The following is a 57,519-nucleotide window of genomic DNA, read 5'->3' on the forward strand; positions in this document are numbered from 1 at the left end:
ACCTCGTCCTTCGCCGGATTCGCACCCGCGGACAACCCGCGGATCACCGTCTACTGCGCGATCCAGAACGCCACCAAGGGCAGCTACTTCGGCGGCCAGACCTGCGGACCCATCTACAAGCAGGTCATGGAGTTCGCCCTGAAGACCCTCCAGGTCCCGCCCACCGGGGCGAAGGCCGCGAATCTGCCCGTCAGCTTCACACCGTGATCCACTCCGACCGCACGCCCTGATCAGCCCACACGCACAACGGACCAGGAACCAGCTCGTGACAACGATCACCCCGGATTCCGGGAACCCCCCTCCGCCGCGGCCCTCGCTTCGCTCCGGCGGGGGTGCGCCCGGTACGCTCACCGCCGTGCCACACGCTGATCAGTCCCAAACCACCCAGAAGGGCGTTCCTGTGACATATCCGGGGCCGCCACGACCGGTTCACGTCTCCGCCACACCCCTCGCGGAGCTCGCCGGTCAGCTGGGCGCCACCGTCCCGGCGTCGACCGCGGAGGTCACGGGCATCACCCATGACTCGCGGGCCGTGCGCCCCGGCGACCTGTACGCCGCGCTGCCCGGCGCCCGCCTGCACGGCGCCGACTTCGTGACCCAGGCGGCCGGTCTCGGCGCCGTCGCCGTCCTGACCGACCCGACGGGCGCCGAGCGCGCCGCGGCCACCGGGCTGCCGGTGCTCGTCGTCGATGACCCGCGCGGGGCCATGGGTGAGCTGGCGGCCACGATCTACGGCCACCCCGGCCGCGACCTGCTCCAGATCGGCATCACCGGCACGTCCGGCAAGACCACGACGGCGTACCTCATCGAGGGAGGCCTGAAGACGGTCCGCTCCACCGGTCTGATCGGCACGGTCGAGATGCGCATCGGCGACGAGCGGATCAAGTCGGAGCGCACGACCCCCGAGGCCACCGACCTCCAGGCGCTGTTCGCGGTCATGCGCGAGCGCGGGGTCGAGGCGGTCGCGATGGAGGTCTCCAGCCACGCGCTGGTCCTCGGCCGCGTCGACGCCTGCGTCTTCGACATCGCCGTCTTCAACAACCTCAGCCCGGAACACATGGAGTTCCACTCCGACATGGAGGACTACTTCCGGGCCAAGGCGCAGCTGTTCACCGCGAAACGCAGCAGACTCGGTGTGATCAACCTCGACGACGAGTACGGCCGCAGGCTCGCCAAGGAAGCCACCGTCCCGGTCGTCACCTTCTCTGCCGAGGGCCACCCCGACGCCGACTGGCGCGCCCAGGACGTCGAAGTCGGCCCCATGGACTCCACGTTCACCGCGGTCGGCCCCAAGGACGAGCGGATCAACGCCAGATCGCCGCTCGCGGGCCCCTTCAACGTGGCGAACACCCTCGCCGCGATCGTTGCCCTCGCCGTCGCCGGCATCGACCCGCAGACCGCCGCCGACGGCATCGCCGCCGTGCCGGGCGTCCCGGGCCGCCTGGAGCGCGTGGACGCGGGCCAGCCCTACCTCGCCGTCGTCGACTACGCCCACAAGACGGACGCCGTGGAATCGGTCCTGCGTGCCTTGCGCAAGGTCACCGAGGGCAAACTCCACGTCGTACTCGGCTGCGGCGGCGACCGCGACAAGACCAAGCGGATGCCGATGGGCGCCGCCGTGGCCCGGCTCGCCGACACCGCCGTACTGACCTCCGACAACCCCCGCTCCGAGGACCCCCTCGCGATCCTCGCAACCATGCTCCAGGGCGCGGCGTCCGTACCCGTACACGAGCGCGGTGAGGTCCAGGTCTTCGAGGACCGGGCCGCCGCCATCGCCGCAGCCGTAGCCCGCGCGCAGCCCGGGGACACCGTGCTGGTCGCGGGCAAGGGCCACGAGCAGGGCCAGGACATCGCCGGGGTGGTGCGTCCCTTCGACGACCGCCAGGTGCTTCGCGAAGCTATCCAGAAGACCCAGGGATGAACTTGTGATCGCCCTCTCTCTCGCCGAGATCGCAGCAGTCGTCGGCGGGCAGACGTACGACATACCGGATCCGGCGGTACAGGTCACCGGACCCGTCGTCATCGACTCCCGCCAAGTGAAGGACGGCAGTCTGTTCGCCGCTTTCGTGGGCGAGCGCGTCGACGGGCACGACTACGCGAAGCGGGCCGTCGAGGCGGGCGCGGTCGCCGTGCTGGCGCAGCGCCCCGTCGGCGTGCCCGCGATCGTCGTGGACGACGTCCAGACGGCCCTCGGCGCCCTCGCGCGCTCCGTCGTGGAGCGGACGGGGGCGACCCTCGTCGCGCTCACCGGCTCGGCGGGCAAGACGAGCACCAAGGACCTGATCGCCCAGGTGCTGAACCGCAAGGCACCCACCATCTGGCCGGAAGGCAATCTCAACAACGAGATCGGCCTCCCGGTGACCGCGCTGCGCGTCACCGACGAGACGCGGTTCCTCGTGCTGGAGATGGGCGCGCGCTACGTCGGCGACATCCGCTACCTCACCAGCCTCACCCCGCCGAAGATCGGCCTCGTCCTCAACGTCGGCACCGCCCACATCGGCGAGTTCGGCGGCCGCGAACAGATCGCGCAAGCAAAGGGCGAGCTCGTCGAGAGCCTTCCGGAGGACGGCGCCGCGGTCCTCAACGCCGACGATCCCCTCGTACGCGCCATGGCATCCCGTACGAAGGCCCGCGTGATCCTCTTCGGAGAGTCCGACGAAGCGGACGTACGCGCAGAGAACGTCCGTCTCACGGAGAGTGGACAGCCTTCCTTCAGCCTTCGCACACCCTCCGGGTGCAGTGACGTGACCATGCGCCTGTACGGTGAGCACCACGTGTCGAACGCGCTCGCCGCGGCCGCCGTCGCCCATGAGCTGGGCATGTCCGCAGACGAGATCGCCCTCGCGCTCTCCGAGGCGGGCTCCCTCTCCCGCTGGCGGATGGAGGTCACCGAGCGTCCGGACGGCGTGACGGTCGTCAACGACGCCTACAACGCGAACCCCGAGTCCATGCGAGCGGCCTTGCGCGCGCTCGCGGCAATGGGCAACGGACGTCGTACGTGGGCGGTGCTCGGTCAGATGGCCGAGCTCGGGGACGAGGCGCTCGCCGAGCACGACGCGGTCGGACGGCTCGCCGTCCGGCTCAACGTCAGCAAGCTCGTCGCGGTCGGGGGCAGGGAAGCGTCCTGGCTCCAACTGGGCGCATATAACGAGGGTTCGTGGGGTGAGGAGTCGGTGCACGTGTCCGACGCACAGGCGGCTGTCGACCTGCTGCGCAGTGAACTGCGCCCGGGGGACGTCGTGCTCGTGAAGGCGTCCAGGTCGGTCGGGCTCGAACGGGTGGCGCAGGCGCTGCTCGACGGTGGCGTTGAGGGTGAGGTTGCCGCCCGATGATGAAGCAGATCCTGTTCGCAGGAGTCATTGGCCTTTTCCTGACCCTGGTCGGCACTCCGCTGCTGATCAAGCTCCTGGCCCGCAAGGGCTACGGCCAGTACATCCGCGACGACGGCCCGCGCGAGCACCACGCCAAGCGCGGTACACCGACCATGGGTGGTATCGCCTTCATCCTGGCGACGCTCATCGCGTACTTCCTCAGCAAGGTGATCACCGGCAAGCCGCCGACGTTCTCCGGACTGCTGGTGCTCGGTCTGATGGCGGGCATGGGCCTGGTCGGCTTCCTCGACGACTACATCAAGATCGTCAAGCGCCGGTCGCTGGGTCTGCGGGCCAAGGCGAAGATGGCCGGTCAGCTGACCGTCGGTATCGCCTTCGCGGTGCTCTCGCTGCAGTTCGCGGACAACCGCGGCAACACCCCGGCCTCCACGAAGCTCTCCTTCGTCCAGGACTTCGGCTGGTCCATCGGCCCGGTGCTCTTCGTGGTCTGGGCCCTGTTCATGATCCTCGCCATGTCGAACGGCGTGAACCTGACGGACGGCCTGGACGGTCTCGCCACCGGCGCCTCGGTGATGGTCTTCGGCGCGTACACGTTCATCGGCGTCTGGCAGTTCCAGGAGTCCTGCGCCAACGCGACGACCCTGACCAACCCGGCCGCCTGCTACGAAGTCCGCGATCCACTCGACCTCGCGGTCGTCGCCTCCGCGCTCATGGGCGCCTGCTTCGGCTTCCTGTGGTGGAACACCTCGCCCGCCAAGATCTTCATGGGTGACACCGGTTCGCTCGCGCTCGGCGGCGCGCTCGCCGGTCTCGCGATCTGCTCCCGTACGGAGTTCCTGATCGCGCTGCTCGGCGGCCTCTTCGTGCTGATCACCATGTCGGTCGTCATCCAGGTCGGCTCGTTCCGCCTCACCGGCAAGCGCGTCTTCCGCATGGCCCCGCTCCAGCACCACTTCGAACTCAAGGGGTGGTCCGAAGTCCTTGTGGTGGTCCGCTTCTGGATCATTCAGGGCATGTGTGTGATTGTCGGACTGGGCCTCTTCTACGCAGGATGGGCAGCCAAGAAGTGATCGACTGGCAGGGCAAGAACGTCACCGTCGCCGGGCTCGGTGTCTCCGGCATCCCGGCGGCCAAGGTGCTGCACGGCCTCGGCGCCCTCGTCACGGTCGTCAACGACGGCGACGACGAGCGCGCCCGGGCCCAGGCCGCGGAGCTGGAGGCGCTCGGCATCACCGTGCGCCTCGGTGACGGCGCGACCCTGCCCGAAGGTACCGAGCTCATCGTCACAGCGCCCGGCTGGAAGCCGGACAAGCCGCTGTTCGCCGCGGCCGCCGAGGCGGGCGTCCCGGTCTGGGGCGACGTCGAACTCGCCTGGCGGCTGCGCGGCCCCGACGCCGCGCCCTGGCTCGCGGTCACCGGCACCAACGGCAAGACCACGACGGTCCAGATGCTCGCCTCGATCCTGAAGGCGGCCGGACTGCGCACGGCGGCGGTCGGCAACATCGGGGTCTCGCTGCTGGACGCGGTGCTCGGCGAGGAGCAGTACGACGTACTCGCCGTCGAACTCTCCAGCTACCAGCTGCACTGGGCGCCCTCGCTGCGCGCCCACTCCGCCGCCGTACTGAATCTGGCGCCCGATCACCTCGACTGGCACGGCTCGATGGAGGCGTACGCCGCCGACAAGGGCCGTATCTACGAAGGCAATCGGGTCGCCTGCGTCTACAACGTGGCCGACAAGGCCACCGAGGACCTGGTGCGCGGGGCGGACGTCGAGGAGGGCTGCCGGGCGATCGGCTTCACGCTCGGCACTCCCGGGCCCTCCCAACTCGGCGTCGTGGAAGGCATCCTGGTCGACCGCGCCTTCGTCGAGGACCGGCAGAAGAACGCCCAGGAGCTCGCGGAGGTGTCGGACGTCCATCCGCCCGCCCCGCACAACATCGCCAACGCCCTTGCGGCGGCGGCCCTGGCGCGCGCCTTCGGGGTGCCCGCCGCGGCGGTACGCGACGGGCTGCGGGCCTTCACGCCGGACGCCCACCGCATCGCGCACGTCGGCGATGTGGGCGGGGTCGCCTACGTCGACGACTCCAAGGCCACCAACACCCATGCCGCGGAAGCCTCTTTGGCGGCGTACGAGTCGATCGTGTGGATCGCGGGCGGGCTCGCCAAGGGCGCGACCTTCGACGAGCTGGTCGCCAAGTCGGCAAAGCGACTTCGGGGCGTTGTGCTGATCGGTGCGGATCGCGCGTTGATCGGCGAAGCGCTCGCGCGACACGCGCCGGAGGTACCGGTCGTCGACCTCGACCGGACCGACACTGGGGCGATGCTCGCGGCGGTTCAGGAGGCGCGGCGGCTCGCTCGCACCGGTGACACGGTGCTGTTGGCCCCGGCTTGCGCCTCCATGGATATGTTCGCCAACTACAACAAGCGCGGTGACGCTTTCGCGGAGGCGGTTCGCGAACTCGACGCCGTCGACGGCTGACCCGGGTCCGCCTCGCCTGACGGCGCCGGGCACACCTGGGAGGGACGCGTGACACGGATCCGGCTGGGGCTTCGTCGGCGGCTATCCGCCGGTGGCACGGCGCTGTGCCGGCCGGTCCCTTCTCCAGTGCCTGAACGGCCTGGGGGGCCCCCGAGCGGGACGCCCTCCCACAGCGTGAGCGGCACCGTCTCCCGCGGCGAGGGGTGCCGCTGATGGCCGGTAGCCGTACTGGCCGCCCCCCGGTCCAGCGGGCCACCGGACGGCCCCCCGTCGTCCGAGCGCCTCGCGAGAATCCCGTACGCCGGCTCTACACCCGCGCCCGCAAGGCGTGGGACCGGCCCTTGACCGCGTACTACGTGATCCTTGGCGGGAGTCTGCTGATCACCGTGCTCGGGCTGGTGATGGTCTACTCGGCGTCGCAGATCACGGCGCTGCAGTTGTCGCTGCCGGGGTCCTACTTCTTCCGCAAACAGTTCCTGGCGGCCGCGATCGGCGGGGCGCTGCTGCTCGTCGCCTCGCGGATGCCGGTGAAGCTGCACCGGGCGCTGGCGTATCCGATGCTGGCCGGATCGGTCTTCCTGATGGTCCTGGTGCAGGTGCCCGGGATAGGAGTCGCGATCAACGGCAACCAGAACTGGATCTCCCTCGGCGGCTCCTTCCAGATTCAGCCCAGCGAGTTCGGCAAGCTCGCCCTCGTGCTGTGGGGCGCCGACCTGATCGCCCGCAAGGAGGACAAGCGGCTGCTCACGCAGTGGAAGCACATGCTGGTGCCGCTCGTCCCGGTGGCGTTCATGCTGCTCGGGCTGATCATGCTCGGCGGCGACATGGGGACGGCGATCATCCTCACCGCGATCCTGTTCGGCCTGCTGTGGCTGGCCGGCGCGCCGACCCGGCTGTTCGTGGGCGTGCTGTCCATCGCGGGCGCGCTCGGTGTGATCCTGATCAAGACCAGCCCGAACCGCATGGCCCGGTTCTCCTGCATCGGTGCCACCGAACCCGGCACGGGCGCAACCTCGTGCTGGCAGGCCGTGCACGGCATCTACGCGCTCGCCTCCGGCGGACTCTTCGGTTCCGGACTCGGTGCGAGCGTGGAAAAATGGGGCCAACTGCCCGAAGCCCACACCGACTTCATCTTCGCCGTCACCGGTGAGGAACTGGGCCTGGCGGGGACGCTGTCGGTGCTCGCTCTCTTCGCGGCTCTAGGCTATGCGGGTATCCGCGTGGCCGGACGCACGGAGGACCCCTTCGTGAGGTATGCCGCGGGAGGCGTGACCACCTGGATCACGGCCCAGGCCGTGATCAACATCGGTGCGGTGCTCGGTCTGCTGCCGATCGCCGGAGTCCCGCTCCCGCTGTTCTCCTACGGGGGTTCCGCCCTGCTGCCGACCATGTTCGCCATCGGGCTGCTCATTGCCTTCGCACGTGACGAGCCCGCTGCGCGGGCGGCGCTTGCGATGCGGCAACCTCGCTTTGGTAGAAAGCGGGCTGCGGTGAGAGGCTCCGCGGGGGCCGCGGGGCCTCGGAGATGGAACACGATGCGACGGCGCGCCGCGGCGCGTTCGTCCGGAGAGCGGTGAATTTCGGTGCATGTCGTACTCGCCGGCGGGGGGACCGCCGGCCACATCGAGCCCGCGCTCGCCCTCGCGGACGCCCTGCGCAGGCAGGACCCGACCGTGGGGATCACGGCCCTGGGCACGGAACGCGGCCTTGAGACCCGGCTCGTACCCGAGCGCGGCTACGAGCTCGCGCTGATCCCCGCCGTCCCGCTGCCGCGCAAGCCCACGCCCGAGCTGATCACCGTCCCGGGGCGGCTGCGCGGCACGATCAAGGCGGCCGAGCAGATCCTGGAGCGCACCAAGGCGGACGCGGTCGTCGGCTTCGGCGGCTATGTCGCCCTGCCCGGCTACCTCGCGGCCAAGCGCCTCGGCGTGCCGATCGTCATCCACGAGGCCAACGCCCGCCCGGGCCTGGCCAACAAGATCGGTTCGCGGTACGCCGCCCAGGTCGCCGTCTCCACCCCGGACAGCAAGCTGCGCGGCGCCCGCTACATCGGCATCCCGCTGCGCCGCTCCATCGCGACCCTCGACCGGGCCGCCGTACGCCCCGAGGCGCGCGCGGCGTTCGGGCTCGACCCCTCGCTGCCGACGCTGCTGGTGTCCGGTGGCTCGCAGGGTGCCCGCCGCCTCAATGAGGTGGTCCAGCAGGCGGCCCCGTACCTCCAGCAGGCGGGCATCCAGATCCTGCACGCGGTCGGCCCGAAGAACGAACTGCCGCAGGTGCACCAGATGCCGGGTATGCCCCCTTACATCCCGGTACCGTACGTGGACCGGATGGACCTCGCGTACGCCGCTGCCGACATGATGCTCTGCCGCGCGGGCGCGATGACCGTCGCCGAACTCTCCGCCGTCGGGCTGCCCGCCGCCTATGTCCCGCTGCCCATCGGCAACGGCGAACAGCGGCTGAACGCTCAGCCGGTGGTCAAGGCCGGCGGCGGGCTGCTGGTCGACGACGCGGAACTGACACCCCAGTGGGTGCAGCAGAACGTGCTGCCCGTGCTCGCCGACCCGCACCGGCTGTACGAGATGTCCCGCGCCGCCAGTGAGTTCGGCCGTCGGGACGCCGACGACCTGCTCGTCGGCATGGTGTACGAGGCGATCGCCTCGAACCGCCGCCAGTAACGCATCGGCGAGTGAGCCGAAGGGGCGCGCCGGTGTCGAGAGGTCGAGCGCGCGGAGGCCCGAAGGGCTGAGCACGGTCGGGCTCTCGACACCGGCTGAGGCGCCCCGGAGGCGAACCGAGCCAGGAAAAGGAGTGCGCGTGGCCGGACCGAGCACCGCCGAGCGCGGCGAACGGCAGAAGCTGGAGTCCGGCCCGCCCCGGCTGCCCCGTCTCGGGCGGCTGCGACGCCCTCGTGCGCTCATCATTCTTTTGGTGGCCGTGGTGTTGGCCGGGGCCGCCTCGGTCTGGGTCCTGTACGGCTCGCAGTGGCTGCGCGTGGAGCGGGTGTCGGCCTCCGGGATGCGGGTGCTGACGGCCGAGCAGGTGCGAGAAGCGGCCGATGTTCCGGTCGGATCCCCGTTGATTTCCGTCGACACCGATGCGATTGCGGAACGACTGCGCCGGAAATTGCCCCGAATTGACTCGGTTGATGTCGTCCGTTCCTGGCCGCATGGAATCGGTCTCAAAGTGGTCGAGCGCACTCCGGCCCTGATTGTCGAAAAGGGCGCAAAGTTCATCGAAGTGGACGCCAAGGGCGTGCGATTCGCGACGGTTTCCGATGCTCCGAAGGGCGTGCCCGTACTGGAATTGTCGGTCTCCCGGTCGGCGGGTCTGCGCCGGTTCGGCACCGACCGGCTGGTGCGCGAGGCGGTGCGGGTCGCCGGGGACATTCCGGCCGCCGTCGCCCGTGACACCCGTACCGTCAAGGTCCGTTCGTACGACTCCATCTCGCTCGAGTTGAAGGGCGGTCGCACCGTCGACTGGGGCAGTGGCGAGAAGGGCCGCGCGAAGGCCAGGACGCTCACCGCCCTCATGAAAGCCGCCCCCGGGGCTCGGCACTTCGACGTGAGCGTTCCCACCGCCCCTGCGTCATCGGGGAGTTGACGCACATCCGCGCAGGCCAGCACCCTGGTTGGGCAGCGCTACGCCTGATCACATAGGGTGAAAAGAAAAACGGGAGGTTCGGCGTGTTCGTTGAACGTGCGCCACTTGTCGACTTAGTGTCCTGTTCGGAAGAGTCCAAGGAACAGACACACTGGTAACCCTAAACTTCAGCGTTAGGGTTCGGGTCGGCGTTCGGACCGTCCCATTCGGCATCAGTCGTCGGATCGCGAACGTGCGAGGCGGCGACACGTAACTCGAGGCGAGAGGCCTTCGACGTGGCAGCACCGCAGAACTACCTCGCAGTCATCAAAGTCATCGGTGTCGGCGGCGGTGGTGTCAATGCCATCAACCGGATGATCGAGGTCGGTCTCAAGGGCGTCGAGTTCATCGCCATCAACACCGACGCGCAGGCGCTGTTGATGAGCGATGCCGACGTCAAGCTCGACGTCGGCCGCGAACTCACCCGCGGACTTGGCGCCGGCGCCAACCCGGCCGTCGGCCGCAAGGCAGCCGAGGACCACCGCGAGGAGATCGAGGAGGTCCTCAAGGGGGCCGACATGGTCTTCGTGACGGCCGGTGAAGGCGGCGGCACCGGCACCGGCGGCGCGCCCGTCGTGGCCAACATCGCCCGCTCCCTCGGCGCCCTCACCATCGGCGTGGTCACCCGCCCGTTCACCTTCGAGGGGCGGCGCCGCGCCAACCAGGCCGAGGACGGCATCGCCGAACTCCGCGAAGAGGTCGACACCCTCATCGTCATCCCGAACGACCGGCTGCTGTCCATCTCGGACCGCCAGGTCTCGGTCCTCGACGCCTTCAAGTCGGCGGACCAGGTCCTGCTCTCCGGTGTTCAGGGCATCACCGACCTCATCACCACCCCGGGTCTGATCAACCTCGACTTCGCCGACGTCAAGTCCGTGATGTCCGAGGCGGGTTCGGCGCTCATGGGCATCGGCTCTGCCCGCGGCGACGACCGCGCGGTGGCCGCCGCCGAGATGGCGATCTCCTCGCCGCTCCTGGAAGCCTCCATCGACGGCGCCCGCGGCGTCCTGCTCTCCATCTCCGGTGGCTCCGACCTCGGCCTGTTCGAGATCAACGAGGCCGCCCAGCTGGTCAGCGAGGCCGCCCACCCCGAGGCCAACATCATCTTCGGCGCGGTGATCGACGACGCCCTCGGCGACGAGGTGCGGGTCACCGTGATCGCCGCAGGATTCGACGGCGGCCAGCCCCCGGCCAAGCGGGACAACGTCCTCGGCTCGTCGACCAAGCAGCGCGAGGAGCCCACGCCGGTACGGCCCTCCGACAGCCGCCCGTCCTTCGGCACGCTCGGCAGCGTCACGCCGAAGGAGGCGCAGGAGCCGACCCCGGAGCCGGTGAACGAGATGCCGGTCTCCCCGCCGGTCCCGCCGTCCCGCTCCTACTCGGACAGCGCGGCCGAAGAGCTGGACGTGCCGGACTTCCTCAAGTGATAGGACAGCGCTCCGAAACGAGCACCGTGAGCGGCGCGCACTTCGCCTTCACCGACCGGTGGGGCGGGGTGAGCGCCGTTCCGTACGAGGAGCTCAACCTCGGCGGAGCGGTCGGCGACGACCCCGACGCCGTACGGACCAATCGTGAACTGGCCGCCAAGTCGCTCGGACTGGACCCGGCTCAGGTCGTCTGGATGAACCAGGTGCACGGACCGGACGTGGCCGTGGTCGACGGGCCCTGGCTCTCCGCGGAGATTCCGTCCGTCGACGCGATCGTCACCGTGCGGCGGGGGCTCGCCCTCGCCGTCCTCACCGCCGACTGCACGCCCGTCCTGCTGGCCGACCCGGTCGCCGGAGTCGTGGCCGCCGCCCACGCGGGACGGCCCGGCATGATCGCCGGAGTGGTCCCCGCCGCCGTACGGGCCATGATCGAACTCGGCGCCGAGCCCGCCCGGATCGTCGCCCGGACTGGACCCGCCGTCTGCGGCCGTTGCTACGAAGTGCCGGACGAGATGCGCGCCGATGTCGCCGCCGTCGAGCCCACGGCGTACGCCGAGACCAGCTGGGGCACGCCCGCGGTCGATGTGACCGCCGGAGTGCACGCGCAGTTGGAACGGCTCGGGGTGCACGACCGGGAGCAGTCGCCGGTGTGCACGCTCGAATCGGCGGACCACTTCTCGTACCGACGCGACCGCACCACCGGGCGGCTCGCCGGCTATGTCTGGCTGGACTGATGGGGCATGACGGACCGTAAGGCTCAACTCGCCGAAAACCTGGCGAAAGTGGAAGAGCGCATCACGGCGGCGTGCACGGCCGCCGGTCGCAAGCGCGAAGAGGTGACCCTGATCGTGGTCACCAAGACCTACCCCGCGAGCGATGTGCGGATCCTGTCGGAACTCGGTGTGCGTCATGTCGCCGAGAACCGGGACCAGGACGCGGCGCCCAAGGCCGCGGCATGTTCGGATCTGCCCCTCTCGTGGCATTTTGTCGGTCAGTTGCAGACCAACAAGGTGCGTTCCGTGGTCGGTTACGCGGATCTCGTGCAGTCCGTCGATCGTTCCAAGCTCGTCACGGCTCTGTCGAAGGAGGCGGAGCGGGCGGAGCGTGAAGTGGGGTGTCTCATCCAGGTCGCGCTGGACGCGGAGGAGAGCGGCAGAGGGGAGCGGGGTGGCGTAGGCGCTGGCGGAATCGAAGAGTTGGGCGACCTCATCGCTCGGGCTCCAGGGCTCCGGCTCGACGGTCTGATGACCGTCGCACCGCTCACCGGACCGTACGCGGGGCGCCAACAGGCGGCGTTCGAGCGGCTGATGGATTTGTCGACTGTCCTGCGCCGCGCCCATCCGGCTGCGAACATGGTCTCGGCAGGGATGAGCTCGGACCTCGAACAAGCCGTAGCGGCCGGAGCGACACATGTACGCGTCGGTACTGCGGTACTCGGAGTCCGACCCAGGCTCGGGTAACGTCGCCAAGAAGTCGGACCACAGCAGAAAATATGGTCATTACCGCCACTGGCGGGCATAACGACCTCGTGGATCGCGGGCACTTGGCAATTCGTCAGCCGATCCACCACAGAGCGGAGGACTCAGAGCATGGCCGGCGCGATGCGCAAGATGGCGGTCTACCTCGGCCTCGTGGAGGACGATGGGTACGACGGCAGGGGATTCGACCCCGACGACGACTTCGAGCCCGAGCTTGACCCGGAGCCCGAGCGGGACCGCCGGCGGCACGAGCCGCCGCACCAGTCACATCAGGCGCACCCGTCCCAACGGGACGAATCGGTACGAGTGGTGCAGCCTCCGGCGCCGCGCGATCCGGTGCCGCATTCCGCTTCGCTCGCCGCGGAATCCGGGCGTCCGGCGCGAATCGCCCCCGTGGCATCCATCACACAAGAACGTCAAAGCCTGGAGAAGAACGCCCCGGTGATCATGCCCAAGGTCGTGTCCGAACGAGAGCCGTACCGGATCACCACGCTGCACCCCCGGACCTACAACGAGGCCCGTACCATCGGGGAACACTTCCGTGAGGGCACCCCGGTGATCATGAATCTGACTGAGATGGATGACACAGACGCGAAGCGACTTGTCGACTTTGCGGCTGGTTTGGTGTTTGGTCTCCACGGCAGCATCGAGCGGGTGACGCAGAAGGTGTTCCTGTTGTCGCCTGCTAACGTCGATGTCACGGCGGAGGACAAGGCCCGCATCGCAGAGGGCGGGTTCTTCAACCAGAGCTGAGACGCAGGACCGGAAACAAGGCACGGAAACAGGGGAGAGGGAAGCACGGATCATGAGCGTGGTCGGGCAGGTTCTCTACATCGCGCTGATGTGTTTCCTCATCGTGCTGATCTTCCGGTTGGTCATGGACTACGTCTTCCAGTTCGCCCGCTCATGGCAACCCGGCAAGGCGATGGTGGTCGTTCTTGAGGCCACCTACACTGTCACCGATCCACCGCTCAAGCTTCTGCGGCGGTTCATTCCGCCGCTGCGTCTCGGGGGCGTGGCGCTCGACCTGTCCTTCTTCGTACTGATGATCATCGTCTACATCCTGATCTCCGTCGTGAGCCGGCTGTGAACGATACGGTCTTGCCGAATGCCGACGACTACGTTGAGGTGAAGAGATGCCGTTGACCCCCGAGGACGTGCGGAACAAGCAGTTCACGACCGTCCGCCTCCGAGAAGGCTATGACGAGGACGAGGTCGATGCCTTCCTCGACGAGGTCGAAGCCGAACTGACCCGCTTGCTCCGCGAGAACGAGGACCTGCGCGCCAAGCTGGCCGCTGCCACGCGCGCGGCCGCGCAGAACCAGCAGCAGGGCATGCGCAAGCCGCCCGAGCAGCAGGACCAGCAGCAGGGCCCGCCGCAGGGCATGCGCGGTCCCGGCGCCCCCGTGCCCGCCGGCATATCGGGCCCGCCGCAGCAGCAGATGGGTGGCCCCATGGGTGGCCCGCCCCAGCTGCCGAGCGGTGCGCCGCAGCTGCCCGCGGGCCCCAGCGGGCAGGGTGGTCCGCAGGGCCAGGGCCCCATGGGCCAGGGTCCGATGGGTCAGGGGCCGATGGGCCAGGGTCACGGCCAGATGCAGCCGCAGATGCAGCAGCAGATGGGTGGCCCGATGGGCGGTCCCATGGGTGGCCCCATGGGCGGTCACGGCCCGCAGATGCCGCAGCAGGGCCCCGGTGGCGACAGCGCCGCGCGTGTCCTCTCGCTGGCTCAGCAGACCGCCGACCAGGCGATCGCCGAGGCCCGTTCCGAGGCCAACAAGATCGTCGGCGAGGCTCGCAGCCGCGCCGAGGGTCTGGAGCGGGACGCCCGTGCCAAGGCCGACGCCCTCGAGCGGGACGCGCAGGAGAAGCACCGCGTCGCGATGGGCTCCCTGGAGTCCGCTCGCGCCACGCTGGAGCGCAAGGTCGAGGACCTGCGCGGCTTCGAGCGCGAGTACCGCACGCGGCTGAAGTCCTACCTGGAGTCGCAGCTGCGCCAGCTGGAGACACAGGCGGACGACTCGCTCGCCCCGCCGCGCACCCCGGCCACGGCCTCCCTGCCGTCGCCCTCCGCGCCCTCCATGGCGCCGGCCGGCGCCAGTGCGCCGTCGTACGGCGGCAACCAGGGCATGGGTGGCGCCCCGGCACCGGCCGCGCCCTCCTACGGCGGGCAGCAGCAGATGTCGCCGGCGATGACCCAGCCGATGGCGCCGGTGCGGCCGCAGGGGCCGTCGCCGATGCAGCAGGCTCCCTCGCCGATGCGTGGGTTCCTCATCGATGAGGACGACAACTGACGGCCTTAAGTACGCCTTAGGCGTCGGCAGCGTTCAGGGCGGAGCCCCCGGATTCCGGGGGCTCCGCCCTTTTGTGCGGTCCCTGGGGCACTTGTACGTGGGTACGCAACGCCGAAGGCCCGGGGCCGCCAAATTTCTGGCAGTCCCGGGCCTTGGTGGTGTCCGGTGGGGGCTGGGGTGGGGTGTTTTATTCGCCCCCTCCGCCCCTACCCGTCCCGTGCCAGCCTTTCGGCTGCGGGTGGGTGGGGGCTTGTCGCGCAGTTCCCCGCGCCCCTTTCAGGGGCGCGGGGAACTGCGCAATCTCGCCCCCCGGGGGCGAGAAAACCCCGCGCTGCCCCCGGGGGGCTACGCCTTGCGGAGGCGGAACGTCAGGGACAGGGAGTCGTCCGTGAACGGGGCGCCGTAGGTGTCGTCCGCCTCGCCCTGGGCGAAGTCCGTGGCGAGGACCTCGTCGGCGATGAGGCCGGAGTGCTCGGACAGGGCCGAGACCACGGCCGGGTCCGTGGAGGTCCAGCGGAGCGCGATGCGGTCGGCCACGTCGAGGCCGCTGTTCTTGCGGGCCTCCTGGATCAGACGGATCGCGTCACGGGCGAGGCCCGACTGACGCAGCTCCTCGGTGATCTCCAGGTCCAGCGCGACCGTCGCGCCCGAGTCGGACGCCACCGACCAGCCCTCGCGCGGGGTCTCCGTGATGATGACCTCGTCCGGGGCCAGCGTCACCGTCTCGCCCTCGACCTCGACCGACGCCGTGCCCTCGCGCAGGGCCAGTGACAGCGCCGCAGCGTCCGTCCCGGCGATGGCCTTCGCGACCGCCTGGACGCCCTTGCCGAAGCGCTTGCCGAGCGCGCGGAAGTTCGCCTTCGCCGTGGTGTCGACCAGTGAGCCACCGACTTCGGAGAGTGAGGCGAGGGAGCTCACGTTCAGCTCTTCCGTGATCTGCGCGTGCAGCTCGCGGTCGAGCGTCTCGAAGCCCGTCGCCGCGACCAGCGCGCGGGACAGCGGCTGGCGCGTCTTGACTCCCGACTCCGCGCGCGTGGCGCGGCCGAGCTCCACGAGACGGCGTACGAGCACCATCTGCTTCGACAGCTCCGGGTCGATGGCGGACAGGTCCGCCTCCGGCCACGTCGACAGGTGGACGGACTCGGGGGCGCCCGGCGTCACCGGGACGACCAGGTCCTGCCAGACCCGCTCGGTGATGAACGGGGTCAGCGGGGCCATCAGGCGCGTGACGGTCTCCACGACCTCGTGCAGCGTGCGCAGCGCGGCCTTGTCGCCCTGCCAGAAGCGGCGACGCGAGCGGCGCACGTACCAGTTGGACAGGTCGTCGACGAAGGCCGAGAGGAGCTTTCCGGCGCGCTGGGTGTCGTACGCCTCCAGGGCCTGCGTCACCTGGTCGGTGAGCGCGTGGAGTTCGGAGAGCAGCCAGCGGTCGAGGACCGGGCGGTCGGCCGGGGCCGGATCGGCCTCGCTGGGCGCCCAGTTGGAGGTGCGCGCGTACAGGGCCTGGAAGGCGACCGTGTTCCAGTACGTGAGGAGCGTCTTGCGGACGACCTCCTGGATGGTGCCGTGGCCCACGCGGCGCGCCGCCCACGGGGAGCCGCCGGCCGCCATGAACCAGCGGACCGCGTCCGCGCCGTGCTGGTCCATCAGCGGGATCGGCTGCAGGATGTTGCCCAGGTGCTTGGACATCTTGCGGCCGTCCTCGGCGAGGATGTGGCCGAGGCACACCACGTTCTCGTACGAGGACTTGTCGAAGACCAGCGTGCCGACCGCCATCAGCGTGTAGAACCAGCCTCGCGTCTGGTCGATGGCCTCGCTGATGAACTGCGCGGGGTAGCGGCTCTCGAAGAGCTCCTTGTTCTTGTACGGGTAGCCCCACTGCGCGAACGGCATCGAACCCGAGTCGTACCAGGCGTCGATGACCTCTGGGACGCGGGTCGCCGTCTGCTGACACTGGGGGCACGCGAACGTGACGTCGTCGATGAACGGACGGTGCGGGTCCAGGTTCGACTGGTCGGTGCCGGTCAGTTCGGAGAGCTCCGCGCGGGAGCCGACGCAGGTGAGGTGGCCATCCTCGCAGGTCCACAGCGGGAGCGGGGTGCCCCAGAAGCGGCTGCGGGACAGCGCCCAGTCGACGTTGTTGCTCAGCCAGTCACCGAAGCGGCCGTGCTTGACGGACTCCGGGAACCAGTTGGTCTTCTCGTTCTCCTGGAGGAGGCGGTCCTTGACGGCCGTGGTGCGGATGTACCAGGAGGGCTGCGCGTAGTAGAGGAGCGCGGTGTGGCAGCGCCAGCAGTGCGGGTAGCTGTGCTCGTACGGGATGTGCTTGAAGAGCAGACCGCGGTTCTGGAGGTCCTCGGTGAGCTTTTCGTCCGCCTTCTTGAAGAAGACACCGCCCACGAGGGGAACGTCCTCCTCGAAGGTCCCGTTCGTGCGGACGGGGTTCACCACCGGCAGGCCGTATTCGCGGCAGACCTTGAGGTCGTCCTCACCGAAGGCGGGGGACTGGTGGACCAGACCCGTGCCGTCCTCGGTCGTCACGTACTCCGCGTTCACCACGTAGTGGGCTTCCGTGTCCGCTGGGAACTCCACCAGCTCGAACGGACGTTGATACGTCCAGCGCTCCATTTCGGCGCCGGTGAAGGTCTCGCCGGTGGTCTCCCAGCCCTCGCCGAGGGCCTTCTCGACGAGCGGCTCGGCGACGACGAGCTTCTCCTCGCCGTTCGTCGCGACGACGTAGGTGACCTCGGGGTGCGCGGCGACGGCGGTGTTGGACACCAGCGTCCACGGGGTCGTCGTCCACACCAGGAGCGCGGCCTGGCCGGCCAGCGGACCGGAGGTGAGCGGGAAACGGACGTACACGGAGGGGTCGACGATCGTCTCGTAGCCCTGTGCCAGCTCGTGGTCCGACAGGCCTGTCTCGTCCTGCGGGCACCACGGGGCGACGCGGTAGTCCTGGACCAGCAGCCCCTTGTTGAAGATCTCCTTGAGCGACCACCACACGGATTCCACGTACTCGGGGTCCATGGTGCGGTACGCGTCGTCCAGGTCGACCCAGTAGCCCATGCGGTTGGTGAGCTCGGTGAAGGCGTCGGTGTGGCGGGTCACGGACTCGCGGCACCTGGCGTTGAACTCGGCGATGCCGTACGCCTCGATGTCCTGCTTGCCGCTGAAGCCGAGCTCCTTCTCGACCGCCAGCTCCACGGGGAGGCCGTGGCAGTCCCAGCCGGCCTTGCGGGCGACGTGGTAGCCGCGCATGGTGCGGAAGCGCGGGAAGACGTCCTTGAAGACGCGCGCCTCGATGTGGTGGGCGCCGGGCATGCCGTTGGCGGTGGGCGGGCCCTCGTAGAACACCCACTCGGGGCGGCCCTCGGACTGCTCAAGGCTCTTGGCAAAGATCTTCTGCTCGCGCCAGAAGTCGAGCACGGCGTGCTCGAGGGCGGGCAGGTCGACCTGGGCGGGCACCTGGCGGTACAGCGGCGATTTCATCGGCGAGCTTCCTCCGGCGGACTTTCTGCCTTCCGTCCGGAGGGACGAGAGCCTGTGCTGCTACGTCGTAGCTGCTGCGGACGCCGTGCGCGGCGCGCTCCCGCGGTACCACCCTCCTTGGCTCCCCGGTGCTCGGTGTGCACCAGTGAGCCCCCTCATTGGGGTCGCGATGCCGGGTCTACTGGCCCCTACGGGGTGTTCTGCCGGCGGCTCCGGGGTGATCTTCGCGTCGCGCTCGCCCCCGGGCTTCCACCGCCCCCGGGTCGCTCTTGGCTGCGTACGCCGCTACTCGTCCCCATCCACGCTTTTCGCTCCGCCCAGTGTACGGCGCCGCGCGGACAGCGGCCGACCGGTTTTCCGGTGTGCCCCCTGGCCTGCGCGGTGACCCGAATGGCGAGGCGCGGGTGTCCGGATCCTGGGACGCCGGGCCTGGCGGATTACCGGGCGGGGAGCTGGGCACAACGCAGGCAGGCTTGTCGCGCGGGACCTGCGGGGCGGGCGAATCGTTGGCGTGCCCCGTTGCCGCGGGCCGGAAGTCGATTTATCGTCCCAGCACGATTCGCGAGCAAGATCACAATATGTGAAGGGGCCGCGGCCATGGTGGCGAAGAAGACCGCCGTACAGCAGTCGGCGTCCGGCAGATCCACGGGTCCGGCGGCCAAGGACGTGGGTGGGAAGAAGAACGCGCAGGGGGCGCCCGCGACGGCCGCGGCCAAGCCGGTGAAAACGGTTTCCAAGACGGCGACGACGGCGACGGGCAAGGAAGCGGTCGTGACGAAGACGGCGACCAAGAAGGCGGATGCTACGAAGGCGGACGCTACGAAGACAGTCGCCAAGAAGGCAGCTCCCATGGAGACGGTCACCAAGAAATCGGCCACTACGAAGGCGGCGGCCAAGAAAACGGCGTCTACGAAGGCGGCGGCTGCGAAATCGGCCACCAAGAAGACCACCGCGAAGAAGACGGCGGCAGCATCGACGACGACAGCGGCAGCGGCCAAGACGACGGCGGCGGTCGCGAAGAAGCCGGTGACGAAGAAGGCCGCCGGGAAGAAGACCGCGGCGGCGCAGGCCGTCCCGGAGGAGACGGCGTCGGCCAAGGGCGCCGGAGCGAAGGGCGGCACCACGAAGAGGGCCGGTGCGAAGAGCGCGGCCAGCAAGAGCACCAGTACGGCCAAGAAGGCGGTCGCTTCCGCGGCCGAGGGCGCGGCCCAGGCCGCGAAGACGACGGGAGCCACGACGGTGGTTGCGAAGAAGACTCCTGGCACGGCCCCGGCGGCGAAGAAGCCCACCGCGGTCCCCAAGGCGCGGTTCGCCGCGGCGGAGCCCGGTGAGCTCGCGGTGCGCCCCGGTGAGGACCCCTGGACCCCGGAAGAGGTCGCGGAGGCACGCGCGGAGCTGCAGTCGGAGGCGCTGCGGCTGCGCACCGAGATCTCGTCGTCCGAGGCGGCACTCGTGGGGCTGATGCGCGACTCCGGCGACGGCGCGGGCGACGACCAGGCGGACACCGGCACGAAGAACATCACGCGCGAGCACGAGATGGCCCTCGCGGCCAACGCGCGCGAGATGCTCATCCAGACCGAGCGTGCCCTGGAGAAGCTCGACGCGGGCACGTACGGACTGTGCGAGAGCTGCGGGAACCCCATCGGCAAGGCGCGGATGCAGGCCTTCCCGCGCGCCACCCTGTGCGTCGAGTGCAAGCAGAAGCAGGAGCGCCGCTACTGAACGGCGTGGGAGGGCTCCTGAGCACATGGGCCCCGGGGGTGTGCCGTACCCTCATCCTCAGTCAGGAACCTAGGTCGAGGGACTCACTCACGTGGCAGAGGCGGAGCGCATCATCGGTACGCCGGACATCCCAGGGGCGGCGGGGGCCGGGCCGGAGCAGTCCGACGGGAACGCGGCGTCGGGCGACCGTTCCGGATCCGACGAGTCGGCCCCGGCCGAGCGGTCCGGGACGGATTCCGTCGCGGATTCCGGCGCGGACTCGGGTGTGGACGAGACGCCGGCCACGGACGAGCGGCCGAAGGGCAAGCGCCGGATCGCCGTGCTGTTCACGGTCGCCGTGCTGGCGTACGCCCTCGACCTCATCAGCAAGATGATCGTGGTCGCGAAGCTGGAGCACCACGACTCGATCGAGATCGTCGGGGACTGGCTGAAGTTCGAGGCGATCCGCAACGCGGGCGCGGCGTTCGGCTTCGGTGAGGCCTTCACGATCATCTTCACGGTGATCGCCGCGGCCGTGATCGTGGTCATCGCCCGGCTCGCGCGCAAGCTCTACAGCCTGCCCTGGGCGATCGCGCTCGGCCTGCTCCTCGGCGGTGCGCTGGGCAACCTGACCGACCGGATCTTCCGCTCGCCCGGCGTCTTCGAGGGCGCGGTCGTCGACTTCATCGCGCCCAAGCACTTCGCCGTCTTCAACCTGGCCGACTCGGCGATCGTCTGCGGCGGCATCCTGATCGTGCTGCTGTCCTTCCGGGGGCTCGACCCGGACGGGACCGTCCACCGGGACTGAGCCCGCGGACGGTGCTCCGCGGGCACTGATGTTCGGGCTGTGGTCAAGTGGTGTCGGACCCGTCCGGCATACTCGACGGGTGAGCACGATTCCCGAGATCCGTACCCTGCCCGTGCCCGACGGTCTGGAGGGCGAGCGCGTCGACGCCGCCATCTCCCGCATGTTCGGCTTCTCCCGCACGAAGGCCGCCGAGCTCGCCGCGGCGGGGAAGGTCACGGTCGACGGCTCGGTGGTCGGCAAGTCCGAGCGGGTGCACGGCGGTGCCTGGCTCGAGGTCGAGATGCCGCAGGCCCCCGCGCCCGTGCAGATCGTCGCCGAGCCCGTCGAGGGCATGGAGATCGTGCACGACGACGATGACGTGGTCGTGATCATCAAGCCGGTCGGCGTGGCCGCGCACCCCAGCCCCGGCTGGTCGGGCCCGACCGTGATCGGCGGTCTCGCGGCCGCCGGGTACCGGATCTCGACCTCGGGCGCCTCCGAGCGCCAGGGCATCGTGCACCGCCTCGACGTGGGCACCTCGGGCCTGATGGTGGTGGCCAAGTCGGAGTACGCGTACACGTCGCTGAAGCGCCAGTTCAAGGAGCGCACGGTCGACAAGCGCTACCACACGCTCGTGCAGGGCCACCCGGACCCGACCAGCGGCACCATCGACGCGCCCATCGGACGACACCCGAACCACGACTACAAGTGGGCGGTCACGGCCGACGGCAAGCCCTCGGTCACGCACTACGACCTGGTCGAGGCGTTCCGTGCCGCCTCCCTGCTGGACGTCAAGCTGGAGACCGGGCGCACCCACCAGATCCGTGTCCACATGGCCGCCCACCGCCACCCGTGCGTCGGCGACCTGACGTACGGCGCGGACCCGACGCTCGCCAAGCGGCTCGGCCTCACCCGGCAGTGGCTGCACGCGGTGCGCCTCGGCTTCGAGCACCCCGGGGACGGGCAGTGGGTGGAGTTCGCCTGCGACTACCCCGCTGACCTGCAGAAGGCGCTCGACAAGGTGCGTGAGGAGAGCTACGCGTGAGCACCGAGTACGTGCTCCGGGTGGCCGAGGACGCCGCCGACCGCGAGGCGTGCTTCGCCGTGCGCAAGGAGGTCTTCGTCGGCGAACAGGGCGTCTCCGAGGACATCGAGTACGACGCGTACGACGCCGGCGCCCTGCATGTGCTGGCCGTCCGTGAGGACGGCGTTCCGCTCGGCACCGGGCGGCTCCTGTACGGCGAGGCGGCGGCCGCGAAGACCGACGGCGACCCGACGGTCGGCTCGCTCGGCCGGCTCGCCGTGACGCGCGAGGCACGCGGCCTGGGCGTCGGCGCCGCCCTCGTACGCGCCATCGAGGACGCGGCACGCGCGCGGGGACTGGCCGCGGTGGACCTGCACGCGCAGACGCACGCGCTGGGGTTCTACGAGCGGCTGGGGTACGTGGCATACGGCGAGGAGTTCCCCGACGCGGGCATTCCGCACCGGGCGATGCGGCGCTCTCTGTAGCAGGGGGACGCCTGCCGCGGGCGTTTCTCTTCCCACCCGCCTGCCCGTCCTTATGGGGTCGCCGCCCCAGATCCCGCATTCGGTGCGGTTGTTCGGCGCCGCCGAAGGCCGCCGTCCTCGCTGCTCTCCGTCGCGGCGGAACGAATCGGCGCGTGGCACGCTGGAAGTCTGGCCGTCCTTGATCGCCTAGACCTCGCCGGAGCGCTGACCGTGGATCAGTTGGCCCTGCTGTTCGTGCTGCTGCTCGGGGCCGTGGTGAGCGTGCCGGTGGGGGACCGGTTCGGGCTGCCGGCGCCCGTGCTGATGACCCTGCTCGGGATCGTGCTGGCCGTACTGGACTTCGTCCCGAACGTGGACATCCCGCCGGACCTGATCCTGCCCGCGCTGCTGCCGCCGCTGCTGTACGCCTCGGCGCGGCGGACGTCGTGGAGACAGTTCAGCGCCAACAAACGCCCGATCTTCCTGCTCGCCGTGGCGCTGGTGTTCGTCACCACCTTCGCCGTGGCCGCGGTGGCGAGCGCGATCGTGCCGGGGCTGCCGATCGCCGCCGCCGTGGCGCTCGGCGCGCTCGTGGCGCCGCCCGATCCGGTCGCGGCGACCGCCGTCGCGGGCCAGCTCGGGCTGCCGCGCCGCCTGGTGTCGATCCTGGAGGGGGAGGGGCTCTTCAACGACGTGACGGCCATCGTGATGTACCACGTCGCCATCGCCGCCGCCGTCAGCGGGAGCTTCTCGCCGTGGAGCGCCGGGCTCGACCTCGTGCTGTCCGCCGTCGTCGCGGTCGTCGTCGGGCTGGCGCTCGGCTGGGCCGCGTACAAGCTGATGGACCTGCTCGGCGACGCCACGCTGGAGATCGGACTGACCCTGCTCGTGCCGTACGTCTCGTACGTCCTGGCCGAGGAACTGCACGGGTCCGGGGTGCTCGCCGTGCTCACCACCGCGCTGTTCCTGGCCGAGTACGCCACCGACGCCGACGCCGTCCTGACCCGGCTGGCCGGGCACACCTTCTGGGACGTGATCGACACGCTCGTCACCGGGGTCGCGTTCGGCCTGATCGGCCTCGAGCTGCACAACGCGATCCGCACGGCGTCCGGGCGGTGGGGCGAGATGCTGGGGTGGGCCGCCGCGATCGTCGTCGTGGTGGTGCTCGTACGGCTGGTGTGGCTGTTGCCGGCCACCTGGCTGACCAAACGGCTGCACGCGAAACGGGACTACGACGAGGAGATTCCGACCTCGTGGCGGGAGACCGTCGTGATGTGGTGGTCGGGGATGCGGGGGGTCGCGTCGGTGGCGTTGGCGCTGGCGATTCCGCTGAAGATGGACGACGGGTCGCCGTTCCCCGACCGCGACGAGATCGTGTTCATCGCGTTCGGGGTGATCATGGCGACGCTGGTGCTGCAGGGGCTCACCCTGCCGTGGCTGGTCAAGAAGCTCGGGGTGCGGGCCGACACCGATGTCGAGAAGGCCTTCGAGAAGGAGCTGGCGATCCGGGCCGCGAAGGCCGCGAAGCGGCGGCTGAAGGAGATCGAGGAGGTGGAGGAGCTGCCGGAGGAGGTGTCCGAGCAGCTGCTGCGGCGGGCCTTCGACATCGGAGTGCGGATCAGTCCCGACATGGGGGACGAGGAGCGGCGCGGAGCGTACGAGCAGCGGGCTCGGCGGGTGAAGCGGATGCGGCGGATCCAGGGCGAGATGCTGAGCGCGGCGCGCCACGAGGTGCTGTCCGCGCGGAGCGAGCCGGGGGCGGATCCGGAGGTCGTGGACCGGGTGCTGCGGCACCTGGACGTGCGCAGCTTGCGCTGACCTTTTGTCTCCCGCTCCGCGCCACCGCCCGTTTCCAGTTGGCTGAGACGTGCGGGTGTCGGTGGGGCTTTCCCGCCGTTGGCGGCTGCCGCTCCTAGGATCGGATCATGGCGCGCAACGTGGTGATCAGCGGTGGTGGTACGGGGATTGGGCTGGCGGCGGCCCAGGTGTTCGCCGCGGACGGGGATCGGGTGTTGTTGCTCGGGCGGCGGGCCGAGATGTTGGAGAAGGCCGGGGTGCCGGGAGCGCTCACGTACGCCGCCGATCTCAGTGATCCGCACAGCGTGCGCGGTGTCGCCCAGTTCGTGGCGGACGAGTTCGGCACCGTTGACGTACTGGTGCACAGTGCCGGAGGCGCGGGGCATCTGGAGCCGAAGGCCGAGACCGAGGAACCGCTCGAAGCCGTCGCACACGACTGGACCGTCAACTTCCGGCTCAACACGCTGACCGCGGCCCTGCTCACGGAGGCCCTGCGGGACCGGCTGGCCTCGCCCGGTGGACGGGTGCTGTTCCTGAGCTCCATCGCCGCCTACCGGGGCTCCGGCAGCGGCGCGTACGCGGCGTCCAAGGCCGCGCTGCATCCGTACGCCTTCGATCTGGCACGGGAGTTGGGGCCGCGCGGCATCACCGTGAACGTGGTGGCGCCCGGCTATGTCGAGGACACCGGGTTCTTCGGCGGTGAGATCGAGCCGGCCCGGCGGGAGCGGCTCATCGCGGAGACCTCGACGGGGCGGGCCGGTACGCCCGGAGACATCGCCGCGACGCTGCACTGGCTGGCGTCCCCGGGCGCCGGGCACATCACCGCGCAGGTGATCCAGGTCAACGGGGGCGCGGAACGCGGGCATTGAGCCCCGTGCCCCTCCGAAGCCCGTATCTCTCCGAAACCTGTTACCCCTCCGAAGCCCGTACCCCTCCGGAGCTGCGTACCCCTCCGGACACCAGGGGTTCAACCGCGGCCCGGCCCCGTCCGTGGTGGCTCGTGCGCGGTGCGGCCATGGTCGTGACGCGCCGCGGCCCCGTCCGCCCCGTCCGAGGCGCCGCGCGGCGGGCGCAGTGTCCGGCCCGGCGACAGGACCGCGTCCGCCGTGTTGACGCGGGGGAGAGCGTAGGCGTGCACCTCGGTCAGCCAGCGGATCATCTGCTCGCGGACCGTGACCCGTACCGTCCAGATGTCGTCCGCGTCCTTCGCGGTGACCAGGGCGCGCACCTGCATGGTGTTGGGCGTCGAGTCCGTGACGGCCAGGCCGTAGTCGCGGCCGTCCCAGGCCGGGCACTCGCGCAGGATGTCGCGCAGTTTCTCGCGCATCGCCTCCACGGGCGCGGAGTGGTCGACGTGGAAGAAGACGATGCCGGTCATCTGGGGGGTGCCACGCGACCAGTTCTCGAAGGGCTTGGAGGTGAAGTACGAGACCGGCATGGTGATCCGGCGTTCGTCCCACGTCCGTACCGTCAGGAACGTCAGCGTGATCTCCTCGACCGTGCCCCACTCGCCGTCCACCACCACGGTGTCGCCGAGGCGCACCATGTCACCGAAGGCGATCTGCAGCCCGGCGAAGAGGTTGGCGAGCGTGGACTGCGCGGCGACACCGGCGACGATGCCGAGGATGCCGGCCGAGGCGAGCAGCGAGGCACCGGCGGCGCGCATCGCGGGGAACGTGAGCAGCATCGACGCGATCGCCACCACGGCGACGATCGCGGACACCACGCGCTGGATCAGCGTCACTTGCGTGCGCACCCGGCGGACCCGCGCCGGGTCGCGGTGGGCGGTGGCGTAGCGGGTGTACGAGGTCTCGACGATCGCCGTCGCGATGCGCACCACCAGCCACGCGGCGGACCCGATGAGGATCAGCGTCAGGGCGCGGCCGATGCCGACCCGGTGCTCCATCAGCAGCTTCGCCTGGTCGTAAGAGCCTCTGAGCAGGGCCGCGAACAGCACGAGCTGGAAGGGGACGCGGCCGCGGCGGAGCAGGCCCCACAGCGGGGTGGCCTCGTGGTGCCGGTCGTCGGCCCGACGCAGCAGGTGGTCCACACCCCACCCGACGAGCAGCGTGAGCACGACCGAGCCACCGACGACGATCAGCGGGCGCAGTACGTTCTCCATGCCTCCGACCGTATCCGGCCGGGGGCGGTCATGAACATGTGGCCCCGGCCCGGTCCCGAGAACGGGCAGGCCCGGTTCAGGGAAGGGCACGGCCCGGCGTTGTCAGTCCCGGCTGGCACCATGGGGCTCATGAACATCATGCTCTTTCACTCGACCTACGGTCTGCGGCCCGCGGTGCGAGCCGCGGCGGACCGGCTGCGCGCCGCGGGACACGAGGTGTGGACGCCCGACCTCTTCGACGGGCGCACCTTCGAGACCGTGGAGGAGGGCATGGCCTTCAAGGAAGAGATCGGCAAGGACGAGCTGCTCAAGCGCGCGGTCCTGGCCGCCGCGCCCTATTCCGAGCGGGGCCTGGTGTACGCGGGATTCTCACTCGGCGCCTCCATCGCCCAGACCTTGGCCCTCGGTGACGAGAAGGCCCGTGGACTGCTGCTCCTGCACGGCACGTCGGACATCGCTCAGAGCGCGTCGGTGGACGAGCTGCCCGTCCAGCTGCATGTCGCCGAGCCCGACCAGTTCGAGACGGACGACTGGCTGAGCGCCTGGTATCTCCAGATGCGGAGAGCGGGGGCCGACGTGGAGATCTACCGGTACGCCGGTGCGGGTCACGTCTACACCGACCCCGACTTGCCGGATTACGACGCCGAGGCGGCCGAGGCCACCTGGAAGGTGGCGCTCGGCTTCCTCGACAGCCTGTAGACAGCGTGCAGGGCCCTGCGCGGCCTGTAGAGCCCTACGGCGTTCACACCGGGTCGTACGTGCGCTCCACCTTCTGCGTGCCGCTGCGCGTGCGGTACGAACGGACCCAGGACGAGGTCGCGTCGGGGTCCGTGCGGTCGGAGAGCACGTAGTAGTCCATCTGTGCGCGGTCGGCGGTGATGTCCAGGACGCCGTAGCCGTGGCGGTCGGTGTCGACCCAGTGGACGTGCCGGTTGGCCGCGCGGATGATCGGCGCGGCCACCGCGGAGACGGTGCCCTCCGGGACCTTGACGATGTCGTCGAGGTTGTCGGAGGTGACCGAGGTGACCACGAACTCCGTGGCGGCGGAGGCGGACAGCGGGTACGTGCCGGCGTCGACCGGCACGTCGTTGGCCCAGGCCATGTGGATGTCACCGGTCAGGAAGACCGTGTTGCGGATGGCGTTGGAGCGCAGATGCGCGAGCAGTTCGCGGCGGTCGTCCGTGTAGCCGTCCCACTGGTCGGTGTTGAGGGCGATGCCCTCCTGCGGCAGTCCGAGCAGCTTGGCGAGCGGCTTGAGCAGATCGGCGGGGAGCGAGCCCACCGAGAACGGCGAGATCATCACCGAGTTGCCGACCAGGCGCCAGCTGGTGTCGGAGGCCTTGAGCCCGGCCTTCAGCCAGTCGAGCTGGGCCCGGCCGGTGAGCGTACGGTCCGGGTCGTCGACCGAGCCGCTGCCCGTGGACGCCTGCTGCGAGCGGAAGGAGCGCAGGTCGAGCAGCGAGAGATCGGCGAGCTTGCCGAAGCGCAGCCGGCGGTAGGTGGTGCCCGCGATCGCCGGGCGGACCGGCATCCACTCGAAGTAGGCCTGCTTCGCGGCGGCCTGACGGGCCGTCCAGGTGCCCTCGGCGCCCTCGGTGTGGTTCACCGCGCCGCCCGACCAGGCGTTGTCGGCGAACTCGTGGTCGTCCCAGATGGCGACGACAGGGGCCTTGTGGTGGAGCGCCTGCAGATCCGGGTCGGTCTTGTAACGGCCGTGCCGGGTGCGGTAGTCGGCGAGGGTGAGGATCTCGTTCGCGGGGGCGTGCGGCCGTACGACCGTGCCGCGCGCCGCGTACTCACCGGACTTGTACTCGTAGATGTAGTCGCCCAGGTGCAGCCAGGCGTCCAGGTCGCCGCGCGCGGCCAGGTGGCGGTAGGGGGAGAAGTAGCCCGCCTCCCAGTTGGCGCAGGAGACCACTCCGAAGCGCAGACCGGCCACGGAGGCGTCGGCGGCCGGGGCGGTGCGGGTGCGGGCGACGGGGGAGTCGATGCCCCCGGCGGAGAAGCGGAACCAGTAGTCGGTGGCGGGTTCCAGACCGCGGATGTCCGCCTTGACGGTGTGGTCGGAGGCGGCCGTCGCGGTCGTGGAGCCCTTGGCGACAAGGGAGTTGAACGCCTTGTCCTTGGCGACGGTCCAGCTCACCTCAATGTCCGGGCCGAGCCCGGAGCCGGGTATCGCCTCGGAGGTGGGCGTCACCCTGGTCCACAGCAGAATGCCGTCGGGCAGCGGATCGCCGGAGGCGACACCGTGCAGGAAGGCGGGGGCCTCGGCGGCGCGGGCGGGCAGGGCGGCCGCGAGCGGGGCGGCGAGGACGGCGGTGGCGGCCGCGGCCTTGACGACCGTACGGCGGCGCGGGGCGCGGGAGTTGACGGCGCCCGAGGAGTCGGATGATCTGAAACGACTGGTCACGAGCGATCAGGTTACCGACCAGTACACGCCAAGAGCGGGCGAACTGACAAAAGTTCGCCCGCTCTTCGACTTCTGGACCGATCAGGCCTTGAGCGCCCCGTCGATCGCCGTGGTGAACTCGGCTACCGTCATCGGCGCGTTCTTGCCGTCGGAGCCGGTGAGCTTCTTACCGTCCATCACCAGGCTGGGCGTGCCGTCGACGCCGTCCTTGTTCGTGTTGAACGTCTGGGACATGGCCAACGCCCAGGCGTCGTATGTGCCGTTCTTCACCGCGTTCTGGAACTTGGTGTTGTTCTTCAGGGCGTCGACCGTGTCGGCCACCTTGATCAGGTAGTCGTCGCTCTTGAACTTGTCGTCCGTCTCCTCGGGGTGGTACTTCGCCGAGTAGAGCGCGGTCTTGTACTCCAGGAAGGCTTCCGGGCTCACGTTCAGCGCGGCGCCCAGGGCGCTCATCGCGTTCTTGGAGCCTTCGCCGCGGGAGCCGATCTGAATCTTGCCGCTCTTGTCGGAGTCGCCGTCGAGGAACGTGCCGCCGATGTACTGGATTTTGAACTTGCCGGCGTCGAAGTCCTTCTTCAGGGTCGGGCCCACGGTTTGCTCGAACTGGGCGCAGATCGGGCAGCGCGGGTCCTCGTAGAGCTTCAGGGTCTTCTTCGCGGTGCTCTTGCCGACGACGACGGTCGTCCCGTTGGTGCCCGTGGTGTTGGCCGGCGCGACGACCTTGTCGTCCCTCGCGGAATCCCAGTGGGTGGGCTTGTTGTTCTGCACGACGGCGTAGCCGATGCCGCCGGCTATCGCGAGGACGGCGACGAGCGAGCCGGCCACGACGGCCTGCCGCTTGATCTTGTCGCGCTTGGCCTGGCGCTCGCGCTCGAGGCGCAGCTTCTCCCGGGCCGCCGTCTTCGCCGCCTGACTGTTCCGCTTGCTCATAGTGGTGATCTCCATGGAGGACGCGCACATGCCGTACGCGGGATACGTAAGGGGGACTGCTGGTGCTCAGGTGGTGTCGCTCAGGCGGGCTTACTCACGCGAAAGCGACCGAGCACGGCGGTCCACGCCGTCCCAGGGAGTGCACGAACAGGCGCGTACGGGCGGTGGCCGTCCGGCGCGCGGTGCGCGGCAGCCGGCGGACCGGAGCGAGCCGCACGGTCACCGCGGCGACCGCGATCAGCAGCGGCCGGAAGGTCGAGGCGGCCACCGCGCGCAGCAGCTGGTCCAGGGCTCGTTCGCCGCGGCGCAGCCAGGCGGCCGCGAGCAGGCCGACCGTGACGTGGGCGCCGAGCAGCAGCCAGGCGGCGGCCGGGTCGGCGTGCGCGAGCAGGACCGCCGCACGGTCGGACTGGCCCCCCGTCACCCGAGCCAGCGGGGTGCCCACGCTGCCGCCGCACAGGACGTCGAAGCCGACCGAGCGCAGCGGGCCCGCGACCGGGCCGCCCGTCCTGCCGTAACAGACGTGCTGGCCCGAGGTGAACACGGTGTCGGCGGCCAGCTCCAGCGGGATCAGCAGGGCCGCGATCCGCCCGAAGCCGCGCTCGCGGCCGGCCAGCGCGTACGCGATGACGAAGACGGCGGCGGCGATCGCGGCCACGGTGCTCAGCGGCAGCGGAACCCGGGACAACAGCACGTGCGACGCGGTGGAGAGCGTCACGACGACAGCCGTGAACAGCGCCGCGCGCACGGCTCTGAGCTGGGTCCCGGATATGTCCATAGCGGAGGAGAGTCTCCCACGCGCTCCCGTAAGGGTCCCCTAAAGGGTTCCTATGCGTTACGGGAGCGTTGTGAGACCGCCGCAGGAGGCCTTACAGGCCCGGGATCCGGCCGTTGCGGAACAGGTCCACGAAGATCTGGTGGTCGGCGCGCGCGCGTGCGCCGTAGCTGTGCGCGAAGTCCACCAGGAGGTCCGCGAAGCCGTCCTCGTCACCGGCGATCGCCGCGTCGATGGCCCGCTCCGTGGAGAACGGGACCAGCTCCGAGTGGCCGCTCTCGTCGTCCGCCGCCGCGTGCATCGTGGCCGTGGCCCGGCCCAGGTCGGCGACGACCGAGGCGATCTCCTCGGTGTCGTCGATGTCGCCCCAGTCCAGGTCCACCGCGTACGGCGACACCTCGGCGACCAGCTGGCCCGCGCCGTCCAGCTCGGTCCAGCCCAGCCACGGGTCGGCGTGCGCCTGGAGCGCGCGCTGCGAGATCACCGTGCGGTGGCCCTCGTGCTGGAAGTACTCGCGGATCGCGGAGTCCGTGATGTGCCGGGAGACGGCCGGGGTCTGGGCCTGCTTGATGTAGATCACGACATCGTTCTCCAGGGCGTCGCTGTGGCCCTCCAGAAGGATGTTGTACGACGGCAGGCCCGCCGAGCCGATGCCGATGCCGCGGCGGCCGACGACGTCCTTCACGCGGTACGAGTCCGGGCGGGCCAGCGACGTCTCCGGCAGCGTCTCCAGGTAGCCGTCGAAGGCCGCCAGCACCTTGTAGCGGGTGGCCGCGTCCAGCTCGATGGAGCCGCCGCCGGGCGCGAAGCGGCGCTCGAAGTCACGGATCTCGGTCATCGAGTCGAGCAGCCCGAAGCGGGTCAGCGAGCGGGCGTCGCGCAGCGCGTCCAGCAGGGGGCCCTCGGCGGTGTCCAGCGTGAAGGGCGGCACCTCGTCGCTCTTGGCGCCGGTGGCGAGGGCGTGGATGCGCTCGCGGTAGGCGGCCGCGTACACCTTGACCAGCTCGGTGATCTGCTCGTCGCTGAGCGCCTTCGCGTACCCGATGAGCGCCACGGAGGCCGCGAAGCGCTTGAGGTCCCAGGTGAAGGGGCCGACGTACGCCTCGTCGAAGTCGTTCACATTGAAGATCAGGCGGCCCTGGGCGTCCATGTACGTGCCGAAGTTCTCGGCGTGCAGGTCGCCGTGGATCCAGACCCGGGAGGTCCGCTCGTCCAGGTACGGTCCGCCCCGCTTTTCCTGGTCGAGGTCGTGGTAGAAGAGGCCCGCCGTGCCCCGGTAGAACGCGAAGGCGGAGGCCGCCATCTTGCGGAACTTCACGCGGAACGCGGCCGGATCGGCGGCCAGGAGCTCGCCGAAGGCGGTGTCGAAGACGGCGAGGATCTGCTCGCCGCGTTGCTCGGCGCTGAGCTGCGGGACCGACATCGCTGGGTGCCTCCTGGTGCAGGTGGTGCGTGACATGGGGGGACGGGCGCGCCGTCCCCGGGGACATGCGGTCCGTCCGTCCACTTCCAACGGACGACAGACCGCCGGAGTGCCCGGATTCCGTCGACGAAGGTACGCCGACGCCGTGGGATCCGAGTACCCCGGATGAAGGTACGTGTGATCTCCCGCGGAGTGTCAGTGGCCCGGCATAGACTTCGACGCTGTCCCCCCAGACTGTCCGCAGCCTGTCGACGATTGTTCTTCTTGGAGGCCGAAGCCGTGTCAAAGCCGCCGTTCACGCACCTGCACGTCCACACCCAGTACTCGCTGCTGGACGGTGCCGCGCGGCTCAAGGACATGTTCAATGCCTGCAACGAGATGGGCATGACACACATCGCCATGAGCGACCACGGCAACCTCCACGGGGCGTACGACTTCTTCCACACGGCCAAGAAGTCGGGCGTCACTCCGATCATCGGCATCGAGGCGTACGTCGCTCCGGAGTCCCGGCGCAACAAGCGCAAGATCCAGTGGGGCCAGCCGCACCAGAAGCGCGACGACGTGTCCGGTTCGGGTGGTTACACGCACAAGACGATCTGGGCGGCCAACAAGACGGGTCTGCACAACCTCTTCCGGCTCTCCTCGGACGCATACGCCGAGGGCTGGCTGCAGAAGTGGCCGCGCATGGACAAGGAGACCATCTCCCAGTGGTCCGAGGGGCTCATCGCCTCCACCGGCTGCCCCTCCGGTGAGCTGCAGACGCGGCTGCGCCTCGGTCAGTACGACGAGGCCCTGAAGTCGGCCGCCGAGTACCAGGACATCTTCGGCAAGGACCGGTACTTCCTGGAGCTGATGGACCACGGCATCGACATCGAGCGCCGGGTCCGCGACGGCCTCCTGGAGATCGGCAAGAAGCTCGGCATCCCGCCCCTGGTGACGAACGACTCGCACTACACGTACGCCCACGAGGCGACCGCGCACGACGCTCTGCTGTGCATCCAGACCGGCAAGAACCTCTCGGACCCGGACCGTTTCCGCTTCGACGGCACCGGCTACTACCTGAAGTCCACGGACGAGATGTACGCCATCGACTCCTCGGACGCCTGGCAGGAGGGCTGTGCCAACACCCTCCTGGTGGCCGAGCAGATCGACACCTCCGGCATGTTCGAAGCGAAGAACCTCATGCCGAAGTTCGACATCCCCGAGGGGTACACCGAGGTCACCTGGTTCCAGGAGGAGGTCCGCCGGGGCATGGAGCGCCGCTTCCCGGGCGGCATTCCCGAGGACCGCCAGAAGCAGGCCGAGTACGAGATGGACGTCATCATCCAGATGGGGTTCCCGGGGTACTTCCTCGTCGTCGCCGACTTCATCATGTGGGCCAAGAAGCAGGGCATCGCCGTGGGCCCGGGCCGTGGCTCGGCGGCCGGTTCGATCGTCGCGTACGCCATGGGCATCACCGACCTCGACCCGATCCCGCACGGTCTGATCTTCGAGCGCTTCCTGAACCCCGAGCGCGTCTCCATGCCCGACGTCGACATCGACTTCGACGAGCGTCGGCGCGTCGAAGTGATCAGGTATGTGACAGAGAAGTACGGCGCCGACAAGGTCGCCATGATCGGCACGTACGGCAAGATCAAGGCGAAGAACGCGATCAAGGACTCCGCGCGTGTGCTGGGCTACCCGTACGCGATGGGTGACCGACTCACCAAGGCGATGCCCGCCGACGTCCTCGGCAAGGGCATCGACCTCAGCGGCATCACCGACTCCTCGCACCCGCGCTACAGCGAGGCCGGCGAGATCCGGGCGATGTACGAGAACGAGCCGGACGTGAAGAAGGTCATCGACACCGCCAAGGGCGTCGAGGGCCTGGTCCGGCAGATGGGCGTGCACGCCGCCGGCGTCATCATGTCCAGCGAGCCCATCGTCGACCACGCGCCGGTCTGGGTGCGGCACACGGACGGCGTGACCATCACGCAGTGGGACTACCCGCAGTGCGAGTCGCTCGGCCTGCTGAAGATGGACTTCCTCGGCCTGCGCAACCTGACGATCATGGACGACGCCGTCAAGATGGTGAAGTCCAACAAGGGCGTCGACCTCGACCTGCTGGCCCTCCCGCTCGACGATCCGACGACCTTCGAGCTGCTCCAGCGCGGCGAGACGCTCGGCGTCTTCCAGTTCGACGGCGGCCCCATGCGCTCGCTGCTGCGCCTGATGAAGCCCGACAACTTCGAAGACATCTCCGCCGTCTCGGCGCTCTACCGTCCCGGCCCGATGGGCATGGACTCGCACACGAACTACGCGCTCCGCAAGAACGGCCTGCAGGAGATCACGCCGATCCACAAGGAGCTGGAGGAGCCCCTCCAGGAGGTCCTGGCGGTCACCTACGGCCTGATCGTCTACCAGGAGCAGGTGCAGAAGGCCGCCCAGATCATCGCCGGGTACTCGCTCGGCGAGGCCGACATCCTGCGCCGTGTGATGGGCAAGAAGAAGCCCGACGAGCTGGCGAAGAACTTCACCATCTTCCAGGCCGGCGCCCAGAAGAACGGCTACAGCGACGAGGCCATCCAGGCCCTGTGGGACGTGCTGGTCCCCTTCGCCGGCTACGCCTTCAACAAGGCCCACTCGGCCGCGTACGGCCTGGTCTCGTACTGGACCGCCTACCTGAAGGCGAACTACCCCGCCGAGTACATGGCGGGCCTGCTCACCTCGGTCAAGGACGACAAGGACAAGTCCGCGATCTATCTGAACGAGTGCCGGCGCATGGGCATCAAGGTGCTGCCGCCCAACGTCAACGAGTCGGAGCAGAACTTCGCCGCGCAGGGCGACGACGTGATCCTCTTCGGCCTCTCCGCCGTCCGCAACGTCGGTACGAACGTGGTCGAGTCGATCATCAAGAGCCGCAAGGCCAAGGGGAAGTACGCCTCCTTCCCGGACTACCTCGACAAGGTCGAGGCCGTCGCCTGCAACAAGCGCACCACGGAATCGCTGATCAAGGCAGGCGCGTTCGACACGATGGGACACACCCGCAAGGGCCTCACCGCGCAGTTCGAGCCGATGATCGACAACGTGGTGCAGGTCAAGCGCAAGGAGGCCGAGGGCCAGTTCGACCTCTTCGGCGGCATGGGCGAGGAGGAGACGAGCGAGCCCGGCTTCGGACTCGACGTCGAGTTCACGACCGAGGAGTGGGACAAGGCCTATCTGCTCGCCCAGGAGCGGGAGATGCTCGGTCTGTACGTCTCCGACCACCCGCTCTTCGGCCTGGAGCACGTGCTGTCCGACAAGGCGGACGCGGGCATCTCCCAGCTCACCGGAGGTGAGCACGCGGACGGCGCGGTCGTGACGATCGGCGGCATCATCTCGGGCCTGCAGCGCAAGATGACCAAACAGGGCAACGCCTGGGCGATCGCGACGGTGGAGGACCTCGCGGGCTCCATCGAGTGCATGTTCTTCCCGGCGACGTACCAGCTGGTGTCGACCCAACTCGTCGAGGACGCGGTCGTGTTCGTCAAGGGCCGCCTCGACAAGCGCGAGGACGTGCCGCGCCTGGTCGCGATGGAGCTCCAGGTCCCCGACCTGTCGAACGCGGGCACCAACGCACCCGTGATCCTCACCATCCCGGCGGTCAAGGTCACCCCGCCCATGGTCAGCCGCCTCGGGGAGATCCTCAGCCACCACAAGGGCGAGAGCGAGGTCCGCATCAAGCTCCAGGGCCCGCGCAAGACGACGGTCCTGCGGCTCGACCGGCACCGCGTGAAGCCGGATCCGGCGCTCTTCGGCGACCTGAAGGTGCTGCTGGGCCCGTCCTGCCTGGCGGGCTGAGGCACGTAGCGGCGGGCTGACACCCGCCAACAGATGTACGCGAGGGGCGCATCCGCCAACGGATGCGCCCCTCGGTGTGTGTCTGGGCTTCAACAGCCCGTGCGCCGGGCCTTAGTTGTGGCCGAAGCGCTTCTGCTGTTTACGGGCAACATCCGCGGGGCTGCCCTGCGCATGCGTCATCGGCGACTGCTGAGCCTCCGCCGAGGACCGCGGCGCCTGCTCATGGGCCTGCTCGGCCTGCGAGGCGCGGTTCTGCTCGGTGCCCTGCTTGCGGTTCTTGTTCTTGGCCATGGTGATCTGCCTCCTGGGGGGGATCTAGGGGCCAGGGCCGCGACCAGATTCACATAGGCTGACAACCGGCGCATTTCAGAGAATTACCGTGCGTAATAAGCCCTGTCGAAGGGTGATCTCTCGATCCGCCACGCCGAAGATCGAGTTCCGGCCGTTAACCTCCGCGCGGTCGGGCAGACTCGAAGGAAGCCCGAAGCAAACCTCCCGGAAAGAGGGTGGATCGCGTGGACCGCTGCATCGTCCTGGTGGACGCCGGGTATCTGCTCGGGGCTGCTGCCAGTCTCCTCGCCGGGGAGCCTTCTCGATCCCGGATCACCGTCGACCACGCCGCCCTCATCCAGGGCCTGCGCGAGCGCGCCGAGTCCGACACGGAGCGGCCCCTGCTGCGCATCTACTGGTTCGACGGCGCGCCCGACCGGGTACCGCAGCCGGAGCATCGCAGGCTGCGCGTGATGCCGCGCGTGACGGTGCGCCTCGGCGCCCTGACCCGTAGCGACGGGCGGTGGGCGCAGAAGGGCGTCGACGCCGCCATGCACGCCGAACTGACCGAGCTGGCGCGCAACCGCGCCTGCTCCGACGTGGTCCTGGTGACCGGCGACGGGGATCTGCTGCCGGGCATGATGGCCGCCAAGGAGCACGGCGTCGCCGTACACCTGTGGGCCGTACAGGCCGCCGACGGCGACTACAACCAGTCCGAGGACCTGGTGGCCGAGGCCGACGAGCGCCGTGTGCTCGACCGGACCTGGATCACCAAGGCCGTACGTGCCAAGGAACTCGGCGGGATCTGCGCGCCGCCGCCCGCGCCGCGCCCCGAGATCGCCGCCATCCTCTCCGCGCCACTGCCCGAGTCGGCGCTCACCACGGCGGCCGAGCGGCCCCCGCAGGAGGCGGAACACCGCACGGCCGCCGAGTCGCAGAACGGCGCCGAGGAGCGGGTGCCCGCCCCCAAGGGCGTCCCCACGCCGAAGGACCTGGCCGCGCTGCGCGGACCCGGCACCCAGGCCGCCCAGCACCCCGCGAGCGCCACGCTGCGCTGGTCCTCCGACAAGGGCTGGATCGAGCGGCCCGGGAGCGCCCAGGAGTCCGCGGAGGCCGCCGCGCTGCCCACGCTCGCCCAGCTCACCTCCGCCGAGCAGCGGTGGGCCGACCGCGAGGAGGACATCACCACGGTCGGCGGCGACCCGTACGAGGTCGGACAGGTCTTCGCGCGCCGCTGGATGGAGCGCCTGACCGACCAGAGCCATCTGCAGAAGCTGTCCACGATGTACCCGCGGATTCCGCACCGGGTGGACGGCGAACTGCTGCGCTACGCGGCCCGCTTCGGCCTGCTCGCGCACAAGGACGACCAGATCGACGAGCACGACCGGTACGCGATCCGGGCGGGCTTCTGGCGCGAGATCGACGTGCGTACGGCGGCGGAACACGCGCCTGCCGGAGAGTGAGCGGATGCCTCCGCCGGGGGCTGAGCCACGGCCCCGGGCGCATAACGGGGCATCGGACCCCGTACTCTCGTCCTTCGTGAGTACGCGCACGGCACAGGCAGTCCGGAACGGACACAGAGGCGATGTCGTGTGCGCCGTGCGGGGTCTCACCAAGACCTATGCGGCGGTCCGCGGACGCCGCGGCACCCCGGCGACACCCGAGGTGCGCGCCACCGACGGGGTACGGCTGGACATCCGGCGCGGCGAGATCTTCGGCCTGCTCGGGCCGAACGGCGCGGGCAAATCGACCCTCGTACGGCAGCTGACCGGGCTCATGCGCCCTGACAGCGGCAGCGTGGAAATCCTCGGGCACGACATCGTGCGCCACCCGGAGCGGGCGGCGCGGATCCTCGCCTACCTCGGCCAGGAGTCCACCGCCCTCGACGAGCTGACCGTGTCGCTCGCCGCCGAGACGACCGGACGACTGCGCGGCCTCGACCTGCGCGACGCGCGGGCCGAGCGGGACGCCGTACTCGACGAACTGGGCCTCACTCCGCTCGCCTCCCGCCCCCTGAAGAAGCTGTCCGGCGGCCAGCGCAGGCTCGCCTGCTTCGCCGCCGCGCTCGTGGGGGAGCGGCCACTGCTCGTCCTCGACGAGCCGACCACCGGGATGGACCCCGTTGCCCGGCGCGCCGTGTGGTCCGCCGTCGACCGGCGCCGCGCGGAACACGGCACCACCGTCCTGCTCGTCACCCACAACGTCATCGAGGCCGAGACCGTCCTCGACCGGGTCGCCGTCCTCGACAAGGGCCGCGTCATCGCCTGCGACACCCCGGCCGGGCTGAAGGAGCGCGTCGCGGGCGAGGTGCGGGTCGAACTCGTCTGGCGCGAGAGCGCTCCGCTCCATGTCCCCGAGGTCGCGGCCCTGCGCGCCCGCGCCGTCGAGTCCGGCCGCCGCTGGACCCTGCGGCTCGCCCCCGAGGAGGCCCGCGCGGCCGTCGCCACGGTCACCGGAGGCGCCGCCTTCGCCGCCCTCGACGACTTCACCCTGGCCACGCCGAGCCTGGAGGACGTGTACCTCGCGCTCGGCGGCAATGCGCAGGGGCTGGTGAAGGCGTGAGTACGTGGGACGCGGAAACCGTACGTAAGGTACGAGGCGTGGTGGGCAGCCCGGGGGAGGCCGCGGGCGCCCGGAACAGGACGGCTGCCGAAGTGAAGGGGAGCAGCTCGACGTGAGTGTCGTACCCGCTGGAGTTCTGCCGGGCAGTGCGCTGCCCGTGGCCGAGGACGCCGGCGATGCCGCGGAACTGGGGCCGCGCGCGCGGCTGTGGCCGTCGCTGGCCGCCGTGTACCGCGCGCAGCTCTCCCGGGCGCGCGTCGCGCGGATCCCGCTGCTGTTCGTGGCCACCTTCCAGTCCGTCGGAATCATGATCCTGATGCGGGGCGTGGTGGACGGCGGGGGCGAGGCGCGGGCCGTGGTGGCCGGATCCTCGGTCCTCGTGGTGGCCTTCGTCGCCCTCAACCTCCTCGCGCAGTACTTCGGGCAGCTGCGCGCCAGCGGCGGGCTCGACCACTACGCGACGCTGCCGGTGCCGCCGGCCTCCGTCGTGCTCGGCGCCGCGGGCGCGTACGCGTCGTTCACCGTGCCCGGGACCGTCGCCACCGCCGTCTTCGGCTCCGTACTCTTCGGGCTGCCGATGGCCCACCTGTGGGTGCTGGCCGCCGTCATCCCGCTCGCGGGCGCCGCGCTCGCCGGGCTTGGGGCCGCGCTCGGGCTGCTCGCGCCGCGGCCCGAACTCGCCACGCTGCTCGGGCAGTTGGGGATGTCTGCGGCGCTGCTCCTGGGGGTGCTGCCGGCGGACCGGCTGCCCACGGTCGTGCAGTACGGCCGTGATCTGCTGCCCTCGACCTATGGCGTCGAGGCCTTCGCCCGCACCTTCGGGCCGCACCCCGACTGGGCCGCCGTCCTCGGTGACCTGGCCGTCTGCGCCGGTGTCGGGGTGGCCTCGCTGGCGCTCGCGACCTGGGCGTACCGTCGGGCGGCCGTCCGGTGACGCGGCGGACAGCCGGGCCTGGCACGATGTCAGGGTGACCGCTCCGTTGACTCCGCCTCCGCCGCCGCATGAACAGTCTCCGCACAGTCAGTCCCCGCACAGTCAGTCCCCGCACCATGCCTGGCAGGCCTCGCCCGTTCCCGGGCAGGGGGCTCCCGCCCCGTATCAGGCCGCGTATGAAGCCTCCTATGGACAGGACGGCCCCGGGATGAAGACCGAAGTGCGGGAGGCCGCCGTGATCACGGCGGCGGTGGCGCTCGCGGGGGTGCTGCTCGGGGTGCTGTGGTGGTGGCTGGCGCCGCATGTGCCGCTGATCGCGGACGACAGTGCGGTGTATCTGAAGGACACCGAGGGGGAGCAGGCCATCGGGGTCGATGGAACGTTCACTCTGCTGGCGTTGGCTTTCGGGGCCGTGAGTGCGCTGGTGGTCTTTCTGGTGCGCCGGCGTGGGGGTGTGCCGCTGGTCGTCGCGCTCGCTGTGGGAGGGCTGCTCGGATCGCTGCTTGCCTGGCGGGTCGGGATCTGGCTCGGGCCCACGCAGGACGTGGTCGCTCACGCGAAGGCTGTCGGCAAGGGGGTTACCTTTTCCGCGCCGCTGAAGCTGGGGGCGAAGGGCGCGTTGCTGGCGTGGTCCGTGGCGGGCCTGGTCGTCCACCTCGGCCTTACGGCCCTCTTCGGGCCCCGGGATCCGGATCCGTACGCGAGCCCGTACGGGACGCCTGCGCCTCCCGCGCCTCCGGCTGGGTGAGCTTTCTCGCCCCCTCCGCCCCTACCCGTCCCGTACCTGGGGGCTGCCGCCCCCAGACCCCCGCTATCGCGCTTCGCGCTCGTCCTCAAACGCCGGACGGGCTGAAGATTTCCAGCCCCGGTCGGCAAAAGTTCAGCCCCTCCGGCGTTTGAGGAGCGGGGGTTTGGGGGCGGACGGCTAGGCCGGGCGCCTGCCGTGGTTGGAGCGGCCCTTCTTGGTGCGCCACTTGCGTTTCCGCGTTTTCTTCGACATGTCCCTCGTACTTAACCGAGGACGGGACGGACGTCGAGGGGTCACGCACGGGCGACGGGCGCGGACACCGCTTCCGTGAGGGCGGCAAGGTCGGCGGGGGCGAGCTCGACCTCCAGACCCCGGCGGCCCGCCGAGACGCAGATCGTGGTGTGGAGCCGGGCCGACGAGTCCAGCACCGTGCGGAGCTTCTTGCGCTGGCCGAGAGGCGAGATGCCGCCGCGGACGTAGCCCGTGGTGCGTTCGGCCGCCGCCGGGTCCGCCATCGCCGCACGCTTGCCGCCCACCGCCGTGGCCAGGGCCTTGAGGTCCAGGGAGCCGGCCACCGGCACCACGGCGACCACGAGGGAACCGTCCACGTCCGCCACCAGGGTCTTGAAGACCCGGTCCGGCGACACGCCCATCGCCTCGGCGGCCTCCTCGCCGTAGGAGGGGTGGGACGGGTCGTGCTCGTAGGAGTGGACCGTGTACGGGACGCCTGCCGCCGTCAGCGCCACGGTCGCCGGCGTGCCCCCGGACTGCTGCTGCTTCTTCGACTTCTTCGCCATGGGCCTTCTCGGATACGAGAGTTACGAAAGATGCGTCCGTTGAGAAAAGTGCCTCAGTTGAGACTCGTCGGACCGCGCGTCAGGTCCGACGCCGGCAACGACGGCAGACTACGGATGATCGCGGTCTCGGCGCGCAGGAGTTTCAGCTCCTCGCGGAGGCGGGAGGCCGTGTCGGGGGCCTGCAGCAGCTGTTGTCTCGCCGGGATGTCCAGCATCGCCGCGGCCGCGACCAGGTAGGAGACCACTGCCGGTTCGTCCGGCAGCTCCGCGCCGGTGGAGAGGGAGCGTTCACGGGCGCCCGCCAGGCGCTTCTGGTACTGGCGGAAGGCCCGCAGGACGCCCTCGGCGAGTGCGCCCGCCTCCTCGCCCGGATCCTCCTCCAGCTCCTCCAGCTCGGCCGTGAGGAACGCGCCGGAGGCGTCCACGGACAGCAGCCGCACCCGCGTCGTGCCCGTCGCCAGCACCTCGAAGCTGCCGTCGGCGCGCTCCCGGATGGTCGCCGCGTCCGCGACGCAGCCCACCTCGTGGAAGGCCTTGGCCGGATCGTCGCCGAAGCCGGCGGCGGGCCCGCGCTCGGGCACGGCGGTCTGGTCCGGCATGCCGGGAGCGGTGGGCGCGACCTCGTGGCCGTCGCGGATGGCGACGACGGCGAACCTGCGCGGTTCGTCCTCGGGGGTCTTCAGCAGATCGCGCATCATGGCGCGATAACGCTCCTCGAACACGTTCAGAGGAAGCACGAGCCCCGGGAACAGCACCGAGTTCAGGGGGAAGAGCGGGAGCCGGACGGTGGTCACGACGCGAAAGCCTAATGGTCGCCGGAGCGGGCGCGTCCGTCGCGCCCACTCCGTGGATGCAGGGGCATGCCGGAGGCGACCTCCAGACGGACGCCGTCACGCAGTTCCAGGAACTGGCCGAGCGGGTCGTCCGACACCCGGTCCCAGGGGAACGACGTGGCGTACGGGCCGATCAGGCGGAGCTGCTCCAGGGCGTCCGTCCAGCGTTGCAGCCTGATCAGGACGTACGTGAGGAGGTTGCGGACCTCGGCGGGCCAGGCGTCGGCCGCGTCGTACGTAGCGGAGACCGCGATCGCGAGGTCGGCCGCCGCGTCGAGGCGTTCGCGCGGCACCGCGGCCCCTCCGCCCTCGGTCAGATACGCGAAGGCCGCGCGCACCGGCAGCGCCTGCACCAGGGAGCCGGGCAGCGCGTCCTGCGCCGCCCGTTCGGCGAAGTCGAAGCACTCGCGGTGCGAGCCGTACCAGGCGGCCGACAGGTACTGCAGGGCGGCCACATGGCAGCCGTAGTGGTGCGGGGAGCGCCGTACGGCCTCGCCCCACAGCTTCTCGAACTCGCTGTGCCCGGCATGCGTGCCGCGGGCGTGGTCGAGCGCGATCCGCCACGGCACCGGATCGTGCGGATCGCCCGCGGCGGCGGCGACGATCAGCGGGCCGACCTGGCGCAGCAGCTCGACGCGGGCGGGCGACTCCCAGCCGCGGCGCACCGCCAGCTCGGCCTTGACGAGCCGCGCGTCCGGGTCGTGCGGGCAGGCGCCCTGCCACTCCTCGAGCCACTCGTCGCGGGAGCGCGCGAAGGCGGCGAGGCGCATCGCGTACCGGTCGCGGTTCTCCCACTCGGCGGCCTCGCGCGTGGTGGCGAGCAGCTTGGCGGCGGGGCCGTACTCGCCGCGGCCCGCGGCGACGAGCGCGGGACCGAGGCGCTCGTCCGGGGCGTCGAGCAGTACCTCGTCGTCGGCGGGCAGTCCGGCGGCGAGGCGCGACATGTTCCGTGCCATCCGTGCGGTGCGGATGAACGCGCGCAGCAGTGCCATGGTGGCCCTCCTCTGCGCCTGAACCGGCGCCGCTCTCGCGGACCGGCTCGCTCGCCGTCATGGTTCCGCAATTATTGGTTGCGGTGTAACGACGCCTGAAATGAGCCAATGGTTGTGCCCGCCGGGACAAGGCTTAGCTGCGCCGCAGCAGCCGTGTCGCCCCCGCCGCCACCGTCGTCGCCAGGACCCAGCCAAGGAGGATCACCACAGCAGCCAACCATTGCCAGCCGCCGCTCAGCTGCCAGAAGCCGACCTGGCCGAGGTCGATGACCGGCAGCAGCAGGTCCAGGGCGAACAGCGAGGCGTTCCACGGGGGATGCCCGTCGCCGTTCATCGGCGGATGGCTGGCGTGCGAGAAGGCGATCGATGTCGCCGCCCACAGCACCGCCATCCACAGGGCGGCCCGCCCGGGCCGGTACCCGTAGGCGACCGTCCAGTCCTGCGCGTACCCCCAGAGCTTGGCGGCCAGCGGCAGGGTCTCGCGGCGGCGGCGCTGCTTGGCGAGCAGCACCTCGCGCGCGTCCTCGTCCTCGCCGGAGTTGCGCAGCACGGTGGCGAGGAGCTCGTACGGCTCCGGGTTGTACTCGGCGGTCGCCGCCGCCACCCACTCCAGCCGCCGGGTCAGCGGGAACGCGCCCTGCGGCACGAGGCTCTCGTAACTGAAGCCGCCCATGTGCAGGTTGCCGGGCCCCGGCCAGCTGGTCGCCCGGTCGACCAGGTTGACGATCCGCGCGCCCGACAGCACGACCCTGCCGCGCTCGGGTCTCTCCCCGAGGAAACGCAGCTCGGGCGTCTGTACGCGGCGCAGCGACAGCTCCTGGTCGTCGTCGAAGAGGAAACGGGCCCGGTCGAAGTCGACCGCGTCCCCGAACCGCCCGTCGTCCAGCCGGATCCCGCCCTGGCACTCGAACCGCTGCACCAGCGTGCCGCGCGCCGGGGTCGTGCCGCTGGTCAGCAGCGGATTGCCGACGCCCGCGGGGGTCATGTAGAGCGTGCGGTTGACGGTGAGCTGGGGGGCGTTCAGGGCCAGGCGCGTGTACGGGTTGACCAGCTTGCTGCCGCGCAGACTGAGCGAGACGCCGACGGTGGCGCCGCGCAGGCTCAGCTCGCCGTGCGACTCCAGCATCTCGGCCTGCAGGTCCTGCCCCACGGTCATGCCGTCGCCGGTGATCGAACGCCCGCGCCGGTCCCGGTAGACCACGGCCTGGTTGAGCAGCAGATCCGTGCCGATGTGCGCGTCGGTCAGCCGTACGCCGTTGTGGAACCGGCAGCGCGGCAGATGCAGATCGCCCTCGGTGTGCACCCGGGCCGCCTCCAGGCGCGGCACCGAGCAGTCGACCAGGCGCACGGTCTGGAACCGGGCCTCCGGCAGCAGGATCTCCTTCTCGAACCGGCACCCCTTCAGCTCGACGTACGGCACCACGGTGCCGCCCGCGAGATCGAGAACGTCGGTGATCTGCACGCCGGTCAGCTTCAGGGAGGAGACACGGCCCTGGAGCGCGGGCGGGCCGTCGAGCAGCAGCCATGCCACGATCCGTGCCCGGACGCTGCGCTCGGGGCCCCAGGGATGGCCCCCGTGCGGATCGTCGACGGTCGTGTCCCCGCTGCGCAGGTCGTACACGCTGCCGTTGCGGAAGGCCTGCCACATCCCGGCCTCGGCGGCGGTCAGTTCGTCCGGCAGGTCCCCACTGCGGATGCCGGCACCCTCGGTCACGGCACTTCCCTTCCTCCCCAGCTACTCGCGGGTTTCGTACAACCGTCCAATGCCCGCTCAGTGACGGCCCGAACGCTACTGGTGAAGGGGATCTTCCGCGGAACCGAAGGTGGCCGGTATCAGCCAGTGGCCAGCCGGATCACGGCGTCGTGTCAGCCACTGTTCCGGCGTTGTATCAGCCATTGATACAGCCGTCCGGCGTCTTATCGCCGTCTGAGAGAATTGGGACCGTGATCTCCCGAATCGATCTGCGCGGCGACGCCCTCCCCGAGGGCTCCGCCCTGCGCGACCTGCTGCCCCGAGCCGACTTCGACGTTTCGGCCGCCCTGGAGAAGGTGCGTCCGATCTGCGAGGCCGTGCATCATCGGGGCGACGCGGCGCTGATCGACTACGCGGAGAAATTCGACGGCGTGCGGCTCGATTCCGTACGGGTTCCGGCCCAGGCGCTCAGCGACGCCCTGGAGCAGCTCGACCCGGCCGTGCGCGCGGCCCTGGAGGAGTCCATCCGCCGCGCCCGCCTGGTCCACCGCGAGCAGCGCCGTACGACGCACACCACCCAGGTCGTGCCGGGCGGCTCGGTCACCGAGAAGTGGGTTCCGGTCGAGCGCGTCGGGCTGTACGCGCCCGGCGGACGCTCCGTCTACCCCTCCTCCGTGATCATGAATGTGGTCCCGGCCCAGGAAGCCGGGGTCGGGTCCATTGCGCTTGCTTCCCCGGCCCAGGCCGAGTTCGGCGGGCTGCCGCACCCGACGATCCTCGCCGCCTGCGCCCTGCTCGGCGTCGACGAGGTCTACGCGGCCGGCGGTGCGACGGCCGTCGCGATGTTCGCGTACGGCACCGAGTCCTGCCCGCCCGCCAACATGGTCACCGGTCCCGGAAACATCTGGGTCGCGGCCGCCAAGCGGTACTTCGCGGGCAAGATCGGCATCGACGCCGAGGCCGGTCCCACCGAGATCGCGATCCTCGCGGACGAGACGGCCGACCCGGTGCACGTCGCCTCCGACCTGATCAGCCAGGCCGAGCACGACCCGCTGGCCGCCGCCGTCCTCGTCACGGACTCCGCTCAGCTCGCGGACGCCGTCGCGAAGGAGCTGGAGCCGCAGGTCGCGGCCACCAAGCACATCGAGGACCGGATCGTCCCGGCGCTGAACGGCAAGCAGTCCGCGATCGTCCTCGTCGACGGCGTGGACGAGGGCCTCAGGGTCGTCGACGCGTACGGCGCCGAGCACCTGGAGATCCAGACGGCGGACGCGGCGGCGGTCGCGGACCGGGTGAAGAACGCGGGCGCGATCTTCGTCGGTCCCTGGGCGCCGGTCTCGCTCGGCGACTACGCGGCGGGCTCCAACCACGTCCTGCCCACCGGCGGCTGCGCCTGCCACTCCTCGGGCCTGTCCGTCCAGTCCTTCCTGCGCGGCATCCACATCGTCGACTACACGAAGGACGCGCTGGCCGACGTGGCGCATCACGTGGTGACCCTGGCGGAGGCGGAGGATCTGCCCGCGCACGGCGCGGCGATCAAGGCCCGGTTCGGTTGGAAGGTGCCTGGTAAGTGAGCTTCGGAATCGACGATCTCCCCGTACGGGACGAGCTGCGCGGCAAGTCCCCCTATGGCGCGCCCCAACTCGACGTCCCCGTACGGCTGAACACCAACGAGAACCCCTATCCGCTGCCCGAACCGCTCGTCGAGCGGATCGCCGAGCGGGTGCGCGAGGCCGCCCGCAACCTCAACCGCTACCCGGACCGGGACGCCGTCGAGCTGCGCACGAAGCTCGCCGAGTACCTGACGAAGACTGGCAAGCACCGGGTCGGTATCGAGAACGTCTGGGCGGCCAACGGCTCCAACGAGGTCATCCAGCAGCTGCTGCAGACCTTCGGCGGACCGGGCCGTACGGCGATCGGTTTCGAGCCGTCGTACTCGATGCACGCGCTCATCGCGCGCGGCACGGGGACCGGCTGGATCTCGGGTCCCCGCAACGAGGACTTCACGCTCGACGTCGCCGCCGCCGCGCGGGCCATCGCCGAGCACCGGCCGGACGTCGTCTTCATCACCACCCCCAACAACCCCACGGGCAACGCGGTGCCGCCCGAGACGGTCCTCGCGCTGTACGAGGCCGCGCAGGCGGCGAAGCCGTCGATGGTGGTCGTGGACGAGGCGTACATCGAGTTCAGCCACGGTGACTCGCTGCTGCCGCTGCTCGAAGGTCGGCCGAATCTCGTCGTCTCGCGGACCATGTCCAAGGCCTTCGGGGCGGCCGGGCTCCGCCTCGGCTATCTCGCCGCGCACCCCGCCGTCGTGGACGCGGTCCAGCTCGTACGGCTGCCGTACCACCTGTCGGCCGTCGCGCAGGCCACGGCGCTGGCCGCCCTGGAGCACACCGACACGCTGCTGGGGTATGTGGAGCAGCTGAAGGCCGAGCGCGACCGGCTCGTCGCCGAGCTGCGCGCGATCGGGTACGAAGTGACCGAGTCCGACGCGAACTTCGTGCAGTTCGGGCGATTCACCGACGCGCACGAGGCCTGGCAGAAGATCCTCGACCGGGGCGTCCTGGTCCGGGACAACGGCGTACCGGGGTGGCTGCGAGTCTCCGCCGGAACCCCGGAAGAGAACGACGCGTTCCTCGACGCGGTACGTGAGTTGAAGAAGGAGCAGAGCACATGAGCCGCGTAGGACGTGTGGAACGGACGACCAAGGAGACGTCGGTCCTCGTCGAGATAGATCTCGACGGGACCGGCAAGGTGGATGTGTCGACAGGCGTCGGCTTCTACGACCACATGCTCGACCAGCTCGGCCGGCACGGTCTGTTCGACCTGACCGTGAAGACCGAGGGCGACCTGCACATCGACTCGCACCACACCATCGAGGACACCGCCCTCGCGCTGGGCGCCGCCTTCAAGCAGGCGCTCGGCGACAAGGTGGGGATTTATCGATTCGGCAACTGCACGGTCCCGCTGGACGAGTCCCTCGCCCAGGTGACGGTCGACCTCTCCGGCCGCCCGTACCTCGTGCACACCGAGCCCGAGAACATGGCGCCGATGATCGGCGAGTACGACACGACGATGACCCGGCACATCCTGGAGTCCTTCGTCGCCCAGGCCCAGATCGCCCTGCACGTGCACGTGCCCTACGGGCGCAACGCGCACCACATCGTGGAGTGCCAGTTCAAGGCGCTGGCCCGCGCCCTTCGCTACGCCTCCGAGCGCGACCCGCGCGCCGCCGGCATCCTCCCCTCCACGAAGGGCGCGCTGTGACCGGCCTGTCGACCATCCTGATCGTCGTCGGACTCTTCCTCCTCGGCGGCGTCTACTCCTTCGTCAAGCAGCAGATGCCCAAGAGCCTCATCGTGCTGCTCTCCATCGGCGCGGCGATGTGTCTCGTCGCGGGCGTCTTGAGGCTGGAGGTGTGGAATTGAGCGCACCCAAGAACGTCGTCGTCTTCGACTACGGCTTCGGAAACGTCCGCTCCGCCGAGCGTGCCCTCGCGCGCGCGGGCGCCGAGGTCGAGATAACGCGCGACTTCGACAAGGCCATGAACGCGGACGGGCTGCTCGTGCCGGGCGTCGGTGCCTTCGCCGCCTGCATGAAGGGCCTCAAGGAAGCGCGCGGTGACTGGATCATCGACCGCCGTCTCTCCGGTGGCCGCCCGGTCATGGGCATCTGCGTCGGCATGCAGATCCTCTTCGCGCGCGGCATCGAGCACGGCGTGGAGACCGAGGGCCTCGACGAGTGGCCCGGCACGGTCGCGCCGCTCCAAGCCGACATCGTGCCCCACATGGGCTGGAACACGGTCGAGGCGCCGGCCGGCTCGCAGCTCTTCGCGGGGCTCGACGCCGACGCGCGCTTCTACTTCGTCCACTCGTACGCCGTCCACGACTGGTCCCTCGAAGTCGCGAACCCGGCGATGCGGGCGCCCCTGGTCACCTGGTCCACACACGGCAAGCCCTTCGTGGCGGCCGTCGAGAACAACGCCCTGTGGGCCACACAGTTCCACCCCGAGAAGTCCGGCGACGCCGGAGCCCAGCTCCTCACCAACTGGATCGGAACACTGTGAGCAAGCTCGAACTCCTCCCCGCCGTCGACGTCCGCGACGGCCAGGCCGTCCGCCTGGTGCACGGCGAGTCCGGTACGGAGACCTCGTACGGCTCCCCGCTGGAGGCCGCCCTCGCCTGGCAGAGCGCGGGCGCCGAGTGGCTGCACCTCGTCGACCTGGACGCCGCGTTCGGCACCGGCGACAACAGGGACCTGATCGCCGAGGTCACCAAGGCGATGGACATCAAGGTGGAACTGTCCGGCGGTATCCGTGACGACGCTTCTCTCGCGGCGGCCCTGGCCACCGGCTGCACCCGCGTGAACCTCGGCACCGCCGCCCTGGAGACCCCCGAGTGGGTCGCCAAGGTCATCGCCGAGCACGGCGACAAGATCGCGGTCGGCCTCGACGTACGCGGTACGACCCTGCGCGGCCGCGGCTGGACCCGCGACGGCGGCGACCTCTACGAGACGCTGGAGCGCCTCAACTCCGAGGGCTGCGCGCGGTACGTCGTCACGGACATCGCCAAAGACGGCACGCTGCAGGGTCCGAACCTGGAGCTGCTGAAGAACGTCTGCGCGTCGACGGACCGCCCGGTGGTGGCGTCCGGCGGGGTGTCCTCCCTGGACGACCTGCGCGCCATCGCGGAACTGGTCCCGCTGGGCGTCGAGGGCTCGATCGTCGGAAAGGCCCTGTACGCCAAGGCGTTCACGCTGGAAGAGGCCCTGGAGGCGGTAGCCAAGTGAGCGACGTACGACGTGTCTCCACCGGCGCGCCCTGGGAGGACGCCTTCGGCTGCTCCCGCGCGGTGGAGCTGCCGAACGGCCTGGTGCTGGTCTCCGGCTGCACCTCCGTGATCGACGGAGCGATCGTCGGCGGCGACCCGTACGAGCAGGCGGTCAACTCCTTCAACGCCGCGTTCAACGCGCTGGAGCAGCTGGGCCTCGGCCGCGACGACGTCGTCCGTACGCGCATGTACATCACCCATGCCCGGGACGTGGAGGAGGTCGGACGCGCCCACAAGGAGCTGTTCGACTCCGTCCGTCCCGCCGCATCCATGATCATCGTCTCCGGTCTCGTGGACCCGCGCCTGGTGGTCGAGGTCGAGGTGGAGGCGTACCGAGGAGAGTTGCAGTCATGACCCTCGCGGTCCGAGTCATCCCCTGCCTGGACGTGGACAACGGCCGGGTCGTCAAGGGCGTCAACTTCCAGAACCTGCGCGACGCGGGCGACCCCGTCGAGATGGCCAAGGTGTACGACGCCGAGGGCGCCGACGAGCTGACCTTCCTGGACATCACGGCGTCCTCCGGCAACCGCGAGACCACGTACGACGTGGTGCGCCGTACGGCCGAGCAGGTCTTCATCCCGCTGACGGTCGGCGGCGGCGTACGCACCGCCGAGGACGTGGACAAGCTGCTGCGGGCGGGCGCCGACAAGGTCGGGGTCAACACGGCGGCGATCGCCCGGCCGGATCTCATCCGTGAGATCGCCGAGCGGTTCGGGCGGCAGGTGCTGGTGCTGTCGGTGGACGCGCGCCGGACTCCTTCGGGCAGCTTCGAGGTGACGACCCACGGCGGCCGCAAGGGCACCGGTATCGACGCGGTCGAGTGGGCGCACCGGGCCGCCGAGCTGGGCGCGGGCGAGATCCTTCTCAACTCGATGGACGCGGACGGCACGAAGGACGGCTACGACATCGAGATGATCGAGGCCGTACGCAAGCACGTGACCGTGCCGCTCATCGCCAGCGGCGGCGCGGGACGGCTTGCCGACTTCCCGCCGGCCATCGCCGCGGGTGCCGACGCGGTGCTCGCCGCGTCCGTCTTCCACTTCGGGGATCTGCGGATCGGTGAAGTGAAGGAGACGTTGCGGGGGGCGGGGCATCCCGTTCGCTGAGGTCTGCCGTCATTGAGATCTGCCGTCATTGAGGGGTGTCGCTGAGCCCCGGTCACTGGGTGGCCGGGGCTTTGCTCCGAGGAGATACGAAAGAGAAGTTGCGCAATTTTAGTTGCGCAACTTTTCTTTCATATCTAGCGTGAGGGCATGGCAAGCAAGGAGAACCGCCGGATCACGGACCTGGGCACGCTCAAGGCGCTCGCCCATCCGTTGCGGATGAAGCTGTACCGGGCGCTGTTCGTGACCGAGGCCGCGACCGCCTCGCAGCTCGGCGAACTGGTCGACGAGGCCCCGTCGCTGGTCAGCTATCACCTGCGCAAGCTCGCCGAGCACGGGCTGATCGAGGAGGCCGAGCCGCGCAGTGGGGACGGGCGGGAGCGGTGGTGGCAGCCCGCGTCGGACGGTGTGACCGTCCGCGACGAGGACTTCCAGGACGCGCCGGAGAAGGTGGCGGCACACCTGGCGGCGTCCCGGCTCTTCCAGGAGCAGCGCAGTGAGCTCTACCGCACCTACCTCGACGAACGGGCCCACTGGGGCGCCGAGTGGAACGAAGCCGCGGGCGACTCCGAGTCCCTGCTGCGGCTGACGGCCTCCGAACTGGCCGACCTGAAAAAGGACATGCACGACCTGCTCAAGAAGTACGACGAGGAAGGGCGCGCCCGCGAGGCCGCCGGTGAGACCCAAGGGCGCGAAAACGTCGCGCTGCACGTGTACGGCTTCCCGTTCCGCCCCTGAGAGGACGCGCTGCGTGACCGCGACCGTCATACCCTCGGCCCCTGCCTCCGCCGCCAGACCCGCCCACCGCGACGGGAACGTGCTGCGCTGGCTCGGCGCCTACACCTCGTCGATGATCGGCGACAATGTCTACTACATCGCGCTGTCCTGGGCGGCCGTGCAGTCTGGAACGCCCACGCAGGCCGGGCTCGTGATGACCGTGAGCGCCGTGCCCCGGGCCTTGCTGATGCTGGGCGGAGGCGTGGTCGCCGACCGGTTCGGGCCGCGGAGGGTCGTCATCGGCAGCGACGTCGTGCGCTGTGCGGCCGTCCTCGCGGTGGCCGCGGTGCTGTTCGCGGCCGGTCCCGGGCTGTGGCTGCTGACCCTGGTCTCCATCGTCTTCGGCACCGTCGACGCGGTCTTCATGCCCGCCGTGGGCGCCCTTCCGGCCCGCGTCACGAGCCGGGACCAACTCGCCCGGGTGCAGGGGATGCGGGGCCTCGCGATCCGCTTCGCCAACGTGGTCGGCGCACCGCTCGGCGGCCTCGGCGTGGCGCTCGGCGGCGCGGCGGCGGCATTCGGGCTCGCGGGGATGCTGATCGCGATTTCCGTGCCGCTGCTGATCTCCGTACGGATGCGGGAGCTGCCCGCGCACGACGTGGACGACGCGCACGACGTCGACGGCGTGGACGTCGCGGACGACGGGGTGGGCGGGGCAGGCGCGGCCGAGGGGCACGCGCGTGTGGCCGCCGACCGCGTCGCTGGGGCGCACGCGCGTGTGGCCGCTGACCGCGCCGTAGAGGACGAGCGGCACGTGCGTGTGGCCGTCGGCGAGGACGGTGCGGGCGCCGTGGCGGGGAAGGCCGCCGGGGCTCCCGCCTGGCGGGATCTCCGTGACGGGCTGCGCTACATCCGGCGCCACCGCGTCCTCGCCCCGCTCATCGCCGCCATCGCGCTCGGCGACCTCGGCTTCGTCGGACCGCTGAACGTGGGCCTGACCCTGCTGGCCGACCGGCGCGGCTGGGGCGCGTCGGGGATGGGCTGGGTGCTCGCCGGGTTCGGGACCGGCGCCGGGGTCGCCGCGCTGCTGCTGACCATGCGGGGACGGCTGCCGCACGCGGGACGCCTGGCCGCGGTGACGATCCTGGGGGGCTCGGTCGCGATCGGCGCGCTCGCCTTCGTACCGAATGTCGCCGCGGCCATCGGGGTCGCCCTGCTCGTCGGGCTGCTCGCGGGGCTCAGCGGCGCCCTGTGCGGTGCGCTGCTGCAGACCCAGGCGGACCCCGCCTACCTGGGCCGGGTCAGCGCCGTCGCCGGCATCGTCAGTCTGGGCCTCGCCCCGCTCAGCATGCCGCTGACCGCCGCCGCGATCGGCTGGTGGGGCACCGGCCCCGTCTTCGTCACCAGCGCCGCGGTCTGCGGCCTCGGCGGGGTCCTCGCCCTGTGCGTCCGCGACCTGCGCCGCGCCGAGCTGCCCCGCTGAGAAGGCCGCTCAGAGCCCCAGCTGCTTCGTCTCGTGCAGCGTCGCGATCGCGTCCTTGTCGCCCTCCAGCTCCACGTCGGCCACCTTCTGCCGCCCGTACGCGAACAGCAGCAGCTCCGAGGGCTCGCCGGTCACCGTCACGACCGGCGTGCCCCTGTGCGCGACCGCCGTCTGGCCGTCCGGGCGGCGCAGCACGAGGCCGGTCGGGGCGCCGCGGCCGGTCAGCCGGGCCGTGCGCTCCAGCCGGGACCAGAGGGCGTCCTGGAAGACCGGGTCCAGCTCGCGCGGCGTCCAGTCGGGCTGTGCGCGCCGCACGTCCTCGGTGTGGACGTAGAACTCGATCGTGTTGGACGCCTCGTCGATCTGCTTCAGCGAGAAGGGCGAGAAGCGCGGCGGACCCGTACGGATCAGCTGGATCAGCTCCTCGTACGGCTTCTCCGCGAACTCCGCCATCACCCGCTCCAGGCGTGGTGCGAGCTGCTTGATCAGAATGCCGCCGGCGGCGTCGGCGCGGCGCTCGCGCACCACCACGTGCGCGGCGAGATCCCGGGTGTTCCAGCCCTCGCACAGGGTCGGGGCATCCGGTCCCACGGCTTCCAACAGATCGGCGAGGAGGAGTCGTTCACGCTTGGCATGGGTCGACATGACAATCAGCCTACGACCGCCCCATCGGTCCGCCCAGTGGAGACCGCCGGGCTCTTGCCGGTGGACGACGGCAGGGACCCCGCCTGGGGAGGGCAGTGGGGTCCGGCTGGGGTCCGGCCTGTGGACAACTGCGGGGTACGTCCGGGCAGCGCGGCACAATGGCATCCATGACCAGCACGCCTCCGCCCAGCAGGCCCAGCAGCCTGGACCCCGAGATCGCCGCGCGCCTCAGGCGCAGCGCCGACGGGCTCGTCCCCGCCATCGCCCAGCAGTACGACACCGGCGAGGTGCTGATGCTCGGCTGGATGGACGACGAGGCGCTGCATCGCACGCTCACCACGGGCCGCTGCACCTACTGGTCGCGCAGCCGCCAGGAGTACTGGGTCAAGGGCGACACATCCGGCCACGTCCAGCACGTGAAGTCCGTGGCCCTGGACTGCGACGCCGACACCGTCCTCGTGCAGGTCGACCAGGTGGGCGCCGCCTGCCACACCGGCGCCCGCACCTGCTTCGACGCCGATGTGCTGCTCAAAGACGCCGACGCGCTCCTCAAGGACGCCGATCCCGGCGTACGAGGGGAAGCCGTGTCGGACGTACCGTCACTGGATCAGTAAGGTCAGCCGCCATGGACCTCGAGACGTTCCGCAAGCTGGCCACCGATCGCCGCGTGATCCCCGTCAGCCGCAAGCTCCTCGCGGACGGCGACACGCCGGTCGCGCTCTACCGCAAGCTCGCCGCCGAGCGCCCCGGCACCTTCCTCCTGGAATCCGCGGAGAACGGCCGCTCCTGGTCCCGCTACTCCTTCGTGGGCGTCCGCTCCGCCGCGACCCTCACGGAGCGCGACGGGCAGGCACACTGGCTCGGGACGCCTCCCGTAGGCGTCCCCGTCGACGGCGATCCGCTCGCGGCCCTGCGCGCCACCATCGAGGCACTGCACACGCCGCACGGCGAGGGCCTGCCCCCGTTCACTGGCGGCATGGTCGGCTATCTCGGCTACGACATCGTGCGCCGCCTGGAGAAGATCGGCCCCGGCGACCGGGACGACCTCAAGATCCCCGAGCTGACCATGCTGCTCACCAGCGACCTGGCGGTCATGGACCACTGGGAGGGCTCGGTCCAGCTGATCGCCAACGCGATCAACCACAACGACCTCGACACGGGCGTCGACGAGGCCTACGCGGACGCCGTCGCCCGCCTCGACGCCATGGAGGCCGACCTCTCGCGCGCGGTCTCGCAGCCCCCGGCCGCGCTGCCGCCCTCCGAACTCCCCGAGTACACCGCGCTCTGGGGCGGCCCCGACTTCCAGGACGCCGTCGAGGACATCAAGGAGCGCATCCGGGCGGGCGAGGCCTTCCAGGTCGTCCCCTCCCAGCGCTTCGAAACGCCGTGCACGGCAAGCGCGCTGGACGTGTACAGGGTCCTGCGGGCGACCAATCCGTCGCCGTACATGTACCTCTTCCGCTTCGACGGTTTCGATGTCGTCGGTTCGTCCCCGGAGGCCCTGGTCAAGGTCGAGGACGGGCAGGCGATGGTGCACCCCATCGCGGGCACCCGGCCGCGCGGCGCCACCGTCCAGGAGGACCAGGCCCTCGCCGACGAACTGATCGCCGACCCCAAGGAGCGCGCCGAGCACCTGATGCTCGTCGACCTGGGACGCAACGACCTCGGCCGGGTCTGCGAGCCGGGCTCCGTCGAGGTCGTCGACTTCATGTCCATCGAGCGGTACTCGCACGTGATGCACATTGTCTCGACGGTCACCGGGCGGGTCGCGGCGGGCCGTACAGCCTTCGACGTCCTCACGGCCTGCTTCCCGGCCGGCACCCTCTCCGGCGCCCCCAAGCCGCGCGCGATGCAGATCATCGACGAACTGGAGCCGTCCAGGCGGGGGTTGTACGGCGGCTGCGTGGGTTACCTGGACTTCGCGGGCGACTCCGACACCGCCATCGCCATCCGTACGGCCCTGCTGCGCGACGGCACCGCGTACGTCCAGGCAGGCGCCGGAATCGTCGCCGACTCCGACCCCGTCGCGGAGGACAACGAATGCCGCAACAAGGCGGCTGCGGTCCTGCGCGCGGTGCACACGGCGAACCGGCTCGGGCAGTAGGCACTCGGCAGCCGGACTTCGCGCGGTTGAGCCTGGGCGGTCGTCCCCGATGTCGTACGACTTCGGGCAGTTGAGCCCGGGCGGCCGGCCCCCGTGCCGCACGGACTGCGGGCAATAGGACGAGGCTCACGTGAACCCCGGGTGACGGTTCGCCCGGGGTTCAGGCGATTATGGGGTACGTGACTGCTGCACCTCACCCCCGATCCGACGCCGCCGGACCCGCCCGGTCCGGCCGCCGCAGCCTCGCCGTCGCCCTGCTCTGCGGCGCGCTCGGCGCGGCCGTGGCCCTGCTGTCCACCCGGCAGAGCTGGTCGGAGGGCACCGCGACGGTGGCCGGCGGCGACTTCCCGCTGACCGCCAAGGGCAGCGACGTCACGGGCGTGCCCGCGGCGCTCGCCATAGTGGGCCTCGCCGCGCTGGTCGCCGTCTTCGCCGTACGCCGCTCCGGCCGCCTCCTGGTCTCCGGGCTGCTCGCGCTCTCCGGCGCGGGCACGGTCGTCGCGGCCGTGCTCGGCGCGAGCGACAGCTCCGCGCTCGACGAGAAGGCCGCGGCGGCGTCCGGCAACACCGCCGCCACCGCGGAGGCGCTCAGCCACACCGCCTGGCCGTACGTCGCGGCCGCGGGCGGGGCGCTGATCCTCCTCGCCGGACTGCTCGCGCTGCGCTACGGCCGGCTGTGGCCCGCGATGTCGGGCCGCTACGAGCGCGACGGGACGCCCCGGCCGCGCAAGGCCAAGCCGGTCGACCCGGACCGCCCCGAGGACCTCTGGAAGGCGCTCGACCGCGGCGAGGACCCGACGGGGCCGGATCCGGCCGCGACCTAGATCCGTTCGGACCTGGGCACGGCCGGGACCTGGATCCGGCCAGGGCCCAAGAGACTGGCCCAAGAGACTGGCCCAGGGGACTTGAGTTCCTGTCGCCCCCAGGGCCCTCGGACCCAGGACTTTCGTCGTGACTTCGCGGAACCGGCGCGCGAGGGGAGACCCCCGCTCACGGCGTACGCGCTTGTACGGGACAATGGATGGTGAGCGTCCGGCTCACACACGCATACAGCAACGAGGAGCAAGTCATGGCGGGCAGCAGCCACGGACACACCCCGGCCGCCTGGACCGGTGTCATCATCGCCTTCATCGGTTTCTGCGTCGCGGGTGCCTTCATGGTGATGGCCAACCCGGTGGGCTTCTGGGCCGGTATGGGCATCGTCCTCCTCGGCGGTGTCGTCGGTATGGCGATGCGAGCGGCGGGCCTGGGCCAGCCGAAGACCACGCAGGCGCAGCCCGCGGTCCGCGAGACGGTGGGTGCCGAGAGCTGACCGCTCCCAGGGCTTCGTGAGAGGCGGCTCCGGCAACCTGCCGGGGCCGCCTCTCGCACGTGCGCGACGGGCGCGCCGCGCGGGGGAGGGGCAGAATGCGTGGGGTGAACGCCGAAACCCAGAGGGTGATCCGGGCCGAGGCCCCTGTCGTGCTGCGGCGGCTCGCCGTGCCCGGCGGGCTGCTCGCGGCCGTCGTCGGCGCCTTCGCGTACGTCGGGGCCGTCGACCCGAATCAACCGGGGCACTACCCCGTCTGCCCGCTGCTGCGGTTCACGGGCGTGTACTGCCCCGGCTGCGGCGGTCTGCGCAGCGCGCACGCCTTCGTGCACGGGGACTTCGCGGCGGCGCTCACCGACAACGCGCTCGCCGTCGCGGGATACCTGGTCTTCGCGGTGGTGTGGACCGTCTGGGTGGTCCGTTCGGTGCGGGGGCGGCCGGTGCGGCTGGATCTCGGGCCGGTCCACCTGTGGAGCGTGGGAGCGCTGGTGTTCGTCTTCACCGTTGTCCGGAACCTGCCGTTCGGCGGCTGGTTGCATCCTTGATCACATGGCAAATGTCCAGGTAGTGGGACCGGCGTCAACCGGATGCGAGGGCTACGCCTTCCTCCGGATACCATCGCAGTGACCCGTCTGTACCGTCCGAGGCGGTGAACCCGGGTCAGATGCTCAACCGCTTCAACTGTCCACCGCAGGGAAGGGGGCCGCTCGCGTGAGTGTGCTCGACGAGATCATCGACGGAGTCCGTGCCGACCTCGCGGAGCGGCAGGCGCGCGTCAGCCTCGACGAGCTCAAGGAGCGCGCGGCGAAGGCTCCGGCTGCCAAGGACGGCGTGGCCGCGTTGCGCGGCGACGGCGTCAAGGTCATCTGTGAGGTCAAGCGCTCCAGCCCGTCCAAGGGCGCGCTCGCCGCGATCGCCGATCCGGCCGGGCTCGCCGCGGACTACGAGGCGGGTGGCGCGGCCGTCATCTCCGTCCTCACCGAGCAGCGCCGCTTCGGCGGCTCGCTCGCGGACCTGGAGGCCGTTCGCGCCCGCGTGGACATCCCTGTCCTCCGCAAGGACTTCATCGTCACGTCGTACCAGCTGTGGGAGGCCCGCGCGTACGGT

54 protein-coding genes (2 of these 54 running past the window's edge) are annotated in these 57,519 nt (G+C 70.4%); 42 read left to right on the plus strand and 12 right to left on the minus strand.

From position 1 onward, the window contains the following. The 14 genes from ACFY0T_RS34720 to ACFY0T_RS34785 all read left to right on the plus strand — a co-directional run. Positions 1–207, plus strand: partial view of a penicillin-binding transpeptidase domain-containing protein gene (locus ACFY0T_RS34720; protein ID WP_388879783.1) — the 3' end only. It extends 1,752 nt beyond the left edge of the window; only the last 207 of its 1,959 coding nucleotides appear in the window; its start codon lies beyond the left edge, outside the window; its stop codon occupies positions 205–207. A gap of 193 nt (positions 208–400) precedes the next feature. Further along, on the plus strand, positions 401–1,921 hold the full coding sequence (locus tag ACFY0T_RS34725) for a UDP-N-acetylmuramoyl-L-alanyl-D-glutamate--2,6-diaminopimelate ligase (protein WP_388879786.1): 1,521 nt from the start codon (positions 401–403) through the stop codon (positions 1,919–1,921). Between the two features lie 4 nt (positions 1,922–1,925). Beyond that, entirely contained in the window at positions 1,926–3,332 is a 1,407-nt protein-coding gene (gene murF, locus ACFY0T_RS34730; RefSeq protein ID WP_388879789.1) for a UDP-N-acetylmuramoyl-tripeptide--D-alanyl-D-alanine ligase, read from the plus strand. Next, on the plus strand, positions 3,329–4,402 hold the full coding sequence (mraY, locus tag ACFY0T_RS34735; protein WP_369245985.1) for a phospho-N-acetylmuramoyl-pentapeptide-transferase: 1,074 nt from the start codon (positions 3,329–3,331) through the stop codon (positions 4,400–4,402). The genes murF and mraY overlap by 4 nt, the downstream gene beginning before the upstream one ends. Continuing rightward, the gene (murD, locus tag ACFY0T_RS34740; RefSeq protein ID WP_388879794.1) at positions 4,384–5,811 is read left to right on the plus strand and encodes a UDP-N-acetylmuramoyl-L-alanine--D-glutamate ligase; all 1,428 of its coding nucleotides are present in this window, start codon (positions 4,384–4,386) and stop codon (positions 5,809–5,811) included. Before mraY ends, murD begins: the two co-directional genes overlap by 19 nt. A 212-nt stretch (positions 5,812–6,023) precedes the next feature. Continuing rightward, positions 6,024–7,388, plus strand: coding sequence for a putative lipid II flippase FtsW (gene ftsW / locus ACFY0T_RS34745; protein WP_388879798.1), 1,365 nt, complete (start codon positions 6,024–6,026; stop codon positions 7,386–7,388). Between the two features lie 6 nt (positions 7,389–7,394). Beyond that, positions 7,395–8,489 carry an undecaprenyldiphospho-muramoylpentapeptide beta-N-acetylglucosaminyltransferase gene (gene murG, locus ACFY0T_RS34750; protein ID WP_388879800.1) on the plus strand — a complete coding sequence of 365 codons (1,095 nt, stop codon included), beginning with the start codon at positions 7,395–7,397 and terminating at the stop codon, positions 8,487–8,489. Positions 8,490–8,628: 139 nt separating this feature from the next. Beyond that, positions 8,629–9,414: a cell division protein FtsQ/DivIB gene (locus ACFY0T_RS34755; protein WP_388879803.1), complete on the plus strand. Its 786-nt coding sequence runs from the start codon at positions 8,629–8,631 to the stop codon at positions 9,412–9,414. Between the two features lie 275 nt (positions 9,415–9,689). After that, a complete protein-coding gene (gene ftsZ / locus ACFY0T_RS34760) occupies positions 9,690–10,880 on the plus strand; it encodes a cell division protein FtsZ (protein ID WP_388879805.1) in 1,191 nt (396 codons plus the stop codon). After that, positions 10,877–11,614, plus strand: coding sequence for a peptidoglycan editing factor PgeF (gene pgeF, locus ACFY0T_RS34765; protein ID WP_388879808.1), 738 nt, complete (start codon positions 10,877–10,879; stop codon positions 11,612–11,614). The genes ftsZ and pgeF overlap by 4 nt, the downstream gene beginning before the upstream one ends. A gap of 6 nt (positions 11,615–11,620) precedes the next feature. After that, positions 11,621–12,340 carry a YggS family pyridoxal phosphate-dependent enzyme gene (locus ACFY0T_RS34770; RefSeq protein ID WP_388879811.1) on the plus strand — a complete coding sequence of 240 codons (720 nt, stop codon included), beginning with the start codon at positions 11,621–11,623 and terminating at the stop codon, positions 12,338–12,340. Positions 12,341–12,469: 129 nt separating this feature from the next. Continuing rightward, positions 12,470–13,111 carry a cell division protein SepF gene (gene sepF, locus ACFY0T_RS34775; protein ID WP_388879814.1) on the plus strand — a complete coding sequence of 214 codons (642 nt, stop codon included), beginning with the start codon at positions 12,470–12,472 and terminating at the stop codon, positions 13,109–13,111. A 52-nt stretch (positions 13,112–13,163) separates the two neighbouring features. Continuing rightward, on the plus strand, positions 13,164–13,448 hold the full coding sequence (locus tag ACFY0T_RS34780) for a YggT family protein (protein WP_028803186.1): 285 nt from the start codon (positions 13,164–13,166) through the stop codon (positions 13,446–13,448). Between the two features lie 46 nt (positions 13,449–13,494). Beyond that, positions 13,495–14,649: a DivIVA domain-containing protein gene (locus ACFY0T_RS34785; RefSeq protein ID WP_388879817.1), complete on the plus strand. Its 1,155-nt coding sequence runs from the start codon at positions 13,495–13,497 to the stop codon at positions 14,647–14,649. A gap of 345 nt (positions 14,650–14,994) precedes the next feature. Here the strand turns inward: ACFY0T_RS34785 and ileS are convergent, their stop codons facing one another. Continuing rightward, positions 14,995–18,138: an isoleucine--tRNA ligase gene (ileS, locus tag ACFY0T_RS34790; RefSeq protein WP_388879820.1), complete on the minus strand. Its 3,144-nt coding sequence runs from the start codon at positions 18,136–18,138 to the stop codon at positions 14,995–14,997. 597 nt (positions 18,139–18,735) lie between these two features. Between ileS and ACFY0T_RS34795 the strand changes: the two genes are divergently transcribed. From ACFY0T_RS34795 to ACFY0T_RS34820, 6 genes are all read left to right on the plus strand, one after another. Beyond that, positions 18,736–19,860 (plus strand): TraR/DksA family transcriptional regulator, encoded by a 1,125-nt coding sequence (locus ACFY0T_RS34795; RefSeq protein ID WP_388879823.1) that lies wholly within the window; start codon positions 18,736–18,738, stop codon positions 19,858–19,860. A gap of 91 nt (positions 19,861–19,951) precedes the next feature. Further along, positions 19,952–20,647 (plus strand): signal peptidase II, encoded by a 696-nt coding sequence (gene lspA, locus ACFY0T_RS34800; protein ID WP_388879826.1) that lies wholly within the window; start codon positions 19,952–19,954, stop codon positions 20,645–20,647. Between the two features lie 79 nt (positions 20,648–20,726). Next, entirely contained in the window at positions 20,727–21,671 is a 945-nt protein-coding gene (locus tag ACFY0T_RS34805) for an RluA family pseudouridine synthase (RefSeq protein ID WP_388879829.1), read from the plus strand. Continuing rightward, on the plus strand, positions 21,668–22,135 hold the full coding sequence (locus ACFY0T_RS34810; RefSeq protein WP_388879832.1) for a GNAT family N-acetyltransferase: 468 nt from the start codon (positions 21,668–21,670) through the stop codon (positions 22,133–22,135). Before ACFY0T_RS34805 ends, ACFY0T_RS34810 begins: the two co-directional genes overlap by 4 nt. A gap of 210 nt (positions 22,136–22,345) precedes the next feature. Then, on the plus strand, positions 22,346–23,932 hold the full coding sequence (locus ACFY0T_RS34815) for a Na+/H+ antiporter (RefSeq protein WP_388879835.1): 1,587 nt from the start codon (positions 22,346–22,348) through the stop codon (positions 23,930–23,932). 107 nt (positions 23,933–24,039) lie between these two features. Then, a complete protein-coding gene (locus ACFY0T_RS34820; RefSeq protein WP_388879838.1) occupies positions 24,040–24,780 on the plus strand; it encodes an SDR family NAD(P)-dependent oxidoreductase in 741 nt (246 codons plus the stop codon). 98 nt (positions 24,781–24,878) lie between these two features. Here ACFY0T_RS34820 and ACFY0T_RS34825 read toward each other — a convergent pair whose 3' ends face one another. Continuing rightward, complete coding sequence (locus ACFY0T_RS34825; protein ID WP_388879841.1) at positions 24,879–26,033, minus strand: mechanosensitive ion channel family protein; 1,155 nt, start codon at positions 26,031–26,033, stop codon at positions 24,879–24,881. A gap of 129 nt (positions 26,034–26,162) precedes the next feature. Here ACFY0T_RS34825 and ACFY0T_RS34830 point away from each other — a divergent pair, with 129 nt between their 5' ends. Further along, positions 26,163–26,732 (plus strand): dienelactone hydrolase family protein, encoded by a 570-nt coding sequence (locus tag ACFY0T_RS34830; protein WP_388879844.1) that lies wholly within the window; start codon positions 26,163–26,165, stop codon positions 26,730–26,732. A 43-nt stretch (positions 26,733–26,775) separates the two neighbouring features. On the opposite strand, the gene ACFY0T_RS34835 is transcribed toward ACFY0T_RS34830, so the two are convergent. The 4 genes from ACFY0T_RS34835 to ACFY0T_RS34850 form a co-directional block, all read right to left on the minus strand. Beyond that, positions 26,776–28,443 carry an alkaline phosphatase D family protein gene (locus ACFY0T_RS34835; RefSeq protein WP_388879847.1) on the minus strand — a complete coding sequence of 556 codons (1,668 nt, stop codon included), beginning with the start codon at positions 28,441–28,443 and terminating at the stop codon, positions 26,776–26,778. 81 nt (positions 28,444–28,524) lie between these two features. Continuing rightward, entirely contained in the window at positions 28,525–29,373 is an 849-nt protein-coding gene (locus tag ACFY0T_RS34840) for a thioredoxin domain-containing protein (RefSeq protein WP_388879850.1), read from the minus strand. 94 nt (positions 29,374–29,467) lie between these two features. Beyond that, positions 29,468–30,151: a hypothetical protein gene (locus ACFY0T_RS34845; protein WP_388879853.1), complete on the minus strand. Its 684-nt coding sequence runs from the start codon at positions 30,149–30,151 to the stop codon at positions 29,468–29,470. Between the two features lie 91 nt (positions 30,152–30,242). Then, entirely contained in the window at positions 30,243–31,571 is a 1,329-nt protein-coding gene (locus ACFY0T_RS34850; protein ID WP_388879856.1) for a DUF2252 domain-containing protein, read from the minus strand. A 279-nt stretch (positions 31,572–31,850) separates the two neighbouring features. Between ACFY0T_RS34850 and dnaE the strand changes: the two genes are divergently transcribed. Further along, positions 31,851–35,390: a DNA polymerase III subunit alpha gene (gene dnaE, locus ACFY0T_RS34855; RefSeq protein ID WP_388879859.1), complete on the plus strand. Its 3,540-nt coding sequence runs from the start codon at positions 31,851–31,853 to the stop codon at positions 35,388–35,390. A 111-nt stretch (positions 35,391–35,501) separates the two neighbouring features. Here the strand turns inward: dnaE and ACFY0T_RS34860 are convergent, their stop codons facing one another. Further along, the gene (locus ACFY0T_RS34860; RefSeq protein WP_388879862.1) at positions 35,502–35,681 is read right to left on the minus strand and encodes a hypothetical protein; all 180 of its coding nucleotides are present in this window, start codon (positions 35,679–35,681) and stop codon (positions 35,502–35,504) included. A gap of 224 nt (positions 35,682–35,905) precedes the next feature. Between ACFY0T_RS34860 and ACFY0T_RS34865 the strand changes: the two genes are divergently transcribed. The 4 genes from ACFY0T_RS34865 (at position 35,906) to ACFY0T_RS34880 (ending at position 39,904) form a co-directional block, all read left to right on the plus strand. Further along, complete coding sequence (locus ACFY0T_RS34865; protein ID WP_388879865.1) at positions 35,906–37,123, plus strand: NYN domain-containing protein; 1,218 nt, start codon at positions 35,906–35,908, stop codon at positions 37,121–37,123. Between the two features lie 127 nt (positions 37,124–37,250). Continuing rightward, positions 37,251–38,222 (plus strand): ABC transporter ATP-binding protein, encoded by a 972-nt coding sequence (locus ACFY0T_RS34870; protein WP_388880065.1) that lies wholly within the window; start codon positions 37,251–37,253, stop codon positions 38,220–38,222. A gap of 112 nt (positions 38,223–38,334) precedes the next feature. Beyond that, positions 38,335–39,156: an ABC transporter permease gene (locus ACFY0T_RS34875; RefSeq protein ID WP_388879868.1), complete on the plus strand. Its 822-nt coding sequence runs from the start codon at positions 38,335–38,337 to the stop codon at positions 39,154–39,156. Positions 39,157–39,190: 34 nt separating this feature from the next. Beyond that, positions 39,191–39,904 (plus strand): AAA family ATPase, encoded by a 714-nt coding sequence (locus ACFY0T_RS34880; RefSeq protein WP_388879871.1) that lies wholly within the window; start codon positions 39,191–39,193, stop codon positions 39,902–39,904. A gap of 293 nt (positions 39,905–40,197) precedes the next feature. Here the strand turns inward: ACFY0T_RS34880 and ybaK are convergent, their stop codons facing one another. From ybaK to ACFY0T_RS34900, 4 genes are all read right to left on the minus strand, one after another. After that, positions 40,198–40,701 (minus strand): Cys-tRNA(Pro) deacylase, encoded by a 504-nt coding sequence (gene ybaK / locus ACFY0T_RS34885; protein WP_388879874.1) that lies wholly within the window; start codon positions 40,699–40,701, stop codon positions 40,198–40,200. Between the two features lie 53 nt (positions 40,702–40,754). After that, positions 40,755–41,495: an LON peptidase substrate-binding domain-containing protein gene (locus ACFY0T_RS34890; protein ID WP_388879876.1), complete on the minus strand. Its 741-nt coding sequence runs from the start codon at positions 41,493–41,495 to the stop codon at positions 40,755–40,757. 11 nt (positions 41,496–41,506) lie between these two features. Next, positions 41,507–42,526 carry a hypothetical protein gene (locus ACFY0T_RS34895; RefSeq protein WP_388879879.1) on the minus strand — a complete coding sequence of 340 codons (1,020 nt, stop codon included), beginning with the start codon at positions 42,524–42,526 and terminating at the stop codon, positions 41,507–41,509. A gap of 133 nt (positions 42,527–42,659) precedes the next feature. After that, positions 42,660–44,240, minus strand: coding sequence for an oxidoreductase (locus ACFY0T_RS34900; protein ID WP_388879882.1), 1,581 nt, complete (start codon positions 44,238–44,240; stop codon positions 42,660–42,662). A gap of 230 nt (positions 44,241–44,470) precedes the next feature. Between ACFY0T_RS34900 and hisD the strand changes: the two genes are divergently transcribed. The 10 genes from hisD (at position 44,471) to ACFY0T_RS34950 (ending at position 52,354) form a co-directional block, all read left to right on the plus strand. Next, positions 44,471–45,793: a histidinol dehydrogenase gene (gene hisD, locus ACFY0T_RS34905; RefSeq protein ID WP_388879885.1), complete on the plus strand. Its 1,323-nt coding sequence runs from the start codon at positions 44,471–44,473 to the stop codon at positions 45,791–45,793. Next, positions 45,790–46,899 (plus strand): histidinol-phosphate transaminase, encoded by a 1,110-nt coding sequence (locus ACFY0T_RS34910; protein WP_388879888.1) that lies wholly within the window; start codon positions 45,790–45,792, stop codon positions 46,897–46,899. Before hisD ends, ACFY0T_RS34910 begins: the two co-directional genes overlap by 4 nt. Continuing rightward, entirely contained in the window at positions 46,896–47,489 is a 594-nt protein-coding gene (gene hisB, locus ACFY0T_RS34915; protein WP_388879890.1) for an imidazoleglycerol-phosphate dehydratase HisB, read from the plus strand. Before ACFY0T_RS34910 ends, hisB begins: the two co-directional genes overlap by 4 nt. Beyond that, a complete protein-coding gene (locus ACFY0T_RS34920; protein ID WP_388879893.1) occupies positions 47,486–47,650 on the plus strand; it encodes a hypothetical protein in 165 nt (54 codons plus the stop codon). Before hisB ends, ACFY0T_RS34920 begins: the two co-directional genes overlap by 4 nt. Continuing rightward, positions 47,641–48,288 (plus strand): imidazole glycerol phosphate synthase subunit HisH, encoded by a 648-nt coding sequence (gene hisH / locus ACFY0T_RS34925; protein ID WP_388879896.1) that lies wholly within the window; start codon positions 47,641–47,643, stop codon positions 48,286–48,288. Before ACFY0T_RS34920 ends, hisH begins: the two co-directional genes overlap by 10 nt. Further along, positions 48,285–49,010, plus strand: a complete 726-nt coding sequence (priA, locus tag ACFY0T_RS34930) for a bifunctional 1-(5-phosphoribosyl)-5-((5-phosphoribosylamino)methylideneamino)imidazole-4-carboxamide isomerase/phosphoribosylanthranilate isomerase PriA (RefSeq protein ID WP_388879899.1) — start codon at positions 48,285–48,287, stop codon at positions 49,008–49,010. The genes hisH and priA overlap by 4 nt, the downstream gene beginning before the upstream one ends. Next, on the plus strand, positions 49,007–49,405 hold the full coding sequence (locus tag ACFY0T_RS34935; RefSeq protein WP_388879902.1) for a RidA family protein: 399 nt from the start codon (positions 49,007–49,009) through the stop codon (positions 49,403–49,405). The genes priA and ACFY0T_RS34935 overlap by 4 nt, the downstream gene beginning before the upstream one ends. Further along, complete coding sequence (gene hisF / locus ACFY0T_RS34940) at positions 49,402–50,157, plus strand: imidazole glycerol phosphate synthase subunit HisF (RefSeq protein ID WP_388879905.1); 756 nt, start codon at positions 49,402–49,404, stop codon at positions 50,155–50,157. The genes ACFY0T_RS34935 and hisF overlap by 4 nt, the downstream gene beginning before the upstream one ends. A 147-nt stretch (positions 50,158–50,304) precedes the next feature. Continuing rightward, positions 50,305–50,892: an ArsR/SmtB family transcription factor gene (locus ACFY0T_RS34945; protein WP_388879907.1), complete on the plus strand. Its 588-nt coding sequence runs from the start codon at positions 50,305–50,307 to the stop codon at positions 50,890–50,892. A 13-nt stretch (positions 50,893–50,905) separates the two neighbouring features. Then, positions 50,906–52,354, plus strand: coding sequence for an MFS transporter (locus ACFY0T_RS34950; RefSeq protein ID WP_388879910.1), 1,449 nt, complete (start codon positions 50,906–50,908; stop codon positions 52,352–52,354). 9 nt (positions 52,355–52,363) lie between these two features. On the opposite strand, the gene ACFY0T_RS34955 is transcribed toward ACFY0T_RS34950, so the two are convergent. Continuing rightward, a complete protein-coding gene (locus ACFY0T_RS34955) occupies positions 52,364–52,999 on the minus strand; it encodes a TIGR03085 family metal-binding protein (RefSeq protein ID WP_388879912.1) in 636 nt (211 codons plus the stop codon). Positions 53,000–53,166: 167 nt separating this feature from the next. On the opposite strand from ACFY0T_RS34955, the gene hisI reads away from it, so the two are divergent. The 6 genes from hisI to trpC all read left to right on the plus strand — a co-directional run. Continuing rightward, positions 53,167–53,613: a phosphoribosyl-AMP cyclohydrolase gene (gene hisI / locus ACFY0T_RS34960; protein ID WP_388879915.1), complete on the plus strand. Its 447-nt coding sequence runs from the start codon at positions 53,167–53,169 to the stop codon at positions 53,611–53,613. A gap of 11 nt (positions 53,614–53,624) precedes the next feature. Beyond that, entirely contained in the window at positions 53,625–55,103 is a 1,479-nt protein-coding gene (locus ACFY0T_RS34965; RefSeq protein ID WP_388879918.1) for an anthranilate synthase component I, read from the plus strand. 170 nt (positions 55,104–55,273) lie between these two features. Beyond that, positions 55,274–55,927 carry a TIGR02234 family membrane protein gene (locus ACFY0T_RS34970; RefSeq protein WP_388879920.1) on the plus strand — a complete coding sequence of 218 codons (654 nt, stop codon included), beginning with the start codon at positions 55,274–55,276 and terminating at the stop codon, positions 55,925–55,927. A gap of 245 nt (positions 55,928–56,172) precedes the next feature. Continuing rightward, entirely contained in the window at positions 56,173–56,415 is a 243-nt protein-coding gene (locus tag ACFY0T_RS34975; protein ID WP_388879923.1) for an HGxxPAAW family protein, read from the plus strand. A gap of 95 nt (positions 56,416–56,510) precedes the next feature. Beyond that, complete coding sequence (locus ACFY0T_RS34980) at positions 56,511–56,957, plus strand: DUF2752 domain-containing protein (RefSeq protein WP_388879926.1); 447 nt, start codon at positions 56,511–56,513, stop codon at positions 56,955–56,957. A gap of 166 nt (positions 56,958–57,123) precedes the next feature. Continuing rightward, a protein-coding gene (gene trpC / locus ACFY0T_RS34985; RefSeq protein ID WP_388879929.1) for an indole-3-glycerol phosphate synthase TrpC crosses the window boundary here: on the plus strand, positions 57,124–57,519 show its 5' end (the start). 414 nt of this gene lie beyond the right edge of the window; the window shows 396 of its 810 coding nt (coding positions 1–396); the start codon lies at positions 57,124–57,126; the stop codon falls past the right edge of the window.

It is taken from the genome of Streptomyces sp. NPDC001530, assembly GCF_042894545.1.
Lineage (GTDB): Bacteria > Actinomycetota > Actinomycetes > Streptomycetales > Streptomycetaceae > Streptomyces.

Excerpts from the sequence above, each read along its gene's own strand:
- mraY (WP_369245985.1), top strand. The coding sequence starts at position 3,329 with ATGATGAAGCAGATCCTGTTCGCAGGAGTCATTGGCCTTTTCCTGACC.
- murD (WP_388879794.1), top strand. The coding sequence starts at position 4,384 with ATGGGCAGCCAAGAAGTGATCGACTGGCAGGGCAAGAACGTCACCGTC.
- ftsW (WP_388879798.1), top strand. The coding sequence starts at position 6,024 with ATGGCCGGTAGCCGTACTGGCCGCCCCCCGGTCCAGCGGGCCACCGGA.
- ACFY0T_RS34770 (WP_388879811.1), top strand. The coding sequence starts at position 11,621 with ATGACGGACCGTAAGGCTCAACTCGCCGAAAACCTGGCGAAAGTGGAA.
- sepF (WP_388879814.1), top strand. The coding sequence starts at position 12,470 with ATGGCCGGCGCGATGCGCAAGATGGCGGTCTACCTCGGCCTCGTGGAG.
- ACFY0T_RS34780 (WP_028803186.1), top strand. The coding sequence starts at position 13,164 with ATGAGCGTGGTCGGGCAGGTTCTCTACATCGCGCTGATGTGTTTCCTC.
- ACFY0T_RS34785 (WP_388879817.1), top strand. The coding sequence starts at position 13,495 with ATGCCGTTGACCCCCGAGGACGTGCGGAACAAGCAGTTCACGACCGTC.
- ileS (WP_388879820.1), bottom strand. The coding sequence starts at position 18,138 with ATGAAATCGCCGCTGTACCGCCAGGTGCCCGCCCAGGTCGACCTGCCC.
- ACFY0T_RS34795 (WP_388879823.1), top strand. The coding sequence starts at position 18,736 with ATGGTGGCGAAGAAGACCGCCGTACAGCAGTCGGCGTCCGGCAGATCC.
- ACFY0T_RS34820 (WP_388879838.1), top strand. The coding sequence starts at position 24,040 with ATGGCGCGCAACGTGGTGATCAGCGGTGGTGGTACGGGGATTGGGCTG.
- ACFY0T_RS34825 (WP_388879841.1), bottom strand. The coding sequence starts at position 26,033 with ATGGAGAACGTACTGCGCCCGCTGATCGTCGTCGGTGGCTCGGTCGTG.
- ACFY0T_RS34830 (WP_388879844.1), top strand. The coding sequence starts at position 26,163 with ATGAACATCATGCTCTTTCACTCGACCTACGGTCTGCGGCCCGCGGTG.
- ACFY0T_RS34840 (WP_388879850.1), bottom strand. The coding sequence starts at position 29,373 with ATGAGCAAGCGGAACAGTCAGGCGGCGAAGACGGCGGCCCGGGAGAAG.
- ACFY0T_RS34845 (WP_388879853.1), bottom strand. The coding sequence starts at position 30,151 with ATGGACATATCCGGGACCCAGCTCAGAGCCGTGCGCGCGGCGCTGTTC.
- ACFY0T_RS34850 (WP_388879856.1), bottom strand. The coding sequence starts at position 31,571 with ATGTCGGTCCCGCAGCTCAGCGCCGAGCAACGCGGCGAGCAGATCCTC.
- ACFY0T_RS34860 (WP_388879862.1), bottom strand. The coding sequence starts at position 35,681 with ATGGCCAAGAACAAGAACCGCAAGCAGGGCACCGAGCAGAACCGCGCC.
- ybaK (WP_388879874.1), bottom strand. The coding sequence starts at position 40,701 with ATGGCGAAGAAGTCGAAGAAGCAGCAGCAGTCCGGGGGCACGCCGGCG.
- ACFY0T_RS34895 (WP_388879879.1), bottom strand. The coding sequence starts at position 42,526 with ATGGCACTGCTGCGCGCGTTCATCCGCACCGCACGGATGGCACGGAAC.
- hisB (WP_388879890.1), top strand. The coding sequence starts at position 46,896 with ATGAGCCGCGTAGGACGTGTGGAACGGACGACCAAGGAGACGTCGGTC.
- hisF (WP_388879905.1), top strand. The coding sequence starts at position 49,402 with ATGACCCTCGCGGTCCGAGTCATCCCCTGCCTGGACGTGGACAACGGC.
- ACFY0T_RS34945 (WP_388879907.1), top strand. The coding sequence starts at position 50,305 with ATGGCAAGCAAGGAGAACCGCCGGATCACGGACCTGGGCACGCTCAAG.
- ACFY0T_RS34955 (WP_388879912.1), bottom strand. The coding sequence starts at position 52,999 with ATGTCGACCCATGCCAAGCGTGAACGACTCCTCCTCGCCGATCTGTTG.
- hisI (WP_388879915.1), top strand. The coding sequence starts at position 53,167 with ATGACCAGCACGCCTCCGCCCAGCAGGCCCAGCAGCCTGGACCCCGAG.
- ACFY0T_RS34965 (WP_388879918.1), top strand. The coding sequence starts at position 53,625 with ATGGACCTCGAGACGTTCCGCAAGCTGGCCACCGATCGCCGCGTGATC.
- ACFY0T_RS34970 (WP_388879920.1), top strand. The coding sequence starts at position 55,274 with ATGGGGTACGTGACTGCTGCACCTCACCCCCGATCCGACGCCGCCGGA.
- ACFY0T_RS34975 (WP_388879923.1), top strand. The coding sequence starts at position 56,173 with ATGGCGGGCAGCAGCCACGGACACACCCCGGCCGCCTGGACCGGTGTC.
- ACFY0T_RS34980 (WP_388879926.1), top strand. The coding sequence starts at position 56,511 with ATGCGTGGGGTGAACGCCGAAACCCAGAGGGTGATCCGGGCCGAGGCC.